35 protein-coding genes and 3 pseudogenes are annotated in these 43,975 nt (G+C 62.9%); 20 read left to right on the top strand and 18 right to left on the bottom strand.

Going from position 1 to position 43,975, the window contains the following annotated elements:
* Positions 1 to 188, bottom strand: a 188-nt coding sequence (locus tag ACS8Y6_RS17315; RefSeq protein WP_440856155.1) for a hypothetical protein, incomplete at its 3' end; no start/stop codon positions are given.
* Positions 189 to 213: 25 nt separating this feature from the next.
* On the opposite strand from ACS8Y6_RS17315, the pseudogene ACS8Y6_RS17310 reads away from it, so the two are divergent.
* The 4 genes and pseudogenes from ACS8Y6_RS17310 to ACS8Y6_RS17295 form a co-directional block, all read left to right on the top strand.
* Positions 214 to 465, top strand: a pseudogene (locus tag ACS8Y6_RS17310) (transposase); the annotation flags it as partial.
* Between the two features lie 316 nt (positions 466 to 781).
* Positions 782 to 1,846, top strand: coding sequence for a fatty acid desaturase (locus ACS8Y6_RS17305; RefSeq protein WP_440856154.1), 1,065 nt, complete (start codon positions 782 to 784; stop codon positions 1,844 to 1,846).
* Positions 1,843 to 2,442, top strand: coding sequence for a LysE family translocator (locus ACS8Y6_RS17300; RefSeq protein ID WP_440856153.1), 600 nt, complete (start codon positions 1,843 to 1,845; stop codon positions 2,440 to 2,442). The genes ACS8Y6_RS17305 and ACS8Y6_RS17300 overlap by 4 nt, the downstream gene beginning before the upstream one ends.
* Positions 2,443 to 2,454: 12 nt before the next feature.
* Positions 2,455 to 2,904, top strand: coding sequence for a flavodoxin domain-containing protein (locus ACS8Y6_RS17295; RefSeq protein ID WP_440856152.1), 450 nt, complete (start codon positions 2,455 to 2,457; stop codon positions 2,902 to 2,904).
* 57 nt (positions 2,905 to 2,961) lie between these two features.
* Here the strand turns inward: ACS8Y6_RS17295 and ACS8Y6_RS17290 are convergent, their stop codons facing one another.
* Positions 2,962 to 3,678, bottom strand: a complete 717-nt coding sequence (locus ACS8Y6_RS17290; protein WP_440856151.1) for an autoinducer binding domain-containing protein — start codon at positions 3,676 to 3,678, stop codon at positions 2,962 to 2,964.
* 289 nt (positions 3,679 to 3,967) lie between these two features.
* Here ACS8Y6_RS17290 and ACS8Y6_RS17285 point away from each other — a divergent pair, with 289 nt between their 5' ends.
* Positions 3,968 to 4,603, top strand: coding sequence for an acyl-homoserine-lactone synthase (locus ACS8Y6_RS17285; protein WP_440856150.1), 636 nt, complete (start codon positions 3,968 to 3,970; stop codon positions 4,601 to 4,603).
* Positions 4,604 to 4,688: 85 nt separating this feature from the next.
* Here the strand turns inward: ACS8Y6_RS17285 and ACS8Y6_RS17280 are convergent, their stop codons facing one another.
* Positions 4,689 to 5,570 carry a LysR family transcriptional regulator gene (locus ACS8Y6_RS17280; RefSeq protein WP_440856156.1) on the bottom strand — a complete coding sequence of 294 codons (882 nt, stop codon included), beginning with the start codon at positions 5,568 to 5,570 and terminating at the stop codon, positions 4,689 to 4,691.
* Between the two features lie 148 nt (positions 5,571 to 5,718).
* Between ACS8Y6_RS17280 and ACS8Y6_RS17275 the strand changes: the two genes are divergently transcribed.
* The 4 genes from ACS8Y6_RS17275 to ACS8Y6_RS17260 all read left to right on the top strand — a co-directional run bounded on the left by ACS8Y6_RS17275 (position 5,719) and on the right by ACS8Y6_RS17260 (position 9,284).
* On the top strand, positions 5,719 to 5,994 hold the full coding sequence (locus tag ACS8Y6_RS17275) for a hypothetical protein (protein ID WP_440856149.1): 276 nt from the start codon (positions 5,719 to 5,721) through the stop codon (positions 5,992 to 5,994).
* Positions 5,994 to 6,617, top strand: a complete 624-nt coding sequence (locus ACS8Y6_RS17270; protein ID WP_440856148.1) for a LysE family translocator — start codon at positions 5,994 to 5,996, stop codon at positions 6,615 to 6,617. The genes ACS8Y6_RS17275 and ACS8Y6_RS17270 overlap by 1 nt, the downstream gene beginning before the upstream one ends.
* Before the next feature lie 133 nt (positions 6,618 to 6,750).
* Positions 6,751 to 7,683: a restriction endonuclease gene (locus ACS8Y6_RS17265; RefSeq protein WP_440856147.1), complete on the top strand. Its 933-nt coding sequence runs from the start codon at positions 6,751 to 6,753 to the stop codon at positions 7,681 to 7,683.
* A gap of 188 nt (positions 7,684 to 7,871) precedes the next feature.
* Entirely contained in the window at positions 7,872 to 9,284 is a 1,413-nt protein-coding gene (locus tag ACS8Y6_RS17260) for an MFS transporter (protein ID WP_440849527.1), read from the top strand.
* Positions 9,285 to 9,514: 230 nt separating this feature from the next.
* Here the strand turns inward: ACS8Y6_RS17260 and ACS8Y6_RS17255 are convergent, their stop codons facing one another.
* The gene (locus ACS8Y6_RS17255; protein WP_440856146.1) at positions 9,515 to 11,401 is read right to left on the bottom strand and encodes a GMC family oxidoreductase; all 1,887 of its coding nucleotides are present in this window, start codon (positions 11,399 to 11,401) and stop codon (positions 9,515 to 9,517) included.
* A gap of 1,459 nt (positions 11,402 to 12,860) precedes the next feature.
* On the opposite strand from ACS8Y6_RS17255, the gene ACS8Y6_RS17250 reads away from it, so the two are divergent.
* The 5 genes and pseudogenes from ACS8Y6_RS17250 to ACS8Y6_RS17230 all read left to right on the top strand — a co-directional run bounded on the left by ACS8Y6_RS17250 (position 12,861) and on the right by ACS8Y6_RS17230 (position 19,632).
* Complete coding sequence (locus tag ACS8Y6_RS17250; RefSeq protein WP_440849525.1) at positions 12,861 to 14,177, top strand: MFS transporter; 1,317 nt, start codon at positions 12,861 to 12,863, stop codon at positions 14,175 to 14,177.
* Between the two features lie 423 nt (positions 14,178 to 14,600).
* Positions 14,601 to 14,702: pseudogene (locus ACS8Y6_RS17245) on the top strand (hypothetical protein); the annotation flags it as partial.
* Positions 14,703 to 14,741: 39 nt separating this feature from the next.
* Entirely contained in the window at positions 14,742 to 15,485 is a 744-nt protein-coding gene (locus tag ACS8Y6_RS17240; protein ID WP_440856145.1) for a DsbA family protein, read from the top strand.
* Positions 15,486 to 15,820: 335 nt separating this feature from the next.
* On the top strand, positions 15,821 to 17,737 hold the full coding sequence (locus tag ACS8Y6_RS17235; protein WP_440856144.1) for a DUF3857 domain-containing protein: 1,917 nt from the start codon (positions 15,821 to 15,823) through the stop codon (positions 17,735 to 17,737).
* The gene (locus tag ACS8Y6_RS17230) at positions 17,734 to 19,632 is read left to right on the top strand and encodes a DUF3857 domain-containing protein (protein ID WP_440856143.1); all 1,899 of its coding nucleotides are present in this window, start codon (positions 17,734 to 17,736) and stop codon (positions 19,630 to 19,632) included. The genes ACS8Y6_RS17235 and ACS8Y6_RS17230 overlap by 4 nt, the downstream gene beginning before the upstream one ends.
* 214 nt (positions 19,633 to 19,846) lie before the next feature.
* Here the strand turns inward: ACS8Y6_RS17230 and ACS8Y6_RS17225 are convergent, their stop codons facing one another.
* Together ACS8Y6_RS17225 and ACS8Y6_RS17220 are read right to left on the bottom strand one after the other, a co-directional pair.
* Positions 19,847 to 20,668 (bottom strand): sulfurtransferase, encoded by an 822-nt coding sequence (locus ACS8Y6_RS17225; protein WP_440856142.1) that lies wholly within the window; start codon positions 20,666 to 20,668, stop codon positions 19,847 to 19,849.
* Between the two features lie 544 nt (positions 20,669 to 21,212).
* Positions 21,213 to 22,430, bottom strand: coding sequence for a GGDEF domain-containing protein (locus ACS8Y6_RS17220; protein WP_440856141.1), 1,218 nt, complete (start codon positions 22,428 to 22,430; stop codon positions 21,213 to 21,215).
* Positions 22,431 to 22,487: 57 nt separating this feature from the next.
* Here ACS8Y6_RS17220 and thiM point away from each other — a divergent pair, with 57 nt between their 5' ends.
* Positions 22,488 to 23,312: a hydroxyethylthiazole kinase gene (gene thiM / locus ACS8Y6_RS17215; RefSeq protein ID WP_440849512.1), complete on the top strand. Its 825-nt coding sequence runs from the start codon at positions 22,488 to 22,490 to the stop codon at positions 23,310 to 23,312.
* A 29-nt stretch (positions 23,313 to 23,341) separates the two neighbouring features.
* On the opposite strand, the gene ACS8Y6_RS17210 is transcribed toward thiM, so the two are convergent.
* The 5 genes from ACS8Y6_RS17210 to ACS8Y6_RS17190 all read right to left on the bottom strand — a co-directional run bounded on the left by ACS8Y6_RS17210 (position 23,342) and on the right by ACS8Y6_RS17190 (position 28,657).
* The gene (locus ACS8Y6_RS17210; RefSeq protein WP_440849511.1) at positions 23,342 to 24,490 is read right to left on the bottom strand and encodes an AMP-binding enzyme; all 1,149 of its coding nucleotides are present in this window, start codon (positions 24,488 to 24,490) and stop codon (positions 23,342 to 23,344) included.
* Positions 24,487 to 25,764: a diguanylate cyclase gene (locus ACS8Y6_RS17205; RefSeq protein ID WP_440849510.1), complete on the bottom strand. Its 1,278-nt coding sequence runs from the start codon at positions 25,762 to 25,764 to the stop codon at positions 24,487 to 24,489. The genes ACS8Y6_RS17210 and ACS8Y6_RS17205 overlap by 4 nt, the downstream gene beginning before the upstream one ends.
* Before the next feature lie 16 nt (positions 25,765 to 25,780).
* Positions 25,781 to 26,149 (bottom strand): phosphonate transporter, encoded by a 369-nt coding sequence (locus tag ACS8Y6_RS17200; protein ID WP_440849509.1) that lies wholly within the window; start codon positions 26,147 to 26,149, stop codon positions 25,781 to 25,783.
* 431 nt (positions 26,150 to 26,580) lie between these two features.
* Positions 26,581 to 27,510 (bottom strand): alkaline phosphatase family protein, encoded by a 930-nt coding sequence (locus ACS8Y6_RS17195; RefSeq protein WP_440856140.1) that lies wholly within the window; start codon positions 27,508 to 27,510, stop codon positions 26,581 to 26,583.
* Positions 27,511 to 27,616: 106 nt separating this feature from the next.
* The gene (locus ACS8Y6_RS17190) at positions 27,617 to 28,657 is read right to left on the bottom strand and encodes a lipid A-modifier LpxR family protein (RefSeq protein ID WP_440856139.1); all 1,041 of its coding nucleotides are present in this window, start codon (positions 28,655 to 28,657) and stop codon (positions 27,617 to 27,619) included.
* A 436-nt stretch (positions 28,658 to 29,093) separates the two neighbouring features.
* On the opposite strand from ACS8Y6_RS17190, the gene ACS8Y6_RS17185 reads away from it, so the two are divergent.
* Positions 29,094 to 29,393, top strand: coding sequence for an ArsR/SmtB family transcription factor (locus ACS8Y6_RS17185; protein ID WP_440849540.1), 300 nt, complete (start codon positions 29,094 to 29,096; stop codon positions 29,391 to 29,393).
* Positions 29,394 to 29,453: 60 nt separating this feature from the next.
* Positions 29,454 to 30,467, top strand: coding sequence for a zinc-dependent alcohol dehydrogenase family protein (locus ACS8Y6_RS17180; protein WP_440849506.1), 1,014 nt, complete (start codon positions 29,454 to 29,456; stop codon positions 30,465 to 30,467).
* A gap of 87 nt (positions 30,468 to 30,554) precedes the next feature.
* Here ACS8Y6_RS17180 and ACS8Y6_RS17175 read toward each other — a convergent pair whose 3' ends face one another.
* The gene (locus ACS8Y6_RS17175) at positions 30,555 to 31,826 is read right to left on the bottom strand and encodes an O-acetylhomoserine aminocarboxypropyltransferase/cysteine synthase family protein (RefSeq protein WP_440849505.1); all 1,272 of its coding nucleotides are present in this window, start codon (positions 31,824 to 31,826) and stop codon (positions 30,555 to 30,557) included.
* Between the two features lie 196 nt (positions 31,827 to 32,022).
* Between ACS8Y6_RS17175 and ACS8Y6_RS17170 the strand changes: the two are divergent.
* A pseudogene (locus ACS8Y6_RS17170) lies at positions 32,023 to 32,888 on the top strand (transposase).
* Between the two features lie 68 nt (positions 32,889 to 32,956).
* Positions 32,957 to 34,234, top strand: coding sequence for an MgtC/SapB family protein (locus ACS8Y6_RS17165; protein ID WP_440849504.1), 1,278 nt, complete (start codon positions 32,957 to 32,959; stop codon positions 34,232 to 34,234).
* A 102-nt stretch (positions 34,235 to 34,336) separates the two neighbouring features.
* Here ACS8Y6_RS17165 and ACS8Y6_RS17160 read toward each other — a convergent pair whose 3' ends face one another.
* Together ACS8Y6_RS17160 and ACS8Y6_RS17155 are read right to left on the bottom strand one after the other, a co-directional pair.
* A complete protein-coding gene (locus ACS8Y6_RS17160; protein WP_440856138.1) occupies positions 34,337 to 36,847 on the bottom strand; it encodes a YbcC family protein in 2,511 nt (836 codons plus the stop codon).
* Complete coding sequence (locus ACS8Y6_RS17155; RefSeq protein WP_440849502.1) at positions 36,840 to 38,465, bottom strand: NADH-quinone oxidoreductase subunit L; 1,626 nt, start codon at positions 38,463 to 38,465, stop codon at positions 36,840 to 36,842. Before ACS8Y6_RS17155 ends, ACS8Y6_RS17160 begins: the two co-directional genes overlap by 8 nt.
* A 96-nt stretch (positions 38,466 to 38,561) precedes the next feature.
* Between ACS8Y6_RS17155 and ACS8Y6_RS17150 the strand changes: the two genes are divergently transcribed.
* Positions 38,562 to 39,452 (top strand): LysR family transcriptional regulator, encoded by an 891-nt coding sequence (locus tag ACS8Y6_RS17150; RefSeq protein ID WP_440849501.1) that lies wholly within the window; start codon positions 38,562 to 38,564, stop codon positions 39,450 to 39,452.
* A gap of 416 nt (positions 39,453 to 39,868) precedes the next feature.
* Here the strand turns inward: ACS8Y6_RS17150 and ACS8Y6_RS17145 are convergent, their stop codons facing one another.
* From ACS8Y6_RS17145 to ACS8Y6_RS17130, 4 genes are all read right to left on the bottom strand, one after another.
* On the bottom strand, positions 39,869 to 40,546 hold the full coding sequence (locus ACS8Y6_RS17145; RefSeq protein WP_440849500.1) for a Spy/CpxP family protein refolding chaperone: 678 nt from the start codon (positions 40,544 to 40,546) through the stop codon (positions 39,869 to 39,871).
* Positions 40,547 to 40,677: 131 nt separating this feature from the next.
* Complete coding sequence (locus ACS8Y6_RS17140; protein WP_440856137.1) at positions 40,678 to 41,601, bottom strand: LysE family translocator; 924 nt, start codon at positions 41,599 to 41,601, stop codon at positions 40,678 to 40,680.
* A gap of 224 nt (positions 41,602 to 41,825) precedes the next feature.
* On the bottom strand, positions 41,826 to 42,422 hold the full coding sequence (locus ACS8Y6_RS17135; protein WP_440856136.1) for a LysE family translocator: 597 nt from the start codon (positions 42,420 to 42,422) through the stop codon (positions 41,826 to 41,828).
* A 438-nt stretch (positions 42,423 to 42,860) separates the two neighbouring features.
* Positions 42,861 to 43,706: a helix-turn-helix domain-containing protein gene (locus tag ACS8Y6_RS17130; protein WP_440856135.1), complete on the bottom strand. Its 846-nt coding sequence runs from the start codon at positions 43,704 to 43,706 to the stop codon at positions 42,861 to 42,863.
* Positions 43,707 to 43,975 lie beyond the last annotated feature (269 nt).

Genomic DNA, 43,975 nt, shown 5'->3' with positions numbered 1-43,975 from the left:
GCAGCATAGCCAACAGCCCGGCACTGAACTGGCTGCGCGGCAGGACCCGCGGCACCAAGACCGGGGTCAGGTCTTGCCTTTTGCTGCGAGGGGCGGATTCCGCTCTCGTAGTGCAGCAGGGTGGCCTTATTCGACGACTGCGTGTGACGGCGAAAGCTAAGCTGGATTTTTGGAAAAGCAAAACGCAAGACCTGACCCTAGGCGCGGTGTACCCGCACCATGCGCTCGAAGATCGAGCCCATGAAGAAAGTCGCCCAGATGCTGCGCCGGCATCGCCCCTTGTTGATGAACGGGTTTCGGGCCAAAGGCCGGCTTTCAAGCGGTGTCGTCGAGGGCTTCAACACCAAAGCTAAACTGACAACCAGAAAATCCTACGGGTTTCGGACCTATCACGGCGCCGAAATCGCTCTGTATCACGCCCTCGGCGCTCTACCTGAGCCCGAGTGCGCCCACAAATTTTGCTGAGGAGCCTTCTCTCATTTTTAACGCGCTCTTTTTCGGAGGGATTATTCTGCCTTCGATTTCGGCGTGCCATCCATTCTATACACCGCGGTGCTCAAGGCATGCGGAGCAACTAACCTGTCAACTATGCCAGTTGGTTGGTCTAGAGCCGGGTGTTCAGCTGACCAAACACACCGCTGCCACGGTTTCCGATTACCTAGTGCGCCGAAGACCGCATCCCTCCCCCGATTGGCCCCGGTCCAAAGTACACACAGTAGTCGCTCGCAAAGGTTTGGGCTGGCGGTAGCACGTTCTGGCCATTCATACGCGGGATTCGACAATGCAACAAGATATCCAGGCTCGACCTTCCGTCGAAACGTCTCAATCGATACGCAAGCAAATTCGCGGTCTGTGCGAGCTCGATAACTGGCATGTGTTCTGGTACCTGTTCTGCGACTACGGCATGATCGTGGGCTGCGTCGCCTTGTGCACACAAATAAGCTACGGGTTCTACCCGGTGGCTTGGCTGCTGATCGGCACCCGCCAACGCGGGCTCGCCAATCTGTTGCACGCGGCTTCACACAACACTCTGGCCAAATCGAAGCGACTAAATTTCATTCTGGGGACTGTCTTTTCCGGCTACTTGATCGGCCAGCTATTCGTCAAATACAGCCATTCCCACGTCGTCAACCACCACGGCAGTTTGGGAGACGAGGCCAAAGACCCCGACTACCTGCAGACGATTGCGCTGGGATTCTACAACCAGCGCACGCGAACAGCTTTTTTCAGGAAATACGTGTACCGATCGCTGTTCGGGCTGAACATCCCGGTCTACATTCGATACGTGGCCAAAGATCGCTTTTTCGGCGCTGTGCCCGCCCAGTACAACAACAGGATCGTTTCGTGTAAGACGGACACGTTGCTGTTTCTGTTGACGTGGGCATTCGTGATCGCGGCCTTGGCGAGCCTGGATCACCTCCGGTGGCTTGTGGTGTTCTGGCTCGTCCCCTTGTTTTCATCGGCCATGATCGTCGGTTGGTTCATCGAGCTGGCCGAGCATTTCCCGCTGGTTCGCTCTAAAAGCAGGCCTCTCTATATGTCCCGGAACCGTCACGGGAATCTCTTCGAGCGATTTCTGTGCGGTGTGCATTACGACCACTACCACCTGGAACATCACCTCAACCCCAGAGTGCCGATGTGGCAGTTGCATCGGTCCAACGAAATAAGGCTTCAGGATCCGGAATACCGGGATTGGGATAGTCGCTGGGGCGGGATTTTCAGCAAACGTTACTCGAACCCTGAGCGAAGGACGTTCATACAGTACCTTCGGAGCGACGATGCTAAGTATCTGGCCGCCTCAGACCGGACGCCGGGTTTGGGGCAAGTGGCGGGTGAGAAGCCATGACGCTTTTATCATGGTCTCTCGCCGTGGCCGCTTTCGCGTTCATTGTGACCTTCACGCCCGGCCCTAATAACCTGATGCTGGCGGCTTCGGCCGCGAATTTCGGTATGCGGAGAACCACGCCCCATATCTGGGGTGTCGCGCTCGGCTTCCCGGCGATGCTCCTCATTATCGCCTTCGGCCTGAGCTTCATTGTCCAAATCAGCGTCGTGAACTACGGGCTCCGGGTCCTGGGCATCGTCTACATCCTTTATCTGGCCTACCGGATCGCGACGATCAAATACGTCCGCGGTACGGCCACCGCACGCCCGCTGACATTCCTCAATGCCGCCGCCTTTCAGTGGGTCAACCCTAAGGCGTGGACCCAAGCTGCGGGTTCTATCTCGGCGTATCTGACCGTAAAGGATGCCGCTGCCATTCAGACGCTGCTGATCGCGGCGATTTTCGTACCCATCGGCATCGCAAGTTCGTACACCTGGGCGGTGTTTGGCGAGCAGATCGCACGATTACTCAACACCGAGGTTCGCTTCCGCTGTTTCAACTTCTGCATGGCGCTCGTACTCGTGCTGGCCGTCGTGCCCGTGATGATTCGAGAATAGGAGGTAAATGAGATGGATACCATGATCTTGACCGGTTCCGTGTACGGTTTCGCCGAGGATATTGCACGGGTGATCGAGTCGCAGTTGATACGTGCGCGCTGCGCGGTTCAAATCGTCAATGATCCGGACCCGGTACGGTGCGTGCTACGAGCCGACGAATTGCCCCTTTTCATTGTCTCGACGACCGGCAACGGCGACATCCCCAAGCCCTTCAAGCCCTTCGTCTTGGCCGTTGCCTCAGGCTCGATCGGAACCCTGCCTCAGCACTATGCACTGATCGCACTGGGCGACAGCGCATTCACCGATTTCTGCGGCGCGGGTCGCAAGCTCGAAGCGGCCTTGGTGGCAAGAGGGATGCAGCAACTGCACGACAAGCTGGAGTTCGACGCATCGACCGACATTGACTACGAGGATGTGGCGACCGATTGGACCAACGAGATACTCGTTCCCAGCCTGATCTAGGCTCGGTGATCTTTGGCGGTGCGTGCCCGTCGAATGCAACCTACAGTGCTTACAAGCTCAAACCGTGTTGAAAATGCCTAGCGAAAACGCACGAATCGCGGCCTGGGTTTTATTCATGACGCCCAGCTTTTCGAGGATGTTGCCCATGTGAAAGTTGACCGTGCGCGTCGATATGCCCTTGATGAAGGCGATATCGTTCGCTGTCTTGCCATCGAGCGTCCATTTGAGGACTTCGATCTCGCGGGTTGTCAGCGCCGCGCTCGGCCCTGGCGGATCGAGTTCAACGGCCTTTTCGACCAGGGCATTATAAAACTGGCTCGCGATCCAAAGCATGGGCATGCGAAGCGCGGTGACCATGCTTGCTGAAATCGGGCTCGTACGCCGGGCGACCGACAGCACACCGAAGCTCATTGTGGGCCCGAAGGTTGTTTGGGCGAGCCCGTACCTCAGTCCCGCAGCTTGGGCATCTGACCAGAGCGGTTTCGCTGCGGCAAAGGTTTCATTGTTCCAGACCACGAGATCGCTCGATGCTCTGGAGAGCTTGATCGTCGGGTCGATGTCGAGATACCCCTCGCCCTGGTAATAATCCATCCAGCCGGCGGGATACGTATCGAACACGTGGATTATCGGGCGAGTGGCGGGCAAGGGGTAGTGAAGATAGTAGGAGTAATAGTCAAAACCCAAACCCTGAATGTTACGCAGCAGCAACGCCATTAGTTCCGGGAGATCGTGCGCCTGCGAGAACTGTTCGAGCAGTTCGGCCGTATCGATCATCGCACTCACTCCACTAATCGCACCGTCGGGCGGCGCGCCTTGGGCTACGAGCGGGCTGCCGGACCTGTCGCCGGACGGCTAGCTCCTCACATAGTGCTGTTTTTGCGTAGCTTTTAGTCCGAGCCCCGTTCACGGCGCGGCTTGCGTAACAAGTTTTCTATACCACATTTGGGCGCGTCATTGCGAGTGCGGCGCCAAGCGTTTGATTTGCAATACCTGTCATTCCTGACAGTGGTGAAATGTGTCCGGCATGCGCGACAAAGGCTCTCCAAATTAAGGGGAGCGTGCCATGTCGCACAATATCGTGATCATGAGCCGAAAGCACATATCTGCTCATGTTCTAGACCAGATCGCGGGCTATCGTTACCGAATATTCGTTGAACAGCTCGGATGGCGATTGCCAGCCGATCACGCGAACCGGCGGGAGCTCGATAGCTTCGACGATTCGGCCAATGTGCATTACCTGGCGGTCTATTCGCGCGATGTGCTTATCGGGACCGCCCGATTGACCCCAGCTGACCAACCCAACGTCAGCCGCAATGTCTTCCCCGGCCTGTTCGATGTTCCCGTTTACGAAGTCTTTCGCGATGCCTGGGAGATATCGCGTATGTCGGTTACCCTATACAATAGTTATTCCAATCGTTCCCAGATTGCTCTTGAGATACTGCGAATATGCCAAGAGTTCGCGGTGTCTCGCGGCGCGTGCCAGCTGGTTGGGGTCACGTTTTCCAAGCTTATCGCCAAATGGCGGCGGGCAGGTATGGATATTTGCGCCAGCGGGCGTGAAATCGTTTGCGATGGCGTATCTACGTCGGGATTTTTCCTACAGTCCGGACGGTCGGCCGGCGGCATCCCGTTCTCCAGCATCGAAATGGCAGGCTCTCGATCCCTTAGAGGTCGGTGCCGCGACACGCGTGCCTTCTAATGCCTGGAAGCACGCATGGCGTCAGGCTCTTGTTCTGTGCGCACTCAACAAGGCTGCCCCTCATTCGCGCGCTGAACCTGGAGCGTCAGGCGCCTGGCATTGGGTTGTTCGCTGTTTCGCGCAACGCCGCCGCCAGCCAATGATGGAACGCAACCTTTCGTTCGTCGGAATCGATCGGGGCGGCGGATAGGAGCCAGTACGACGAGCCGTCGGCGATAAAACCCATGGGGGCTTCCAGTTCCCCGGCGCTAATCTGGTCGGCTACCATATAGACCGAACCGACAGCGACGCCCAGCCCGGCCCGTGCGGCTTGGAGGCTGAGGTAGAAATGCTCGAATTCGAGCTCTCGATCCACCGTCCACGTCTGTTGCAAGCGAGCACGCCACGGGCGCCACGCCGAGGGCCGTGATGTCGTATGAAGCATGGCACGCGCGGCGCTCGTTGAATGAACCATCGCCGGTGACGCCACAATGCCGGTGATTTCATCGGCGACACGGCTGGCGAAGACTTCCGGCCCCCATTCGAAGTCGTCTCGCCGTAGCGCGAGATCGATCGCGCTCGCCTGAAAGTCCACTGGCCCGCCCGACGCGAACAGGTGCAGCGCGATGCGCGGATGCTGGGCGTAGAAGTCTGGCAGACGGGGGATCAGCCACTGCATCGCTATTGTCGGTTCGCAGGACACCACCAGCGGTTTATCCGCGGTGACGGGCTGCTCGAATGTCGTCAACGCGCTCGAGAGCGTATCCAGAAGATTCTGACTGACGCGATATAGCTCGACGCCTTTGGGCGTCAGGCGCACGGCGTGGTGCTCGCGATCAAAGAGTGGGGTGCCGAGTTCACGCTCCAGGTCGCGTATGCGCTTGCTCACGGCCCCGGGCGTCACGAATAAGCGATCCGCTGCGGCCGTCATGCTATGGGCTCGGGCCACGGTGACGAATACACGCAGGGCGTCAAGAGATCTGATCATGCGGCGTTTCCTGGCCCTGGCTGGTGCCGTGAGAAAAAGTCTCACATCAGTGTGAAAAAAAGTCGTTTCTCAGCCAAGTGTCTTTTGTCCGATTGTGTCGGCATGAGCCGATGCAATGCCCGGAAACGCACGGGCCAGGAGGGCAAGCATGTCGACTTTGCAGGAAGCCGCAGCAAGACGTTGTCTCGAGGGCCGCATTTTCCCCGAGATCGATATCGAAGATCCATGCCGCAGCGTCGCGCGATACAACCATCGTTTCGTCGACGGCTCCAAAACGACTCAACTGCCCACCCGCCTGGGGGCCGATGCGCCAAGCCCCGACGATCTTGGGGGTGAGCGGCCCGCGGTGTTCGGGTGGCGACGTTCCGCACCGAGTTCTGACAGGAGCGTGGCGTTCGCCTTGCGGGCGTCGCGTACATATTGATGATCGATGCCAATTATTGGCCCATGCTCGGCACCGTCATGTTAATCGCGGTGGGCATGGCCATCAGCCCCGGGCAGGATTTTGCGCTCGTCAGTCGAAACGCGATGGTGTATTCGCGCCGCGCCGGTGTCTGGGCGAGTTTTGGGATCGCAACGGCGGTCTGGCTTCACGTCGCATATTGCATCACCGGCGTTGCCTTGCTTGTGGCCAGCTTCCCCCGGCTCTACGTGGTGATCCGCTGGACCGGTGCCGCCTATCTCGTTTATCTCGGCATTCAAAGTCTTTTCAGATCGACCGCACATTCGGAAGAAACGCCGGCTCGTCAGCGTGATATAACGGACCGGTCTGCGTTTGGTGCGGGTTTTTTATGTAATGCGCTCAATCCGAAAACTACGCTGTTTTTCCTCAGCATATTCACGCAATTGATTAAACCCGCAACGCCGATAAGCATTCAATTATTGTGCGGATTGATCATTTCTCTCGCCCACCTGGCTTGGTTCGGTAGCGTTGCGTTCTGGCTGTCCACCCCACGGCTGCAAGCCGCCATATGGCGATTCAAACCGTGGATCGAAAGGGCGGTCGGCACTGTTCTGATATGCCTAGCCGCGCACTTGGTTTATTAATCGTCATCAATCCTATCTCGCTGATGAGTCAGTCAATACGGCCGCGTCGGGGTTTGTTGTCATATCTCTGGCTTGGACCTATATTTCGGTAAAAGGATAGGCGACGGGCGGCATGGCGCGGAGAAGAGGACGAATGCAGGCAGGCGGCCTGGAATTAATAGCCGGCGCGCCTTGGCCGATCGGTTTTGTTCTGGGCCTTGTTGGGTTCTTGGCCATCCGCTATGGCATCGCCCTGGCGCTGTCCGGTACGGGCAATCCTTATCTGGCACCCACGGCAGAGTTGCTTCGCGGTGGCGCGCTTGTGGGACTGGCGTGGTTGTTTCTTGGCGTCTGCTGGTTCGGGGCGCTGATGTCGTTTGTCCGGCAGCGGTTTTCATCGTCATCGGCTACGGCCAAGAAGCCACCCGCCAAGCGCAGCACGCGGCGTCGTGGCAACGCGCCATCGTCGGCCTACAGACGAGAGGCGCCGTGGGTGTTCGTTGATGAGTCGTCTCGTACGCCCACCCATGCGGCGTCCAGCCAATCGAATGAACCGGCGCCGGTGACGCCGGAGAACATCGCCAATCTGAGCTGGCTGCAGTTCGAGCAGTTGATTGCGGCCAGTTTTCGCCGGAAAGGCTTCTCGGCAGAGCTGACGGCCGAGGGGGCAGACGAAGGCATCGATATCGTCTTGCGAGAACGCGACAATATGCTGCTGGTGCAATGCAAGCACTGGGCGGCGGTGTCGGTAGGCGTGAATGTGGCGCGTGAGTTGTTTGGTGTGATGCACGCCAAGGGGGCTCGCAAGGCGATATTGGCGACCTCGGGCCGGTTGACGCCGGACGCGCGGCGATTCTGTAACGACAACGCAATCCACTGTATCGACGCGGGCAGTCTGTATTCGTTTGTCGATCCGTCCGCGATGCCGCCGCAACACGAGATTGCTTCCGACCGGCGCGATCTTTGCCCCTTGTGTGGCGCCGCCATGGTGCTCCGGCGCGGGCGCCAGTCCGGGCGCCGCTTCCGGGGCTGCTCGCGTTATCCTGCTTGCAAAGGCAAGCGGTTCGCCGGGGTGGCCGACGGCTGATCGGATAGCCGCTTGCCCGGTGTCCGTGCCGGCGTAACCTGGCACCCAATATCTCCCGGATTCGTGGCGGCCCGTGATCTGATCGCGGGTATAGACCCAGTCGTGAGCGAATTAGCTTGTATCATAGGCCGCCACAAAGCGCCTGACCCTTTGCCTGGATTGAAGCCTATGCCGGAAGCTATCTTTCCGTGAGCCGCCTTTTTTCCGACCAACCCGGCGACGACGGGCTGCCGGGTGCCGAGCGCCGGCTGGCTGTTCTGGTGCTGATCATCGGCACGCTGATGGCCGTTCTCGATGGTTCCATCGTCAATATCGCTCTGCCGACCATTGCCGACGAGCTGCATGCGTCGGCTTCGACCACGATCTGGGTCGCCAACGCTTTTCGCCTGATCAGCGCCATGGGCTTGATCAGCTTTGCCGCGCTGGGTGATGTCATCGGCTATCGAGGCGTGTATCTGTTCGGCCTGGTGGTGTTCACCCTGGCGTCGCTCGGCTGTGCATTGTGCGATGCCATGGTGCCGCTGATCGCCCTGCGCGGTCTGCAGGGGTTCGGCGCGGCCGCGACCTTGAGCGTCGGCCCGGCGCTGTATCGCACCATTTTTCCCAAGCGGTTGCTGGGCTCCGCGATCGGCTTGAGCGCGCTGGTTGTTGCCTCGGGAATGGCTGCCGGACCCTCGATCGGCGGCGGTATTCTGGCCGTGCTGGGCTGGCCCTGGCTGTTCGCGATTAACGTGCCGTTAGGGCTGATCAGTTATCTGATCGCGCGCCACGCCTTGCCGAGAGAAGGCGGCCGGGGCGGCCGTTTCGATATCGTCGGCGCCGTGCTCTCGTCGATATCCCTCGGCGCGCTGGTGCTCGCGGTGGATGGGCTGTCCGGCCAGGGCGCCAGCGCCTGGGCGGCGCCCCTGTTCACACTGAGTGTGGTTGCGGGGGTGTTGTTCATTGTCTGGCAACGCCGGGTCGCGCATCCGTTATTGCCCCTGGATATCTTCCGGTCCCGCCGTTTCTCCATGGCGGCCCTGACGTCTTTTACCGCGTTCACCGCCCAGGGCATCACCTTCATTGCGCTGCCGTTTTTGTTCCAGAGTATCCAGGGTTACAGCCCTTTGATGTCGGCCCTGTTGTTCTCGCCCTGGCCGATCATCGTGATTGCTGCCGGGCCGATAGCCGGGCGCTTGTCGGATCGTTTCAATCCGACGCCGATCTCGACCGTCGGTCTGGTGGTGTTCATGCTGGGCATGGTGTCGCTGGCATTGCTGGGCCCGGCGGCGAGCGTCGCGGATATTGTCTGGCGCACCGCGCTCTGCGGCCTGGGCTACGGCTTCTTCCAGGCGCCGAACAATCACGAGCTGCTCGGCAGCGTCCCCCGCGAACGTAGCGGCAGCGCCTCGGGTATTCTGGCCAGCGCGCGGACCTTTGGTCAGTCCCTCGGCGCGGCGTTTGTCGCGATTGTGCTGGCACGTGCGGCCGAGCAACTGGCACCGGGCGCGGTTGCCATGACGGTCGCGCCGGTACATTTGGCCTTATGGATAGGTGTTGGCATCGGCTTGTCGGCAATCGGCATCAGCGCGGCAAGAATATCGATGCACCGGGCGGGCTGATCGTCCTGTTACGAACCGGTAGGGCAGGTTGTGCATACCGTGCGTGCGGGGCAGGTCGTGGCGGTTACAAGACTGGCGCCTGAATGAGCGCATCGGAGGCTCTGCGTGAAAAGCGCGCCGTGGCATCGGCTGCATGAGCCGCCGAAGCCAAGTCGTGTGGCCGAAGGACTTGCACGCCCGAACCTTGCGGCCAGGCAGGGTCGCTGCCGGGCCGCAAGGTCCGCTGTCGTTCAAGCGTCCGCTTGAGCTACACCTTCGTCACGAGGGGCCTGGGCGGGGTCGCCGACGAACTCGGCGATCTTCACGCCGTGCGCGGTGGCGATCATTTCCGCAGCCTTTTCGCCAATCATCATCGTGGCCGCGTTTGTATTGCCGCTGACCACGTTCGGCATGACGCTGGCGTCGGCCACGCGCAGGTTCTGGACGCCCATCACGCGTAACTGTGGATCGACGACGCTGCCGATCCGGCAGGTTGTGGTGGGATGATAGACCGTGAATGCGTAGTGGCGTGCAAGGTCTTCGAGCAGTTCATCGCCTGGCACATCGCCTTCGGCGTGCCCATGCTTGTCGGCCAGGAAGGGCGGAATCAGCACGGGGCCGATGCGCCGATCCCCGGGCCAGTGGGCGACCACATCCAGGACCTTGCGCATGACGGCGACCATGACCTTCATGTCGTGCGGATCGTCGAAGTAGTTCATGCGGAGGGCGGGATGATCGGCAGCGCGGGTGCTCTGGAGCACGATCTCGCCCTCGCTGTGCGGCTGAACCGGATTCGCGAGCACGATGATGCTTTCGGCATCGGCCGCCAGTCGTTTGGACGCGTCGTCGAAGTACTCGTCCGGATCCACCCGAAAGCAGCCCCGCCACAGATCGTGGTTGTAGCCGCAGGCCAGAAAGCCGATCTGTGCATCGTGGGTGTTTTGATCGCCCAGTTGGGTCGAAAACCACGCGCCCGCATCGTAGAGCGACGAGGAAATCAGGCTCTCCCCCTGGCTGGCCCATTGGTTAAAACGCCGCTCCGCCTCCTGTTTCAGCGCCTTGAGTGCCTCCGGCATGTGCGCGTCGTCCGCGGGATCCGCCGGCAGCGGCCCTGCAGGCGCGCGCAGTGCATCGGGGCCCAGGGACATCCCGACCTCGCTCATGGGCACCCCGACGCCGGGCGCGGGGAAGAACAGGCCGACGTGGACGTGGTCCTTGAGATGCTTGCCCACATGCGGTGAATCGACATGGCATTCGACGCCGACGGCTTCCAGCTCTGCTCGCGGCCCGATGCCGGACAAAAGCAGCAGATGCGGCGATCCGATGGCACCGCCGCTCAATACCACTTCCCGGGCAGCCGACACGGTACGGGTCTCGCCGCTGGCTGTGCGGTACTCGACACCTGTTGCGATGGATTGCCCCGCGGGGCAATCCAGATGCACCCGTGTGACGTGTGCACCCGTGATGATCGTGAGGTTTTCCCGATGTTCGGGCTCGCCCTCGAGAAAGGCATGGAACGTGCTCGAGCGCTTGCCGCTGTGCGTTGTGGTCTGGAACAGTGAGGCGACACCCGCCGGGCCGCCGCGATCCCGTCCATTGTAGTCGCCCCAGGGGATACCCGCGGCGTCGCAGGCGTCCACGAATTCACGCGCGCCCGGGATCACGGGCGAGCGCACGGATACCCCGAGGGGCCCTTCAGTGTTGTGCGCCGCCTGGTCGATCGGTATTTCGTCGCTCGGCGCGAGCCCTTCGGTCTTCTTGAAATAGGGCAATACCTCGTCGTAACTCCAGCCAGTGGCGCCGCCTTGTGCCCACGCGTCGAAATCCCCGGGATGGCCGCGAACATAGGCCATGTAATTGATGCCGGATGAGCCCCCGAGCATCTTGCCTCGCGGCATCATCATGCGGCCGTCCTTCAGGCCGAGACCGCACTGGCCCGCGTCCGCCGTGTACATCCAGTCGGTTTCCGGGTTCAGTTGCAGCGCCGCGCAGGCGGCCGGCACCAATTCCTCGGCTGGCGGCCGCTCACCGGCTTCCAGTAGCGCGACCCGACAGGTGGGGTCCTCGGATAAACGTGCGGCTATGATCGCGCCGGCGGATCCACCGCCCACGACAACAAAATCGAAATCGTCTGACATGTCTGCTCCTCTCGCACCCGTGTTATTTATGTGAGTATCGGATTCAAAGCCGTTCCCATTGCCGTGTATGCATGGGCGGCACCCCGTTCGCCGCCGAAGCGAACCTCGAACGTGAAGGAACCGCCGAACCCGGCAGTGGCCGGGCTATCGAGCGCGGTGATCGACTCAGGCGAGTGCGCTAGCCGACGTTACGTGCTGCCGGCCAGCTCGAAGGCGCACGAGCCGGGGAACAAAACCGGATGTCCGCAGATTACCCATTGCTTACAACGACGATAGCAAAGCGCGGGTGTAATCGCGGTCACCGGCAGCTTATGCTTTAGTCGTGCGCAATTTGCGGATATTTTGCCCCGCAGCTCCGTCGGCAAACTTATCTGGTAATTGAGAATACGCTGGCCGTGCCGAACGCGTGGTCGTTTGACTCGCCCTGAATTGGCGCGGCATAACCACTTTATTTGTCGATCGTGGCGGGATTCGGGCGGACGCTGACCTTTGGCATGGTTATCCGCGGTGAATAGGCGTGGCGTTGCCGCCAGGTGGCGGGTCAGTGGGCTGCAGCTTCAGGCTCTGGCTGTACCGGAATTGCAAGTTCGTTGCGACGCATGAGCGGAAAGGGCCTTTACCATTCGTTCTGTCAAATGGGGCCTGAGTCGGCCAGGCGAAAAGCCGGACGCTATTCTTTGGCCGGCATGCATTGGCCGTGGATGGCGAAAGGCGTGATGAATGGCTTGTCCACGAGAGGTCGTGAAGCCGCGGCGGCTGAGCGAGTGGTCAGCGCGGTGTCTGGACGGATTCAGCGATGCCGTATCAACGCTGATTATTAACCCGGCACAAAAATAGATGATTTTTCGAGTTAATAGCGCGAGTATGTGACCGCATGCTCGCCGCGGCCATCGGTCGCGAAGCCTTTGAAAATAAAAGACGGACAGGCGCCGGCTTTTATTTTTGAAGGCGTTGAAAACAGCTGATGAAGTCAGCTGTTTTGATGCCGGATTAATAATAAGGCGATGAGCGTATCGGGCAAATCTTGTGTCCTGCGTTTGATGGCTCACGCACTCACAGGGAAAGACCGCGATTTCCATCCAGTACTTCGTCGATACCGACACAAGCTGGATATCGAATCTTGTTCGGCGACAGCGTCGAATCTCGCGGCCTGGAGGAAAAACGCTGATTGCACTCGACGAACAGGCATGTATTGGCGTTGAGCTTCGAGCAAGTATCCGGATGTTAAGCCGTTGACAATTCAGGCGGTTGCAGCCCGATTGGAGGCCGGTAGGCGATAACGCAGGGCCTGTTTCGGTTGCTCGGCAGCGCTTGTTGAGCCCACCATTTAATGGCATTACGGTCAGCAGAGGTCGGATGTCGCGAGGCCAACGCATGAATCGAGGGCGTCGCGGGTTGGAGATTCAGTCTGACGCCGCAATGGTCCTCGATTATTCACGGCGTATGCGACGGAGGCGATATGAACTCTCGTTCGGGCACAGGTTTTGCGCTGCTGGGGGCCTCGCTGATCGCCATCAGCTATGGGCTGGCGCGCTTTGCCTTCGGGCTGTTCGTGCCGCCAATCCGCGCCGATCTGGGACTGACCCCTTCGGTGATCGGCATCATCGGTGCGCTGCCTCTCGTCAGTTTCGTACTGGCCACGCTGGTCGCGCCGGTCGCCGCCGATCGCTTGGGTGCCCGCAACACCGCAGTACTGTCCGGTCTTTTCGGTCTGGGTGGTCTGGGGCTGATTAGTCAGGCCAGCGCGGCCCTGCCGCTCGGCGTCGGTGTGTTTTCTTGCGGCATCTGTACGGGTCTGATGATGCCGGCGCTCACAGCCGCCATGCAGGTACTGGTGGACCGCTCGGTGCACGGGCGTGTGAGCTCGGTCATGAATGCAGGCACCAGCATTGGCGTGATCCTTGCTGTGCCGACCGTTCTGTTCCTGGCCAGCGCGTGGCGTACGGCGTATATCTCCTTTGCCGTTCTGGCGGGCATCGGGGTGATTGCGGCGTGGTTGTTCATCCCCTCGGTGTCGCGGGTCATGCCTTCGAACGCCGCGCCGCCGCCGCCGATCAGCGGCTTGCAATGGCGACGTCTCGCGCGGCTATCACTGTTTGCATTCGCGATGGGGGTGGTGTCTTCCGCATACTGGATCTTTGCGCCCGATCTGGTGGTCACGCTTGGCGGACTGGCGTCGGATGCCACCGGCTGGCTATGGCTCGCGGTGGGTATCGCCGGCCTCGGCGGTGCCGTGGTGGCCGATCTCGCCGATCGAAACAACCCGCCGATTACACAGGCGCTGATGCTGATGATGCTGGCAGCGAGCCTGGCGTTGCTTGCCGCCAGCCCCGGCCAGCTGGACATCACGGCGTTTTCCGCGCTGGTCTTCGGTCTGGCTTATATGAGTCTCACGGGCCTTTATCTAATGACGGGCATCCGTCTGTTGCCCGGCCGGCTGTCCATGGGGCCAGTCCTGCCATTCATGGCGGTCTCGCTGGGACAAGCGACGGGCTCGCCTATCGTCGGTGCGCTGGTTAATAAGCTTGGCTACGCTCATACGTTTGCCGTGTTCTCGGCGATTGGTGTTCTGGTGGCGATGTTGTCGCCACTTTACCCGCGCTACATCGACCATGAGCCCGAAGAACCGGCCGAGGACGAGACGGGTCTGCAGGCCGCGTACGATTACCAGCTTCAGGACGCGGATGGCGAGCCACTAAGATCGTTCGACGGAGAGGCTGAAAGCCCTGCGGCCGACACAGAGAACCAGACAGACACCGGTACTCGCAATCCCTGACCCGAATAGGACAAACCGGCCCGAATGCCGCTAAGCCAAGGCGTTCGGCGCGGTATCGTGCGCGGTGTGATATTTCTTCCAGCGGAGGCATCCGCCTGCTCGATAGCGTAAACGGTTGAGGTCTTCATTTGACGCATTGCGCCATAGCCAGGGGCAGATGTTGTGCTGTGCGTGCTCAAAGCGGCCTTGCAGGCCAACATCGCCGCGATCCGCGATCCGACCTGGGCGCAATCAATGCCCGCGGCTCGGCACGGCCTGTGCCGTGGGTACGCAACGCCGAGTCCTATGGCGCGTGGACAGCACCGTGATCGACAGCCCGATTCACGCGCCGACGATAGCCGCCCGGCCGGCCAAAGTCACCCCATGACACGGGCTTGATCGTCCGAGGGCTTGTAGGGATGGCACGCCTCGCGCCGGCGGCGTTGCGAGTCTTGCCGGACACGATTTGCGGTCTCCAACGCGGCGCTCGCAGGAAACGGCAACAGGCGTTGGTTACGAATCGCCTTGGGGTTCGAGCTACCCTGAATGGATTGTGTCGGCCCGGACCGCGTGAGGAAAAAGCGGATGAGTCAGCAAGAAGAAAAGAAGCAGAGCAGCCTTTACGGCGTCTCCTTTTTTCTCGTCGTAGCCCTTTTCGTTCTGATTATCGCCATCATGCTGCTTCTGAGCTACCGCGGTAATTCGCGTGCCGCGTATCCAGCGCGCGCCGATATCAGCGAAATCAGTCCGCAGACAATGAAGCGGCTGCGCAACAAGTACGACGCTTACGGCGAATCGGTAGGTAACCCGAAAGCGGCGGTGACCGTACGTGAATTCGGCGGCTATCAATGCCCGGCCTGCGGCCACTTCGAGCCGACCGCAGAACGTATCCGTAAGCGATACATCAAGACCGGCAATGTCCGTTTCATCTTCTTTGATTTCCCGCTGTCCATACATTCTCACACTCAGGCGGCGGCAGGCGCCGCGCGCTGCGCCGCGCGACAGCACGAGTTCTGGCGGTATCACAACCGTCTCTACCAAACCCAGTCGCAGTGGGCGCAGGCGGCCGACCCGACCTCGCAGTTTGTTGATATCGGCGCCAAAATCGGCCTGAATACGCAGAAGCTCAAGGCCTGCATGAAGGCGAACAAGACGCTGCCCGCGCTCAAGGCCGAGCGTCAGGCCGGCCAGACCATGAAGATTCAAGCCACGCCGACGGTGATGGTCAACCGCACCGAGTTTGTCGGTGCTCCGAGTTATCAGGAACTCAACAAGACTATCGAATCAGCCCTGGCCAACGCCGGTGAGGCGGTCACGCCGCAAGAATGACCCCGCCCGAGTCCCGGTGAAGTCGGGCCCCTCAGCGAGGCCGGACACCAGCATTGTGTCCGTCGGCGGCGCGACCTCTGAAGACGGCACGCTATCCCAGCGTCGTGTTCAGGCGATAGGTCACACATCATGCAGGTCAGATGGCCGGTTCGAACGCCGTGTAAAACGCCTCGCTGGCCCTGGGGGGGCTGCGGCCGGCCGTAACCGGTCGTAACCTGGAATGAACGTCGGTCTGGTAGAACGGTCATGGCGACAGCCGGGACGATGCGGGCCGAACGCGATTTGCGGTGGCCTGCGTTGCCCGCTGCCGAGTTCAAAACAGGGATCTGATCTGAATGCCGATGATCGCCGATGATGGAAAACCGCTGCAGGCGCTGGCGGCCTGCATTTTCGTTCTTGTGCTGACGCTTGGAGGCGGTGTGGCGCGTGCGGCCGAATCCCAGAGCGGGGCGGCCATCCGGCAGCTCAGTTTTACGGCCGATGTGCACGTGAAGGCCAATGGGCAGTTCACCGAGCGGGATAGCCAGGTGATCGAGGCCCTGACACGCAGCGGCGCACATTCGATCAACCCGTATCAGCAGAAGTTCTCCAGCGCGCTGTCGAAGCTGAAGGTCGTTTCGGCCTGGATCGAGACCGCGCAGGGCAAGCACGTCTCGGTTCCGAAGTCGGATATCTTCGTGCGACCGGTGCAGGCGGCCCAGGGCGCGCCGATGTTCAGCCACGCCAAGGTGCTGAACGTGGTGCTGCCGAATTTCGGCAAGGGTGACAAGCTGCACATCGAGACACTGCAGACGCAGACCAAGCCGTATTTCCCCAAGCAGTACTTCGGCGAGTGGGGCGTCGACGAGCGGCGGTCGGCCCGCAACCAGAAGATTGTCGTGCATGCGCCGGCATCCATGCATCTGAAAGCGGCCCAGCGCGGCGGTTGGCGCATGTCGCATCACACCCAGGGCGGCACGGAGACCTTCAAGGCGACGCTGGCGACGCATCATGCGCACTTTCCGGCGCCGGCTACCGTCAGCGCGCACGACTACAGTCCGTTGTTCGAGGTGACCAGCTTTCCAAGCTGGGCCTCGGTGGGCCAAGCCTATTGGGCACGGGCCAAGTCGAAAGCCAAGGTGACGCCGCGGGTCAAGAAGGTCGCCGACAAGGTCGCGGGCAAGTTGCACGGCTGGGCAGCGGTGAAAGCGCTCTACGCTTGGGATTCGGCCCATATCCGCTACGTTGGCCTGGAACTGGGCGTGGGCGGATATGTCCCGGTTTCGGCCAACAAGACGCTGAAGACCGGTTATGGCGACTGCAAGGCGCACTCCACGCTGCTCGAAGCCCTGCTGGCCGCGCGCGGCATTACTGCCTATCCGGTGATGATCAACTGGAACAATACCTTCAACCTGACCCCGCTGCCCGGCCCGGATTTCAACCATGCCATCGATTACCTGCCCAAGTATCACGTGTTTCTGGATGCGACCGGGGAAACCGAGACGCCCGGCCAGCTGGCCATCGGCGAGCGCGACAAGACGGTGGTGGTCGCCGGGCCGCATCCGCGGGTGATGCATACCCCCGGCGGGCAGCCCGACCACAACAAGCTGGTCTACAACGCCCAGTTGCAGCTCGCACCCGATGGCACGCTCAGCGGTAAGGCACATATGACCACATCCGGCTGGTGGGCCTGGTACAACCGCATGATGTTCTCGGAAATACCACCCGGGGCCTACGGCCGGTTGATGAATGCCCTGTTGAAAAACGGCGGCGGCGGGAAAGGAAGTTTCCAGCACAGCAATCCGCGTGTTCTCGACAAGCCGTTCCACGTCAGCGCCCACTGGACGACGCCGGCCTATGCGATTCCGGGCAAGACCCTGACGGTGTCGCTGCAGGCCGGGCCTTATCTGGTGCCGGACACGGGGGGGACCAACGATCCGGTCAGCGCGCTGGCTGCCGTGGCCGGGCCGAATAAACGAACGCACAGCGTGAGCACCTACCTCGGCGAGATCGACTGGCATACGACGCTGACCCTGCCCGCGGGCTACACCGCCACGTATCTGCCGCCGGCCGCGCACATCCACAATGCGGCGGGTAATTTCAGCTTTAGCGTGCACGCCAAGGGCAACAAGGTGCAGGCCAACTACAAGCTGCGTCTCGCCCACGTCCTGTACAAGCCGGCGCAGTATGCCAAGTTGCGTTCCCTGTTACGTAGCGACCTGCGTGATCTGAACACGCCCCTGGTCTTCAGTCACAGCAAGAGTTCGTCATGAATACGCGCAAGATTGCATTGGTCGCCGCGATTGCCCTGGCGGGACTGGCGCCGCTGGCGGCCCAGGCCCGGGTTCAGGCGCAGCCCCAGCCTCCGTCCGGCAACGCGACGTCGCCACAGGTCAACTACAGGATCATCAAGCAGCACGTGGCGTTGAAGATTGCCAAGGACGGCAGCTACACGAAGACCGTCTCGCGTGTCATACAGCCCTTGACCCTGTCGGGCGTCGAGCATGTCTCGCAGATGCAGATCAGCTACCCGGCCAATTTCGCTGCGGTGAAAATTCTCAAGGCCTATACCCAGACCGCCGGCGGCAAGCACATCAACGTTGCTTCCTCGGCGATTTTCACCCAGTCCACGCCCAGCGCCCTGCATGCCCCTTTTCTCAGCGACGGCACGATCAAGAACGTGGTGTTCCCGAGTGTCGCGCCCGGGGCGACCATTCATTTGAAATATGTAGAGCATTTCAAGCACGCCTATCTTCCGGGCGTTTATGCGGTGGCGGCCAAACTCGCCCCCAACGTGCCGGTCAAGTCGGCCAGCGTGAGCGTGACCGCACCGAAGTCGATGGCGCTTCATATCCACGCCCGGGGGACCTGGTCCAAGCACCGGCACCAAGACAACGGGACGACCACGTTGAGTGCCGAGTCGAGCTGGTCGCATGTCGATTTTCCGCCGGAGGACACCGCCGCGCTGACCCAGTATGCGCCCATGGTCGTGATCGGCACGGCGACCGATTGGAAGGACGTGGCCCAGGCCTACGACCGTTTGACCGCGAAATCGCGGCATTTGACGCCGGCCATTCGCCAGACCGCGGCCCGGGCGGCGAACGGCGCGCACGGCCAACAGGCCGTGTCACATATCTACCGCTGGCTGCAAAAACACGTCCAGGTCGTGAACGTCGATTACCATGAAGCCGGCTATCAAGCACCGTCGGCGGCCAGTACGCTGGCGCGCGGTATGGGCGACAGTAATGCCAGCGCCAATCTGTTATGCAGCCTGCTTCAGGCCGAGGGCATCAAGGCCGAGCCGGCCCTGATTTCGACCGCGCATCGCTTCGTCGCGTATCCCGGCGCCGATGCGTTTGCCTTCAACCATGTGTTGGTTTACGTCCCGAAATATCATCTGTATCTCGATACCAGCGAGCGCTATGCGGGGATCAACGCTCTGCCGCTGAAGGACGCCGGGCGGCCGGTGCTGCTGGCCGGCCCCGCCGACACCTTGACCCACACCCCGGCACCCGCGCGCGGTGACGTCGAATACCGCGAAGTGCAGAACATGACGTTGAACACGGCGGGCGTGATCCGCAGCGACAGCCGGGTCACCGCTTCGGGCTGGGGCGGCATCGCCTTACGCAAGCATTGGCTCGGCGACAAGAGCGGCGCCCGTCTGCAGAGTGCCGTGCAGACCGGTTACTACGGCAGCGGGCACACCGGAACCATCAAGATCACGGATATCTCGCATCGATACGACTTGAATCGACCGGTGAGCCTGCACATGCATTGGCGCAATAACGATGCCGTCATGCCGGGACAACGCATGGCGCTGGTCTTGCCGACCCCCGGCCGGATAGCCCGCGAAATGTCGTCTTTCATCGGACAGAAAACGCGCCATTATCCGAGCGTTCTCAAGCCCGGGACGATAGTAGACGTGGTGCACTTGCACCTGCCCGCGGGCATGCATCCGGTCGGTCTTCCCAAGAACGAAACCTTCAAGGCGCCGTTCGGCCGCTACCATGTGAGCTATCACTACGCCAACGGCACGTTGGATGTCACGCGTCGGCTGCAACTGACCCGGTTTATCGTCACCCCGAAGAACTATCCGAAGCTGCATCAGTTGGCGCAGATGGCCGTGAACGCTTCGCGCAAAGGGTTTTTGCTCGAGCAATCGAGCTGATCCGCCAACAGCCGCCGACGCCAGGCGTGCTCGGCGATCGCGCCGCCAGCGCATTCCCGGCCGGCCCTGAACGCCGGCGCCGCGGCGATGCCAGGACGCGGTCGGCATCGGCGCCGGGCCCGTCGGCGATGCACGTTGCGGTCAGGACTCGAAGCGCTACATCGCGCATGGGGCAAGACCCGACGCCATGGCGCCCGGCGCCGAACGCCGCGGCTTATGCGCCGGTGGCCACCGGCCGCGACGGGTCGCTGTTCCAGGCGCTCCATGAGCCCGGGTATAGACGCGGCAATGGCCGGCCCAGCACCGCGCAGGCCAGGATGATCTGGCAGGCGCTGACACCCGAGCCGCAGTAGCTGATGGCGGCCTCGTCTTGCGGCAATGCCTGCGCCAGCTCGTCCGGCGAGAGGAAGCGGGCGCGGGCGTCCACCAGCGATCCGGCCGGTATATTCCGGGCGCCGGGGATATGGCCGGCAGCGGGGTCGATCGGCTCGTGCTCGCCGCGAAAGCGCTCGCCGGGCCGGGCGTCCAGCAGCACGGCGTCGCCGCGCGCCACGTCCTCGGTGGTGGCGATCAGGTCGTCGTCGAACGTCGGTTGCCAGTCGCTGGGATTCGGTTCGGGCGATACGCTTTCGACGGGGTAACCGCCCTCGCGCCATGCCGGCCAGCCACCATCGAGCACATGCACCGCCGGGTGCCCGGCCCAGACCAGCATCCACCAGGCGCGTGCTGCCGCGAGCGCACCGCCCATGTCGTCGTACACCACGACATCGCACCGCGGCGTAATGCCCCAGGCCCGCAGTTGCTCGGCAAACCGCGCGTGGCTCGGCAGTGGATGGCGGCCGCCTGCCGCGGAGGGCGGCGCGGACAGCTCGCGGTCCATATCCGCATGAAGGGCGCCCGGCACGTGGCCTTCCCGCCAGAGGGCGCGCCCGGCCTCGGCATCCTGCAGGCGCCCCCGCGCATCGAGCACCACGATATTACGGCCCTCGGCCAGCCAGCCGGCCAATGTCCTGGCATCGATCAATACGTCTTTCATGGTTTGTTCCGGCAAAGCTCGAAGTGGGTGACGATCAGAGCGTGCCAGTGGTCCTGGTCGGGCACCAGTAGTTGCACGAGTGGGCTAGGGCCTGTTAACGCTATCCACGCGGGGCGCGCCGGAGGCTATTTTCGCGCAGGACAAGGCGCCGGGAGCGCCGTGTAGCCGCGCTACACAAGCGAGCGGCAACGCCGTATTGCGGGAAAATAGCCCCGGCCCTTCGGGTTGCGTCCAAAATCACGCCCCGCGGCGTTGCGCAGCTTGGCTTTGGAACCACCAAGGCCGGCGCTACGCGCCTTGCGGGATCGCGATTTTGGGCGGGCAACGCGACCCACGCGGCTAGCGTTAACAGGCCCTAGCCGAAGGCAGACTCCGGATGGAGATAGGCCCCGTTTCCATCGTCACCAGAAAATGGGCTCAGGTCGTGTGTTGTGCCGGCACGACAAGGACTGAACCCGGATGCGCCCGCCAGGTTGATGCGGCGAGCCGTTGCGTCGGCGGTTATGGCTTGGTGGCGCGTAAGCGTGGGAAGTCGACGCTGGCTTTACACGCCCAGGCTTTGTTCATCCCGCGGTTTGGCGCCTTTGGCCCCGGTATGGGCGGCGCGGTTTCGGCCTTGTCGCTTGGCGGCGTAGAGCGCGGTGTCGGCTGCAGCGAGCAGCGGGGCGATGTCGATGGGTGTATCTGGCGTATCGGCCACCGCCACGCCGAGCGAGATCGTGATACGGACGGTGGTGCCGTCGAGATCGAGTGGCCGCCAGGCGATGCGTTCGCGGATGTATTCGGCGGTCGCGATGGCGACGCTCGAGTCGGCGCCGGGCAGCAGGATGGCGAATTCGTCGCCGCCCATGCGGGCGAGCCGGCCGGCGTTGCCGAGGCTCTCGTCCACGATACGCACCAGCGCCTGCAGTAGCAGGTCGCCGCTGTGGTGGCCGAGGCTGTCGTTGATCTCCTTGAAGCGATCGACATCGAATACGATCAGCGCCAGCGGCGCATGCGCGGCATCCAGCCAGGCGAGAAACCGCCGTCGATTGCCGGTGCCGGTGAGCGGGTCGGTTTCGGCCATCCGCGTCAGGGAGCGGTTGATGGCGTCCTTTTCCTGATTTGCCTGTTCCAGCCGTGCCTGGCGGGACGCGAGCATCGCGTGCGATTCGAGCTGGTCGCGCAATGCGCGATGGTAACCGCGCCAGACATCCGTACGCAGGCCGAGCCAGAAGGTGATGACGCCGCCGATCAGCGCGACGGCAAGGCCCAGGTTCCACGCCACGGCCACGAGCGTGAGCGACGCCGTGGCCACCAGGCGGGCATACAGAATGCCGGGGATCGCGGCATAGGGCCCCATGATCGTGCCGAGCACGACCATCACCAGCAGTACGCCGGCGGCCTCGCCCGGCAGATGGGGCAGCAACAGCAGCGGGCCGGCGCCCCAGACGAGCCCGTAGACGAAGCTGATCGCAATGAAGCAGAGGGCTTTGCGTTCGGGGGCCTCGTCGAACCGGGCTTGGGCGCGCAGCCGGGCGGCATAGGCGCGCGGAAGACAGCCGCCGGCCGCGGTCAGTACCAGCCAGGCGACATGGGCCGGCGTCGGTGTTTTCGCTATGATGAAGGTGCCGATGACCAGCAGTGTCGTGAGGTTGCCCACCAGGCTGCGCATGCGGATGCCGGCGCAGAAGACCTCCAACAGGCGGGCACGGATGCGCTCGCTGGCACCGCTCCAGCCGACCACGACGTCGATCCCCCTGGCATTGACTGGATACGGCATGCGTGCCCTCCTCACGCAAGACCCGATGCGACACGACACCCCGACGCGAATACGCCGATGAACGCCACGAACGCCAACGATATTGCTGCCCGGTATGCCCGTGTTACAGCCGCGCTGAAGCAGGCTGCGCCGCTTGTTCACAATATCACGAACCTGGTGGTGCAGAACGACGCGGCCGATGCCATCGCCGCCGTGGGCGGGGTGCAGATGACATTGCATGCGCCGGCCGAGGCGGCCGAGATCGCGGCGGTGGCGGACGCGCTGACCGTCAACGTCGGCACGCCGGACCCGGCCTGGCTCGAAGCCGCCGATACCGCCGTACGCACGGTCATGGGGCGTGGCCGGCCGTGGGTGCTCGACCCGGTGGCCGTGGGGTTTTCCGACTACCGGACCGAGGCCATCCACAAGCTGCTGGCCCAGGGTCCGACCGTGATCAAGTCCAATGCCAGCGAAACGCTGGCGCTGGCGCGCACCGGCACGAGCGGGCGCGCCGGGGACAGCCGGCATGCCGTGGATGACGCGATCGATGCGGCGCGGCGGATCGCACGGCAGTACGGCTGCGTGGTGGCCGTGACCGGCGAGCGCGATCTGATCACCGACGGTGCCCGGACCGTTCGTCTGCATAACGGCCATCCCATGATGGGCCGCATGATCGGGTCGGGCTGCATGCTGTCGTCGGTGCTGGCCTGTTTTCTGGCCGTGGCGGATGACCCGTTCGAGGCCGCGCTGGCGGGCCTGGTGCATTTCGCGGTGGCCGGAGAGCTAGCGGCTGCCCGGGCCGGCGGTCCCGGCACGCTCAAGCCGTTGTTGATCGACGCGCTATACAACCTGGATGCAGTGGACGTATCGGCGCGCTTGAAGGTGAGCGAATTGACGCCGTGAGCGGTCTTGGCGCCTATTCCGACAGGCTGTCAATCCCAGTCCGCGGGCTTTCCCATCGGGTTGTGCGGCAGAGCGGGGCCGAAGCGAAAGCGCGTGGGGCGTTCGGCGGGCGGCAGCTGGCTGGCCACGAACGGGCGCAGACGGTGTTCGAGGTCCGCTTCGTCTTTGTCGCCGACCGGGACGATGAACGCCTTCAGGCGGCCGTTGTCGCCCAGCCGCACCGCCGCCTCGGCCACGCCGTCGCATGCGGTGAGCACGGCGGCGATACGGTCGGGATAGACGTTTACCCCGCCGACCTGCACCGCATGGTCCCGGCGGCCCATGAGCTCGATTTGACGCGCGCCGCGCGGCCGGACGTGGTCGGGCAGACGCGCGGGCTGGCCGGTGCGATCGATGAGCGTCGATGGCGCATGGGGCGCGAGCCGCCAGCGCGGTAGCAGGGTGTATTCGATGCCGGGGATCTCGCGCAGCCCGATCGCGCTGGTTTCCGAGCTGCCATAGACATCGACCAGTCGCGCCAGGCCGGTGGCGAGCACGGCCTCGCCGAGTGCGTTGGCAAGCGGCCCGCCGGAACTGATACCGGTGACATGCTCCGGCCACTGTGGGCGCAGGCGTGCCAGCGCCGCCCAGTGGTCGGGAACGCCCACCACCAGATCGCCCGCTCGCGGCGCCGGCATGCCGGGCACGGTGCCATCGATAACCGGCACATCGAGCACGGCCGGCAGCAGGGCGGTCCACACGAGCCCGTAGAGATGGGTCGCCGGGACCAGTGCGATCACCCGTCGCGTGCCGGCAAACCGGCGGGCGAACTCGCGGGTTTCTTCGAGCAGATCGGCCGTGGCATGCGAATGGCGCTGCGGCACGCCGGTCGAGCCGGAGGTATGGACCGTCAATCGTTGAATCCGCTGGGCCGCGATGCCGTCGGCCCATTCGGCCACCGTGGCGGTGGTCTCCGGGGCGAAGGCGATATCGTCCAGCGTGAAAATTTCGCTGAGCGCGGCGGCCACGCCCATTCGTTCCAGAGAATCCAGGGCCAGCGGGGTGGCCGTCTCATGCGGGGCATAGGCTTCGGCCGCGCGCTGGCCGATGTCTTCGTCGCGCAGGCGGTGGAGTTCGCCGGCGATCACGGCGGCGGTGAGTCGGCGGATGGCTGCCCGCGGCAGGTCGGCCCGGGTCACGCCGACGCCGGGGCCACCCGATTGCGCCCGGCGTTTTTCGCCTCGTACAGACGGCGATCCGCGATTACGATCAGATCGTCGGTGGAGCCGTCGGTTTCGCGCATTTCCGCGCAGCCCAGACTGGCGGTGACGTGGAGCCGGTTACCAGGCACCGCGATCTGGAGTTCGGCGATTTCGCGACGCAGCGTTTCGGCCAGCTCGATTGTGGCACTCAACGGGTATTCGGGCGCCAGCAGGGCGAATTCTTCTCCGCCCAGCCGCGCGAAGACCGCCCCCGCCGGCGCGCAGTCGGCGCCGATTTGTGCCACCTGTTTGAGCACGGTGTCCCCGGCCGGGTGGCCGTGCATATCGTTCAGCGCCTTGAAATCGTCCAGGTCGAGGATGATCAGAGATAACGGCTGTCGGCGCGTCAGGCATCGCGTGTGCTCGAGCTTCAACACCTTCTGGAACTGCATCCGGTTGATCGCGCCGGTCAGATAATCCCGCGTCAAGAGCTCGATCAGGTCGTTGGTTTTTTTGGCCGGTTCGGGCACGTCCCGCAGCACCATCGAGAAGCTGCGATCCTCGTCGTCGTCTTGTTCGGCGCGCGCCACCAGCAGGCGCTGGCACCAGTAGCGTTCGCCATTGGCCCGCTTCTCCCACCCTTCGAACAGATGCCAGCCATCGCGACTGGCAAGCGAAAGTTGGTCGGCTATGTAGAACGGGATCTGTGCTTCGTCGCCGGTTTCGGACAGAAACGTATCCACGCATTGGCCGATGACTTGTTCGGCGGCATAGCCGGTCTGCCGGACGAAGGAGGGGTTGGCCGAAAGCACCCTGCCGTCGCCCGTGACCGTCAGTAGCGCATGATCGTTGACCTCGTCGATCAAGGCAGCGAACCAGGTATCGGCCTGACGCATCCGATGTTCCTGGGCCACCTGTTCGCTGATGTCGCTCAAGGTCGCGATCAACTGGTTCGGGCCGCGCTTGACCAGGGAGCAGGCCAGAACCGTGGCGCGCCCGTCGCGGCTCTTCTGGCCCAGATCCACGACGATCCGGTGTCCGTCGCAGATGGTGCCGTGGGGCTCGGCGAAACCATCGGCAAAGTTACGCAGCTCCGGCGCGTATTTTTCCGTTGCGGCGAAGAAGTTATCGACGCCCTGCGCGCCGGCCAGCGGCAGCAGATGCTTCATCGCATGCGGATTCATCAACCCGATCTCGCCGCGGTCATCGAGCTCGATCAGCCCGAACGGGCATGCATACATGAAGCTTAGAAGATCATCTTCAGCTGCCATGGCTCCCGGCCTCCGATCAGCGCTCGACGAGAATATAGCGTCGCACTGCATCGTGGGCCTGCAGCAGCCGCAGCCGGACGCGGGTGGGGCGCATGCGCAGCGTCAACACGAACGGCACGATCTCATCGAGGTCGGCCTCCTCCTCGAAACGCTGGGCAACCAGGAAATTGTTCATGCACTGGCCGATGGTGGAAAAAAACGGCACACCCAGAACATGAGCGGGGTCGACACCGGACATGCGAGCCTCGGCGGCATTGTAGACATCGGCGCAGGTATCCGGGCGAAGGCCGATTACGCCGAAATCGAGCGCATCGCGGTCCTGCGGCGCCATGCTTTCAAGATCGATCAGCCGGACGGTTTCGAATGTCGGCTTCGTGTCGCGCATGTAGGCGCCTCCATGGAATCAGAATGCGGGAACAACCCGTTTAAGTGGCCATCGGGTTCTTGGTTTGTTATGTCGCGCTGCACTTGGCCAGATGGGTGGCGGCCCAGAAGGCATGATGATCCGGCCTGTCGTGCGTCAAAGACTTGGGATGAAGATATGGGATAACCCGAAAGCGCACAACCGAATGGTGATCCGAGAAAATGGCGTGTTCGACGTACCGGGCCGGACGTACGCGGTCAGGTCGTGTGATACACGCGCCGTCGGGGTTCGGCAAACTGCTCGGGAGGGCCTGGCCCGTTGGGCCCATGCCACCCGGCGACACACGCCCCACCCCAGAGCCGGGCACGACGATCGCTCGAAATCCATGACGTGAACTGACGTTGCAGGACACGGGCAGGGCCCGAGCCGGCGGGCTCACCCCCGCGCGGTGGTCATGACGATGCGCTGCCGCCGGGCGATTGCCAGGGGCCGGTGATCGGTACGGCCTGCGCACTCCGCCCCAGTAGCGGGAGGCCATACATCGCTTCCAGTGTACGCAGCATGCTGTAATGGTTGACCGGACGCTTGACCTGTCCCTGGCGCACATGCGCGCCGGCGATGATGACCGGAATATGGTTGTGATGAAGATCGTTGTCCTCGTCCCAGGTCACGATCAGCAGGCTGTTGTGATCCCGTGCCCACTGGACGTAGCCGCCCAGATGGCGCTTCAGCCAGCGGTCGCCCTGGGCGATACTGGCGCTGTGCATGTCGTGGTCGAGGTCGGGGATGACGAACGACACCGTGGGCAGCTTGTTGAAGTCGGAAGGAAAATCCCGAAACGGCCGGTTCTGGTCGGCGTCTACGTTGACCCCCTGCCAGTTGACGGCCGGGTTGTGTTTGCGTGCATAAAGCCCGTGGCGGCAGCCGGTGTAGCCCGGCTTCGGCATGGACTGGGCATAGGTGGCGAAGCTCAACCCCGCATCGCGCAGGGTGCTGGCCAGATTGCGGCTGGTGAACCGGTGCGGACAGCTGTCCAGCAGCACGCCCTGGGTGGTGCCAGAGAACAGTGCGAGGTAATTGGGCTCGCTCGGATGAGTGACGCCGTAGGCATGGGTGAGCGTGGCGCCGGAGGCGGCGAGCCGATTCAGGAACGGCGCCTGGGGATTATCCAGAATCTGGGAATAAGCCTTGTTCTCCTCGATCACGATCACGACATGGGCCGGTCGCGGCAGCCTCCCCTGCGGCAGTCGCGTATGCGCCTGCGAGCTGCCGAACGCCGGCGGCACGCTGCTGGCGAACATGCAACCTGCCAGGCTGGCGGTCAGTGCGCTTATCAGCGCGAGCCGGCGCAGCCGGCGGCCGGGGTGCTGCCGCGGTTTCATGTCGGCCCCGCGTTGCCGCCGCGGCGGCGCATTGAATCGAGTCGATACACGTGCATTGATTGCCCTCTTTTTGTCATGGTGCGAGATGAGCCGCCGTCGCGCCAACTCAGTTGAAACGGTAATCGAACCAGACGGCGCCGAAGTTGTTGTGGGCATCGCTGGCGGGCGGCAGGTTGCCCGTATCCACCGTATTGGTTGTCATCCACATATCGAAATGTACGCCCCAGCGCGGGCGCACATAGTTGACGCCCGCGATCAACTGGCCCACGAACGGCTTCATGTGCAGCGTGTTCTGTCGGGTCCAGGCATTATCGCTGCGAATGAGATTGCCCTGGCGTTCCATCGAGCGCCCCACGCCGGTGCCGCGCACGGCGACGGTGGCATAAAAATAGCCACGATCCGTCGGCGTCTGGGTGGCATCGTAGTTGACACCGCGCCCGAGCGGGTCGGGCAGGGTGGCGAAACCGGGCGGCAATTGCCCGATGCGGGCGATCAGTCCGGTCTGGCCGTAGGTGAAATAATTACCGAGCGCGGCATCCAGGCTCGATGCGATATCGAAATGCGGCGTACGCCAGAGCTTGTGCTGGAATGTGTAGTACAGGTTGACCACCGGCTCGTTGTCGAGCTGGTTGTTCCAGCCGTGCGGCGGCGTGCTCATGATGCTGTGGATGGCGGTTTGCACCTGCTTGCCCCCGGCCAATGGCCCGACCAGCCCGAGCATCAGCTCCGCCCCGTACAGGTTGCGATCGTTGAACGCGATGAAGGTGTTGCCCCAGCCGAGCAGGCCCATGTACGGAAAGTCGTTGGTGATCAGCCGGTGCGTGCCGAGATGGGTGGGGGTGTCCTGGACCTGCCAGAACGTCCAGCTCTCGCGATAGCCCAGCTGCGGGCCTGTCGGCAGCACCCACCGCGCCAGCGACTTGCCAAAGGCCGGGGTGCCATGGGTCTGGCTCAGCCGACGCGCGACGGCCGAATGCATGCTCACGCCGCCGCCGCCCGTGTACTGGTTATCGGAAAGAAACAGCTTGTCGTCCTGGAACGCGAAGGTCCAGGTGACCGGACCGTGCGGGCGCTGGGCCAATGCCAGAGGGCTCAGGCCGAGAAGCGGGGGCAGCCCGAACAACAGCCAGCGCAGCGTGCGGCGCATGCGCCGGTGCGCGCTGGCAACGCACCGCTGCCAGCCTTGTCTTGACGGGTTGCAACATGCACTGCTGCTCATGAGTGTATTCTACACAGAAATTTCCGCGTGCTGCCAGCCCGGCTCGGACTCGAAAACGCGCTCGACCGGAGCCCGGGCCGGCGGTCGCGGGCCGGCATCGATCGCAGTGGCCGGCGCGGCGCCGCGATCGGCCATCGCCAAGAAGAGGCCGGCCACGATACAGCGCGCACCCGCAGGCAGTGTGCGTGATCCCGGTGCCCGGCCATGTCGGTTCAGACCGTGGATTTGTAACGATTGTCGCGGCCGGGCGAGGCGCGGTGATGGGGCCTATGCGGAAATACGGCGAATGCCCGCAACGCCGCAGGGCGCGGCACGGGTGTTGCCTGCGGCGACAGCCTGGCCGCAAACCGTTATCGTGGACCTGATGATGGTGGATCAACTCAAGGCATTGGCCAGCGAGACGAGGCTGCAGATCATGGGTTGGCTCCGGGCGCCGGAAGCGCATTTCCCGGCTCAGGCTCATGGCGACCCGGTCGGCGTTGGCGTCTGCGTCAGTCATATTCAGCAAAAGGCGGGGTTGTCGCCCTCCACGGCCTCGACCCATCTGGCGATTCTGCAGCGTGCTGAACTCGTGTGCGCCACGCGTATCGGCAAATGGACTTATTACCGCCGGAATGAGGCCGCGATCACGACGCTGCTGGACGACATGACCCGCGTCGTCTGATATCTTTGCGGTCAAATATTTCGTTAATTCGCGAAATAACGAATCGAAAAGGAGTCGGATATGTCGAATCAAGCGATTGTCGTCGGTGCGGGCAGTGGTTACGACCGGGTGCGTCGTGAGCAGCGCGATGCGCCGGCCCCGGGGCCCGGTGAGATCACCGTTCGGCTCAAGGCAAACTCACTGAATTTCCACGACTATGCCGTAGTGACCGGCCTGTGGGGCGGCGTGCCGGAAGACCGGATTCCCATGGCCGATGGCGCCGGCGACGTGGAAGCCGTCGGCGCAGGCGTGACCGAGTTCGCCGTGGGCGACTCTGTGGTGAGCACTTTTTTCCCGACGTGGCTGGACGGCGAGGCCGAGGTCGAAGGCTTCGATACGGTGCCCGGAGACGGCATCGATGGTTACGCCCGCGAGCGTGTGACCCGGTCGGCCAACGCATTCACGCATGCCCCGGCCAACTACACGGCAGCCGAAGCCGCGACCCTGACCACCGCCGGCCTGACCGCCTGGCGGGCTTTGATGGAAGACGGGGCGCTGCAGCCGGGCGAGACCGTGCTTGTTCAGGGTACCGGCGGGGTTTCGATCTTTGCGCTCCAGTTCGCCAAGCGCTGCGGCGCCACCGTGATCGCGACCTCCTCGCGCAACGACAAGCTGGAGCGTCTGCGGGACCTGGGCGCCGATCATCTGATCAATTACAAGGAAGACGGCAACTGGGGCCAGACCGCACGCGCGCTCAGCGGCGGTCGCGGGGTCGATCATGTGATCGAAGTCGGCGGGCCCGCCACGCTGGAGCAATCGATGAACGCCGTTCGCGTCGGCGGCCATATTGCCGTCATCGGCGTGCTGACCGGCGTGGCCGGCGAAGTCTCGCTCATGCCGATGCTGGCCAAGCAGATTCGTCTTCAGGGCGTGCTGGTCGGCAACCGGCGTCAACAGCAGGATATGGTCCGGGCGATCGAGGCCAACGATATTCATCCGGTCATTGACCAGCGGTTCCCGCTGAATGAACTGGCCGATGCGTTCCGCTATCAGGAAACCAACCAGCACTTCGGTAAGATCTGCCTCGACATCTGAATACGGCGGCCGGCGGCCCCTCGGATATCGACGGCCCCGCCGCGAGGCGGGGCCGGTGGTCGGGCGCCGCGGCCGCGGCGCCCGTCGTCAGGCGGCGACCGCGAGCGCCTGCGCCAGATCGGCGATCAGATCGTCGATATGTTCGATGCCGACGGACAGCCGCACCATGTCGGGGGTGACGCCCGCGCTTTCGAGTTCGGCTTCATTGAGCTGGCTGTGGGTGGTGGCCGCGGGCATGGCCGCACAGCTCTTGGCATCGCCGATATTCACCAGCCGGATGAACAACTCGAGCGCGTTGTAGAACCGTACGCCGGCATCCAGCCCGCCCTCGATACCGAAGGAGAGAATGCCCGAGGCCCGGCCGTTCATGTAGCGCTGTGCAAGGGCGTGGTCGCGATGGCCGGGCAGGCCGGCGTAGTTGACCCAGGTGATGCGGTCGTGGGCTTCCAGGTATTCGGCGATGCGCTGGGTGTTGTCGCAGACGCGCTCCATGCGCAGGGCCAGCGTTTCCAGCCCCTGCAGAAACATCCAGGCGTTGAACGGGCTCATCGCACCGCCCATGTTGCGCAGCGGCACCACCCGTGCGCGGGTGATGAAGGCAGCCTCGCCGGCATCCCTGGCGTAGTTGATGCCGTGATAGGACGGATCCGGCGTGGTCAGCAGCGGGAAGCGCTCGGCGTGTTCCAGCCAGGGGAAGCGTCCGGAGTCGACGATGAGCCCGCCGATGGTCGTGCCGTGGCCGCCGATGTATTTGGTGGCCGAATGCACGACGATATCCGCGCCGTGTTCGATGGGGCGCAGCAGCGTGGGCGAGGGGACCGTGTTGTCGACGATCAGCGGCACGCCGTGGGCATGGGCGATTTCGGCCAGACGAGCCACATCGGCGATGTTGCCGGAGGGGTTGCCGATCGACTCGCAGTAGATGGCCTTGGTGCGGTCGTCGATGAGCGCGGCCATGGCGTCGAGATCGTCCTTGTCGGCGAAGCGCACGCTCATGCCCTGGCGCGGCAGGGTGTGCGCGAACAGGTTGTAGGTGCCGCCGTAGAGCTCGCTGATCGAGACGATGTTGTCGCCGGCTTCGGCAATGGTCTGGATCGCTGCCGTGATCGCGGCCATCCCGGAGGCCATGGCCAGCGCGCCGACGCCGCCTTCCAGCGCGTTGATGCGCTGTTCGAGCACGCCGCAGGTCGGGTTCATGATGCGGCTGTAGATGTTGCCGGGCACTTTCAGATCGAACAGATCGGCGGCGTGCTGGGCATCGTCGAATGCGTAGGACGTGGTCTGATGCAGCGGCACGGCCACGGCATGTTGTTCGTCCGGCGTGTACCCGCCGTGCAGGGCGATGGTTTCGGGTTTCATGCGAAGGCTCCCTCGGTTTCGTGAATCGCGGCGCCCGGCGTTGTCTCTTGCGCTATCAAGCGGTGGCCGAGCCATTTGAGTTTAGGGCAGCGACGCGGTTTGCGGATATGGCCAGCGGGGGCGGAGTATGGGGCGAGGTATTATGGTGTGTATTGTGAGGCTACGCTGAGTGCCGCATCCGAGTCGGACCGCGCTTATGGCTCGTCCCTTGCGCCTTGAATTTCCTGGCGCCCTGTATGACGTGACCGCTCGGGGATCGCCGCAACGATATCCACGAAGACGACGAGGGCCGCTACGCGTTCCTGGGCGTGCTGGCGGGCGTGGTCGAGCGTTTCAACTGGCTGGTGCATGCTTATTGTCTTATGAGCAACCACTACCACCTGTTGGTCGAGACGCCGGATGGCAACCTGCCGAGGGGATGCGTCAGCTCAACGGAGTTTATACGCAGTACAGCAACCGCCGACACGGTCGTACGGGCCATGTGTTCCAGGGGCGGTACAAGGCGATTTGCGTATAGAAGCAACCGTGTCTGCTGCAGGTGGCGCGCTATATCGTGCTCAACCCGGTTCGCGCTCATAGGGTACGAAGCGCCGGGGATTGGCCGTGGAGCAGCTATCGGGCGACCGCCGGGCGCAGCGATACGCCGTCCTGGTGGACCACTGACTGCATCCTGTCGGCATTCGCCTGGGGCCGTACGGAGGCCGTGTACAAGTATCGGCGGTTCGTGAGCGCCGGACGCGGTCAGCCGGGCCCCCGGCAATCCCTGGCGAACCCGGTGTTGCTGGGCGATGCGCATTTCGTGGATGAAATGCAAGCCCGCCTGCAGCAACAGAATCGAAGCCTTGCCGAGATACCACGCCATCAAAGACCGGCGCGGGCGCGACCGATCGCCGATTCCGTCCGCGAACAGCGGTCGCGCGCGGTTATAGCATGAGCGAAATCGGTGCGTGCTTCGGGATGCATTATTCGACGATAAGCCGGATCATCAAGGCGCAGGAAACAGGCGCGGATGTCGAGCCGGCGGCACCGGCTTCCCGAGCCGCCGATCGCCCGGTGCGATGACGGCGGGTTTGTCCGGATCGGCGCTGCCTCTCTGTCCGGTTTTTCGACGCGGGACCAGGGTTTGAGCCATGAACGTCACGACCCAATTTCTGGCGACGAACCAGACCACGCTGAAACTGGCGGTCGCGCTGTTGCTGGGGGCGATCATCGGGCTGGAGCGAGGCTGGGACGCCCGTAAACAGAAGTCCGGTGAACGCATTGCGGGCATTCGTACCTTTGCCCTGATCGGTCTGCTGGGCGGTGTTGCAGCCTTGTTGACCGCGAAGGTCTCGCCTTGGGCCTTTCCCGTACTGCTCGTCAGTGTCGTGGCGATTGCCCTGGTGGCATTCAGTGAGCGGCTGGCCCATGTTCAGAACTTCAGCATCACCAGTATCGTCGGGATATTGCTGACCTTCTGTTACGGCGCGGTCGCAGTGGCGGTCAACCCCGCCATAGCTGCCGGGGGCGCAGTCGTCACGGCCATCATTCTGGATAACAAGCGGGAAATACACGGGCTCGTGGAGCGCCTCAAATCCTACGAGCTGGATGCCGCCCTGAAGCTTTTGTTGATTTCGGTGGTGATGCTGCCGCTGCTGCCGGACATCGGCATGGGGCCGGGCGGCGTGCTGAACCCGTACCAGATCTGGTGGATGGTGGTCCTGATCGCCGCCATCTCCTTTGTCGGCTATTTCGCGATCCGCGTGGCCGGGGTGAGAAAAGGCATCCTGTTCACCAGTCTGTTTGCGGGGCTGAGTTCTTCCACCGCGCTCACGCTGCATTTTGCCCGCCAGTCCAAACGCGCCCCGGAACTGAGCCCGCAGTTCGCGACCGGCATCCTGATCGCCTGCGGCACGATGTTCATTCGCATCCTGATTTATTGTGCCCTGATCAACCACACGTTGTTGTCGCGACTGGCATGGCCCGTCGCCGTGATGACGGCGATGCTTTACCTCCCGGCGGTGGTCATATGGAAGCGAAACGCGGCGCGTCTGGATATCAGCCGCCCCAGGCTCAATCAGAACCCGCTGGATCTCAAGTCAGCCTTGCTGTTCGGACTGTTGCTCACCGGAATACTGGCACTGGGCGAGTTCGCCCAGGCGTGGCTGGGCAATGCCGGCGTATATGCCCTGGCCGCGACGTCGGGGATCGCCGATGTGGATGCGATCACGCTGTCGTTGACACGCATGTCGCAGCAATCGATCACCATTCAAACCGCCGTGGTGGGTATCGTGATTGCAGCCGCGACCAACAATCTGGTCAAGGCCGGTATCACGGCAGCGATCGGCCGGAAAAGTCTCGCACTGCTCGTGGCCGGCCCCATGCTGTTGTCCCTGGTCGCCGGGTTGGGCGTCGCGTGGTTGCAGTGAGGGCGCGACGGCCGGGGCGCGGCACCGCCTGCCTGGCAGGTCGCCGCGGTTGATGCAAAAAATGTCTCGTCCTTGACGCGCGAGCCGGCCGGGCGACCGGGCTCAGCTGGCCCGGGCTCGCTGGGTGTCGCCATCGATGGGTGTCCAGCCGTCGGCTCGATAGCGCTGCACGGCTTCGCTGCCCGGGCCGATTTGATAGACGAACAGCCACTCGTGGTGGACCAGCTGTCGAATGCTTTCGTGTTTGGCGATGATGTCGGCAATGGCGTCGGCGGGGGCCTGGATGAACACACTGAGCCGCAGCGGCTCGTGTACCCAACGCGTGCCATCCCACAGCGACTGCAGTGACAGGCCGATACGCAGGTCGCCCCCGTTGCCTTCGAATAAACCGATGTGACCGCCGGCGACGTTGTGTAGTGCCTTGTTGCCGCTGCCGTAAACGCGGTTGTCCACGGTCGAGGCGTAGTACTGGAGATTGATCCAGTGCGCGACGATCATCGGCGCCGTCATGATCGACTCGAGAATCTCGTGGTTCGCGTCCTGCGCGGCGTCGTATTCGTGCAAAAAGGCGCGACCGGCGAGATTCAGCCCCCGTGTGCGCTGGCGCGGCGCCACGATCAGGCTGGCGTTGCGGGCCAGCCCCCATTCCGGGCGGACCTGCGACCAATCATGGGCGCCCCGGCCCAGGCGCTCGCGCTGGGCGCCCGGGGCCGACGGGCCGGACTCCAGCCAGGGCGCCCGCTCGGCGTTCGCGCGGGTGCGGGCGTCATCGAGCCAGGTCCGCAGCCGAGCCACGTGGGTGGCCTGCTCCCGGCTCAGGTCCTCGAGATCGAACAGGGTGACCTCATCCGTGGTCGTGTTGTGCAGTGCGGCGACGAAGCGTGTTGTCGCCGGCACGTCGATGTCTTGGTCGCGCAGGCCCCGCCGCACGTCCGGCTCGTTCAGGAGTCCGGCGACGACGCGTGCGTTGATCTCGCCCGAATGACCGCCGCACGCCCCGCAGTCGAGGGCGGATTGCTGTGGGTTGTTGCGGGTCTGGCTGGCGTGCCCGACCAGCATCACGATCGGGGCGAAGCCTTGCGTCAACGACATGCCGCGCAGAATCCCGGCGGCCAGTTCGATTTTGCGCGCGACGGACAAGGCGGTGCCGTGGTCGGTCAGCCGGGGCTTGCGCGGGTCCGCGCCCGCGGTGTGCGCTGCGTCTGCTGCATGGCCGGGCGACTTGTGCAATAGCCCGTCCTTGAGCAATTTCAAGGCGTAGAGCAGGCCGGTGGACTCGACATACGAAAACGTCGACGTGCTGCCCCAGCGAAAGCGGCGGCTGGTCTCGCTGGCGCGCAGCCGCGTGCTTGCGTCTGCGTCGCGCCGGCAGGTGTCGTCGTGGCCGTTCCCGCTTTCCAGCGTCACCGTCAGGCTGGGGGCGAGCAGCCCGGGGAGTTGCGCTTGCGGCACCGCCGATCCGGGGGCCTGGTAGGCGATCGGGACGCCGAAAAAACCGGCAAAGCCGAGTGTGTCGACCTCGGGGCTGACGGCTTCCAGGGCGCGGCGAAAGACTTCCGATCGCACATCGATACAAAACGCCGCCTGCACCACCGGTGTTGACGGTGCTGAGGTCGGGGTCGGCCCGCCGGTCAGGTCGCCGATGAGCGGCCTTTGATAGCCCAGTTCGAGGGCACGGAGCCAGATCCAGTCGAGTTGCTGGTCGCTGACGTGTTCGGCTTCGATCCGTTCCGCCTGGGTCAGCGCGTGCCGCCAGGCGCCGCGCGAGTCGTCGTCGGCGACCCATTGATACAGCACCCAGTCCCAGGCCAGGCGCATCGCGAGCAGATCCCGCAGTGTCGTGTCTTCGCGCCCGGCCAGGTCGGCCTGCCAGCACAGATAGGCACACCAGGACGCCCAGCCGTTCACGCTCAGCAGCAGTGCGTGCAGATAGGTTTCGGCGTGATCGAGCGGGACCGACATGGCGGCGAGCGCGGCATGGATCAGGGCGTCCGGGCTGTCCGGCAGGTCTTTAAAGCGTTTTTGAAGACCGGGCTCGCCCATCAGAATCGCAATGCCACGGTCGTGCATGACGTTGTAATGCCAGGCAGCATAGAGCCCGCCGGTTGGCCTGCCCGGCCAGTCACCCTGACCGCGATCGAATGCCGACGCGCACAATTGACTGATCTGATGCACGATTTCCTCGGTCCAGGCGGTGCGGTGGGCGAGATCCCGGGCCTGGTCCAGTTGATCGGCCACCAGCGCGACGCGGGCGGTACAGGCGGGCTGCTCGAGATGAGCGACCAGCGTTTCCGCCGTGAGCGCCGAATCGGCTTCGCGACAAGCGGCTTCCAAATCGGCACGAGCGATGCGGCCGGTCATCCATTGATCGCGCAAGTAGGCGCGCCCCGGCAGAGCCCGGGCGCCACCGCGTGCCGCGACCCGGGCCGCGGCCTGCTGGATCGGCAGCCCGCGCAATCCCCACCAGGGGTTGACGGCGACCGATTGATCGAGCGGCCAGGTCGGGGCGATCCGGGCGCAGGCACCGGCGATGGCCTCGTCGAAAGCCTCGGCTGAAGGCGCGGCCGGCGGGCGGCGTATTGCGGCGGGCTTCGGGGTTGAAACGTTACTCATGCGCCGTGCTCCGGGTCGGGGATGGGGGCGTCGTGGCAAGCGGTGCGCGCGCGGGCAGCCGGGGCGGCCAGATCACGAGCGTCAGCCGTGTGAATAACTGATCCAGATAGAAACCGCCGTACACATGGGGCTGCAGCCAGGCAAGGCGGCGCGCGCCGCCGGCTGTGGTCAGCATCGCGCGCACGATGAACAACGCGCCGAACGCCAGGGTGATGCCGACTTCGCTGGCCATGGAAGGCGCGGTCGTCGTCGGCGGCGCCCAGAATGTGGACAAGAAAGACCACAGCAGATAAAGACCGGTCACGGCCAGCGCACCGGCGCCCGTGCGCCACCCCATTTCGCGCGAGTTGGCGCCTTCGCCGATCAGCGAGGCGACCGCCAGCACGAGCACCGCAAAGACGGCCGGATGGCCGCGCCCGAGGCTCGGGATTGCAAACAGCCCCAAGATCACGACGCCCGCGGTGCCCGCGATGACGAGCCAGCGCGTGGCGGATGGCTCGGCGCTGGGTGGCGTGCACCAGCGGCGGGTCGATGTCGCCACGATCTCGCCGGCCGTGAGAAAGGAATACGCCTTGTAGAACGAATGCGCCAGCAGATGCAGCAAGGCCAGGTTATACAGCCCGAGTCCGCATTCCATGAGCATGAAACCCATCTGGGCGCAGGTGGACCAGGCCAGCATGACCTTCACGCTCACACGGGTCGTCATGATCAGGGCGGCAATCACGGCAGTACTGGTGCCCGCAATCACCAGCAGTGCCTGGGCCAGGCCCGCATGCGCCATCAGCGGCGCGAGACGGATCATCAGAAATCCGCCCATGTTGACGATACCGGCATGCAACAGCGCCGATACCGGCGTGGGTGCTTCCATCACCTGAATCAACCAGCCGTGGAAGGGCAGCTGGGCGCACTTGAGGATCGCCGCACAGGCGATCAGGGCGGTGGCGAGGGTCAATGCCGGTGTGAAAGCGGCCGGCTCGACCCGGGCGAACACCCGGTCCATCTGGAAGCTGCCGTAGTGCATGCCCACCAGAATCAGCCCCACAAGAATGAACGCATCCGCGACCCGGCTGATGAGAAACTTCTTGTGGGCGGCCAGCAGCGCCTGGGGACGCTGATGGTAATAAGTCAGAAGCTGATGCAGGCAAAGACTGGTGGCGACCCAGGCCGCGCCGAGCAGGAGCAACTGATTGGCGACCACCAGGGTCGAGATGCTCGCCAGCGTGGCGCAGAACCAGCGCCGGTAAACATGCTGCGCCGGATCGTCCGCCGTGGGGTCGCCCGCCAGATATCGGCGGGAGAAGGTGAGAATGACCAGACCGATGAAGCTGATCAGCGCCAGCATGGCCAGCGTGACCGGGTCGACGCGCACGCTCGGCGCGAAGCTGGCGGGGTGCGGCCAGGGCAGGCGTGCGATCAACGTCGGCGACTTTGCCGTGACGAGGTATAGCAATGCGAGCGCCATGGTGAAACCGATCGCGCAGCGCGCATAGACCAGCGTGGCTGGCCAGCGGGCGAAAACCGGGCCGCGCCGATCTCCTGATGCGATGGCGGCCCAGAGATAGGTCGCGGGCACACTGAGGGCGAAAAAAGCGGTCGCGGTGGTGTCGATGGCGTACATATCGGCCGGTCCGGTCGGAAACCCGATTAGACTAGAGCGACTTTATGTTCAATAAAAATACTTATTTATATATGTTTCATTCTGTATTATAGAACAATGCCGCAGTTGAATTACCATCACCTGTATTATTTCTGGCGTGTGGCCAAGCAGGGCAACCTCACGGAGACGGCGGCCCGCCTGCATCTGTCGCAGTCGGCGCTGTCCACCCAGATCAAGAAGCTTGAAGCGTCGCTGGGGCAGCCTCTGTTCAAGCGTGTCGGCCGGCGGCTGGAACTCACCGAGTCGGGCCGGGTGGCGCTGGATTACGCCGAACCGATCTTCAACCGGGGCGAGGAACTGCTGGCCACCCTGCGCGAGGGGCGTGGCGCCGCACGGCAGGTCGTGCGTATCGGGGCCATGGCGACGTTATCGCGAAACTTCCAGGAGGGTTTCATTGCGCCGCTGATGGGCCGAAACGATATCTCGCTGGTCCTGCAGTCCGGCCGACTCGATGATCTGCTCGGGCAGCTCAGCACGCACCGGCTGGACCTGGTGTTATCCAACACGACGCTTCCCAGCACCGCGGAAACGCCCTGGCGCAGTCGGCGTATCGCCCGGCAGGCGGTGAGTGTACTCGGGCGTCCGCGCGACACCCCGTTTCGTTTGCCCGATGACCTGGCCGACGCCCGGATACTGCTGCCCGGCGAGCATAGCGAGATACGCACCGCAGTGGATATGTACTGCGAACACTGGGGTCTGCGCCCGCATATTCTTGCTGAAGTGGACGACATGGCCATGCTGCGCCTGATGGCACGCGACTCGGCGGCCGTATCGATCATGCCGCCCGTGGTCGTGCGCGACGAGATCGCCGACGGCACGTTGGTGGAATACGGGCAGCTGCCCAACGTGCACGAAAACTTCTATGCCATCAGTGTGAAACGGTATTTCCAGAACCCACTGATCGCACAACTGCTCGCGCGCACACCGGATGAGCTGATTCGCGACTGAGCCTTGCTGCCGCGCCAATGACATCCAGGTAAAAGCGCACTTGATTGCGTACCACACGCAGCGGGCTGAACAGCCAGGGTAATGGGTCCGCCAATGCACGCGAACGAGTGCAAACAGGAAGAAAGATCAAGGCACCGCTGGCTTCAGGTGCGCGAGCTATCGCGTCGTCAAGCCCCGGACTGAACTTTGTGCATGAGTCCAGAAGCCGCATGCTGCGCCCGGGACTGGCCGCCATAGCCGGGCCATGACGGCCGGGGTTCCCCGGGCGCGCTCGCCGCAAGCGATGGCCGGCGACCCCGGCATTCACGTGAGCGGCCGATCAATTGCGGTCGGCCCGCGGCCGGCCGGTTGGTCCGGCCGCCGACGCCCCGGGCCATCGTGTGGTAGCCGGGCCTTGCCCTTGCGCTAATGCGCCGTCAGTCGTCGCCATTGTGTTGCCAGCCACCGGCACACCAGGGCCGATCCTGGCGCCAGCGTTTGCGCTGTTCCGGGGTGAGTATATTTTGAAATTTCGTGCGCATCTGAAGGCTGTTGACCAGCAACTGGCGCCGCGTGGTGGCGATATGGTCGTAGACCTGACCGACCGCTTTCGGATCGGGGTTCGACTCTGCCATGAGGTTGCGCATCTGTTCCATGTATTGGAAAAGCTGCCCCCGGAGCTGGCCCTGCTGGCTCGCCTCGGTGCGCCAGAGCTTGCCCAGTGACTGACGCTGCTGGGCACTGAGATTCAGTGTCGACTCCGGCATCCCGCCGTAGTCATACATCATGCCAGGGCCGTAGCCGTCGCCGTACATCATGCCGTAGCCGTAGCCCGGCATCATGCCGGGGCCGCGCATCCCGGCCGGCCCGGCACCGTTCCACATCATCATCGGCCCGTAGCCAGACCTCGCACCCGGACCATAGCCGTACATCATGCCCGGGCCATAACCATACGGCGGCGCCTGTGCCGGCGTTTGCGTCTCGCTCGAAGCCTGCGGCGCGCCGCCGTTGCGCCCCATCATCCCGTTCTGGGCCAGGGCGGTCGAAGACAGCACGGCGGCCAGTACCAATCCGCTGAGCCAGGGGGTTGTTTGCATGGCCTTCTGAAATTTCATGACTCGGTCCTCTTGATCACGCGACTATCGAATACGGCATGCGGTTGGCATCCGGCCGAACCGGACGCCGGATGACGGCATGGCAACGATATTGGCCCGTCGATGACACCGGGCACTTGACCGAAATCAAGTCATGGCGCTGATGGCGGAACCCCCACCGGCCGGGGCGCCGCTATGGCGCATCCGATGAGGCATGCTCTGATTCCGAGGGGGCTTCGAGATGGAACGAAACAACAAGTGATGGTTGCAGCGATCTTTATCTTGGTGATTTTTGCATGAGGGGAAGATGCCTCGATGCGTGGCGACAGGGCGGGTATGGTTATGGCGTGTCGGTTCAATGGCCTCGCCGTTGAGCCCGGCCCATGTTCCCCTCCTGATCGTGTCACCGGTTTTTTAAAAGGTTCTCCACCTAGCCGTGGTAAGTGGGCATTGCCAAGAAACAGGCCAGAAGCACGAGAATAAGACCGGAAACGAGTCGTTGTCCTACTCGGTATCGACGACCGGAGTTCCATCGATTCGCTATCCGCGCCGCATAAAAAGAGATGATGAAGTCCGGGATGGTGTTTAAAAAAAACAACCAAAGTTCCGAGAAGCAGGAATTGCGGGATAACGTTTTCGGAACTCCGGCTAATAAACTGTGGAATAAAGGTTAAGAAGAATAGCGCAACTTTAGGGTTGAGTATTTCAGTGATGATCCCCTGTCTGAATGCCGCGCGGACTTTGACTACCCTGGGCTTTTCGTCCGTTCCATCCACGCCCCGCCCCGTTCGGTTGGCGGAAATCAGCATTCGGACGCCGAGGTAAGCGAGAAATACGGCGCCGACGTATTTAATTAGAACAAACGACAATGGAAATACCGCAAGCAGTGCTGAAAGCCCCATTGCGGCAGCAACGACATGAATCAACCCGCCTAGCGCTGTGCCCAGTGTTGATGCAACCCCAGCGGCGGTTCCTCCCTCGATCGTACGTGAAAGCACATACAGCATTACAGGCCCCGGGCTGAATGCTAATGCCAGAGCGGCTATGAAAAATACGGCGAAAAGTTCTACGCTCACGTCAGATCGAAGGGCTGTTGGCTTTCAATCGCTATCCTCGGACAGCTCAGAAGCTGCCAGACTACGCAGGCTCGGCTGGGTGCCCACACGATGCGCCGACACGGCGATCATCGGCATCGCCGCCACGGGGGATGCCGTCAATGATCGCGATCCTATGCGTCTTCCGAATTGCGTTGACATACAACAACCCCACACTACGCTGTATTCAACACGTCGGCGTTATTCTATTGCAAGCCGAAGGTTTCCTGAACGAGCATAATCACCGATATGCCCAGCAAGACTGCCATCGCACGGTTCAGAATTCGGACGTTGCCGGTACGCCGGGACAGCGCATTTCCCAGCATGGTCCAGGTCCAGAGCGACACAGCGCAGATACATAGGAAAAGTGCCGAAAACACCAGAAGCCAAGGTATGTAGGCTTGCTTGGTCGCAACATAAATCGATATCCCGGAAACGGACACAATCCACGCCTTAGGGTTCGCCCATTGCGCGAGCGCGCCAGCGGCGAGGCCTGGAACTCGCTCAATCCGTTTGCTTTCGATTTCGCCGGCCGATCGGGCAATCTGGTAAGCCAGATACAGCATGTAGACACTACCGACCGCAGTGAGTGTTTTCGAAATGAGCGGGTTGTTGCCCACGATGCCGGCAAGCCCCACTCCCGCGAGGATCAACTGCGCTACGAATCCAAATGTTGCGCCGAACACGTAACGCAGGCTTCTGACGGGGCCGTAGCGCGCGCCGGACATCGCGCAGATGACGTTGACCGGGCCCGGCGACGCCGATGTTGCCAAGGCAAAGCCCGCCATCGATAGCGTCGTCACGGCGGCACTGGGCTGAGCTATCGCGACACTCACAGTTCGCAGTCCCGTATGCCGCCGTTGTACGCAACGAAGAGCTCCCGGCGGGCGCCGGCTGCGGAATACCTCTCAGGCCGCATTCCGGCCTCGAATTCATGCCCCGTATTGTTGCTGTAGCGGCTGATGCTGCTGATACGCGCGACTCGAAACCGAGGCGAGGCGTTCAGTCTCACGCCGGCCCCTTTCCGGACCGCGCTGATGACCGCTGGCGAACCCGATCTAGCGGCCGCATGCGGTGTTCGCCCTATCCTGGTGTTGTTAATCGTACCGGGGTCGGTGGCCATATCTCGAAATGCGCCGTCATGTGGGCAGTGATCGAGATGAAACTACACTGGCTTCGACATCGGAAATTGTACGATCTTGATGCAAAAGCGCCGGGCGCGCCGTTGGGTCGCCTATGGACTACCGTTGGAATATCACGCGACGCGGCGTCACGCCCAGAATCCGTTTGAAACTTCTGATCCAGTGCGCCTGGTCATAAAAGCCGAGCCGAAACGCGACCTCCGTCGAGGTATAGCCGCGCCGAAGGAGTTCGCGACCCGTTTCAACGCGGCGCTGTACAAAATATTGGTAGGGCGGAACACCCATGACACGTCGAAATGCGTTGAGAAGATAGTGCGGGTGCAGGTTAACCATGGCCCCGAGAGATTCGAGTGTGACGACTCGATCCAGGCCGGTCATTCGATCATCGGCATCCAGTACCGACATGGCGTCCAGGTACTCGCGGACCCGGCGCACGGCCTCGGGTTGCTGGCCGGCACGGACTGGCCGCTCACGGCCGTAACGCACAAATAGCCAGTCGAGCGTATCGATCAGCTCGCCATCGAATGCCAGCTCCCATCCGTGATGAGCCGGGTGTTCCAGCCGCTTCGCGAGTGACGTGAACGCGCGTTCGACGCGTTGATCATCGTCGCGCGGATCCGTTGTATCGAAGCCTTTTCGTGGTCGTCTTGGCAGCAGGCGCCCCAGGGCCTGCTCCGTGATATAGAGCATCTTGTACTCAAGCCGGCCCTGGAGCGCATATCCATCATGGGGCTGCTCCGGGTTCATCAATGACAGCGTATGGGACGGAAATACAAAGGATGCGCCCTTGCTGCTGTAGCCGCCGACCCCCGCGGTCATGACACCGATAGCGAATGCGTTATGAGTGTGCTTTCCGAAGGGGTGTCCCTTGAAGCTGGCATCCAGAAAGCTGAAACCTGATTGCCACGGGGTTTCGTAGAGCCGGTTTCGTAAGTGCTGACTCATCCGAGAGTCCCGCCATCCGCAGCGCGAGCCAAACTGGCGTTATATGGCTATTCAGCGACTGTACTCGGCTTCGCTGTCATCGCGCGTCATATTCGGGCCGTTGTATTTCGGACCATATGGATGGCATCGAAATTCATGATGCCCCTGGAATCGGCCAAAACCAGCGCCAAAACGGTCTTTTGGCACAGATGTTTGCGATGTAATCGCATATCAGTATACGACGACAATTACTCTGGCCGGTCTGACGACAACTACTTTGGCCGGTAGCA

Origin of the sequence: Salinisphaera sp. RV14, assembly GCF_052044135.1 — a bacterium.
Lineage (GTDB): Bacteria > Pseudomonadota > Gammaproteobacteria > Nevskiales > Salinisphaeraceae > Salinisphaera.
Note: the sequence above shows the minus strand (reverse complement) of the source record. Positions and strands in the feature narration are given on the sequence as shown.

Bases quoted from the DNA above. Each gene is read 5' to 3' on its own strand.
- ACS8Y6_RS17305 (WP_440856154.1), top strand. From the start codon at position 782: ATGCAACAAGATATCCAGGCTCGACCTTCCGTCGAAACGTCTCAATCG.
- ACS8Y6_RS17300 (WP_440856153.1), top strand. From the start codon at position 1,843: ATGACGCTTTTATCATGGTCTCTCGCCGTGGCCGCTTTCGCGTTCATT.
- ACS8Y6_RS17295 (WP_440856152.1), top strand. From the start codon at position 2,455: ATGGATACCATGATCTTGACCGGTTCCGTGTACGGTTTCGCCGAGGAT.
- ACS8Y6_RS17290 (WP_440856151.1), bottom strand. From the start codon at position 3,678: ATGATCGATACGGCCGAACTGCTCGAACAGTTCTCGCAGGCGCACGAT.
- ACS8Y6_RS17285 (WP_440856150.1), top strand. From the start codon at position 3,968: ATGTCGCACAATATCGTGATCATGAGCCGAAAGCACATATCTGCTCAT.
- ACS8Y6_RS17280 (WP_440856156.1), bottom strand. From the start codon at position 5,570: ATGATCAGATCTCTTGACGCCCTGCGTGTATTCGTCACCGTGGCCCGA.
- ACS8Y6_RS17275 (WP_440856149.1), top strand. From the start codon at position 5,719: ATGTCGACTTTGCAGGAAGCCGCAGCAAGACGTTGTCTCGAGGGCCGC.
- ACS8Y6_RS17270 (WP_440856148.1), top strand. From the start codon at position 5,994: ATGATCGATGCCAATTATTGGCCCATGCTCGGCACCGTCATGTTAATC.
- ACS8Y6_RS17265 (WP_440856147.1), top strand. From the start codon at position 6,751: ATGCAGGCAGGCGGCCTGGAATTAATAGCCGGCGCGCCTTGGCCGATC.
- ACS8Y6_RS17255 (WP_440856146.1), bottom strand. From the start codon at position 11,401: ATGTCAGACGATTTCGATTTTGTTGTCGTGGGCGGTGGATCCGCCGGC.
- ACS8Y6_RS17250 (WP_440849525.1), top strand. From the start codon at position 12,861: ATGAACTCTCGTTCGGGCACAGGTTTTGCGCTGCTGGGGGCCTCGCTG.
- ACS8Y6_RS17240 (WP_440856145.1), top strand. From the start codon at position 14,742: ATGAGTCAGCAAGAAGAAAAGAAGCAGAGCAGCCTTTACGGCGTCTCC.
- ACS8Y6_RS17235 (WP_440856144.1), top strand. From the start codon at position 15,821: ATGCCGATGATCGCCGATGATGGAAAACCGCTGCAGGCGCTGGCGGCC.
- ACS8Y6_RS17230 (WP_440856143.1), top strand. From the start codon at position 17,734: ATGAATACGCGCAAGATTGCATTGGTCGCCGCGATTGCCCTGGCGGGA.
- ACS8Y6_RS17225 (WP_440856142.1), bottom strand. From the start codon at position 20,668: ATGAAAGACGTATTGATCGATGCCAGGACATTGGCCGGCTGGCTGGCC.
- ACS8Y6_RS17220 (WP_440856141.1), bottom strand. From the start codon at position 22,430: ATGCCGTATCCAGTCAATGCCAGGGGGATCGACGTCGTGGTCGGCTGG.
- thiM (WP_440849512.1), top strand. From the start codon at position 22,488: ATGAACGCCACGAACGCCAACGATATTGCTGCCCGGTATGCCCGTGTT.
- ACS8Y6_RS17205 (WP_440849510.1), bottom strand. From the start codon at position 25,764: ATGGCAGCTGAAGATGATCTTCTAAGCTTCATGTATGCATGCCCGTTC.
- ACS8Y6_RS17200 (WP_440849509.1), bottom strand. From the start codon at position 26,149: ATGCGCGACACGAAGCCGACATTCGAAACCGTCCGGCTGATCGATCTT.
- ACS8Y6_RS17195 (WP_440856140.1), bottom strand. From the start codon at position 27,510: ATGAAACCGCGGCAGCACCCCGGCCGCCGGCTGCGCCGGCTCGCGCTG.
- ACS8Y6_RS17190 (WP_440856139.1), bottom strand. From the start codon at position 28,657: ATGCGCCGCACGCTGCGCTGGCTGTTGTTCGGGCTGCCCCCGCTTCTC.
- ACS8Y6_RS17185 (WP_440849540.1), top strand. From the start codon at position 29,094: ATGATGGTGGATCAACTCAAGGCATTGGCCAGCGAGACGAGGCTGCAG.
- ACS8Y6_RS17180 (WP_440849506.1), top strand. From the start codon at position 29,454: ATGTCGAATCAAGCGATTGTCGTCGGTGCGGGCAGTGGTTACGACCGG.
- ACS8Y6_RS17175 (WP_440849505.1), bottom strand. From the start codon at position 31,826: ATGAAACCCGAAACCATCGCCCTGCACGGCGGGTACACGCCGGACGAA.
- ACS8Y6_RS17165 (WP_440849504.1), top strand. From the start codon at position 32,957: ATGAACGTCACGACCCAATTTCTGGCGACGAACCAGACCACGCTGAAA.
- ACS8Y6_RS17160 (WP_440856138.1), bottom strand. From the start codon at position 36,847: ATGAGTAACGTTTCAACCCCGAAGCCCGCCGCAATACGCCGCCCGCCG.
- ACS8Y6_RS17155 (WP_440849502.1), bottom strand. From the start codon at position 38,465: ATGTACGCCATCGACACCACCGCGACCGCTTTTTTCGCCCTCAGTGTG.
- ACS8Y6_RS17150 (WP_440849501.1), top strand. From the start codon at position 38,562: ATGCCGCAGTTGAATTACCATCACCTGTATTATTTCTGGCGTGTGGCC.
- ACS8Y6_RS17145 (WP_440849500.1), bottom strand. From the start codon at position 40,546: ATGAAATTTCAGAAGGCCATGCAAACAACCCCCTGGCTCAGCGGATTG.
- ACS8Y6_RS17130 (WP_440856135.1), bottom strand. From the start codon at position 43,706: ATGAGTCAGCACTTACGAAACCGGCTCTACGAAACCCCGTGGCAATCA.